This is a genomic window from Streptomyces sp. NPDC029041 (assembly GCF_040637515.1).
Lineage (GTDB): Bacteria > Actinomycetota > Actinomycetes > Streptomycetales > Streptomycetaceae > Streptomyces.
Window position 1 is genome coordinate 655,642 of sequence record NZ_JBEZWO010000002.1, and the last position, 55,710, is coordinate 711,351.

Genomic DNA, 55,710 nt, shown 5'->3' on the forward strand with positions numbered 1-55,710 from the left:
ACGTCGCCCAGGGCGACCACGCGCAGGACGCCACGGGCACGCCGTACACCGAGCGGACCGGCTCCTGGCGTTACCTGACGGCGCTGGACGTGCTGAGCAACGAGTCCGACGGCACGGTCGTCGCCCTCGGCGACTCCCTGACGGACGGCATCACCTCCACGCCCGACACCAACAGCCGCTGGACCGACGTGCTGTCCGACCGGCTGCGCTCCGAGATCGCCTCCGGGCGGGACCTGCCCCGCTACAGCGTGGTCAACCAGGGCATCAGCGGCAACCAGGTCCTCACCGACGGCCTGGGCCGCCCCGCGGACAACCCCAGCGGCCTGAACCGCTTCGGCCGGGACGTGCTGGAGCGGACGAACGTCAAGGTCGTCGTCATCGACCTCGGCGTCAACGACATCCTGCGCAACCCGCGCCTGGCCGACCCGAACGCGGTCCTCACCGGGCTGCGCACGCTGGTGGGACAGGCCCACGCGCGCGGCGTGAAGGTCGTCGGGGCGACGCTGATGCCGTTCCAGGGGCACCGCGGGTACACGGAAGCACGTGAGCAGGTCCGCCAGGCCATCAACGCGCAGATCCGCGCCGGGCGGGTGTACGACGCCGTGGCCGACTTCGACCAGGCGCTGCGCGACCCGTACAACCCGCGGCGGCTTCGGCCCGACTACGACTCGGGCGACCATCTGCACCCCAGCGACAAGGGGTACGCGCGAATGGCGGAGTCCTTCGACCTGTCGACGCTGAAGGGGTCGGCGCCGGCGGAGCTGTAGCCCTTCCCGCCCTGTGCCCGCCGTCTGCCGCAGACGGCGGGCACACCGCTGCCGGGGCGGCGCTCACGCGCCGAGCCGCGGCGGCCGACCGGCCGCCGGGCCTCAGTGTCCGCCGTGCCGGTGCCGGCGGGGCCGCTCGTCCAGCTGCGCCCGCTCCGCCCGCCGCTCCAGCTTCTCCTGGCGGCGTTCCTCACGGACCCGCAGCTTCTCCGCGCGGGTCAGCTTGCGCTGGACCCCCACGCCGCCCCACAGCGCGAACCCGGTCACGATCACCCGCGGTGCGCCCGGCTCGCCCGGCACGCCCTCCTCGCCGTGGTCGAAACCGCCCATGACGCCGATGCCGCGGACGACGACCTCGACCCCGGGCGGCACGATCACATCCACCCCGCCCATGATCGCGATCGCGTTGATCTCGACCTCGCGGTCCGCGAAGGACGCCTCGCGCAGGTCGATCTCCCCGCCGCCCCAGAAGGCGAGGCAGGTGAACCGCCGGGGCATCGTCCAGTGCCCCTTGCGCTGGAAGCCGGACATGACGGCGACGGCCCACGTGGAGGTGCCCTCGCCGCCGACGATCCGCCCGGACCAGTCCGGCCCGGCGGCCGCGTCCTTCGTCAGGGACACCGACGGCACGGTGACACCCGCGGCCGGCAGGTCCCGGGTGATCGGCGCCAACTCCCCATAGGTGCGCGCCTTGTACGTCGCGTCCAGCCGCTCCTCGAACTCCTCCATGTCCAGGCGCCCCTCCGCGAGGGCGTCCCGCAGGATCTCGGCGACCTGCTCACGGTCGGCGTCGGAGGCGCGAAGGTCCGGGACGGCGTCGTCGGTCATACACAGCAGATTACGAGTTCACCGCGCCGGGGGCTACGAGATCGCCCGCTCGGCCTGATCCGGCGGGCTCCCGGGGGTGTCCCCCGACGTGTGCAGCATCTTCGCGATCACCGCCTCGATGTCCGGCTCCCGCACCGACAGGTCCACCAGCGGGTACGCGGCGGCGATCCGCGCCACGAGCGGAGCCGCCGACTCCCCCGCCGGGAACGCCAGCCACTGCCGCGGACCGTCCACCCGCACGACCCGCGCGGGCGCCGGCGCCTCGATCGGCGGCAGTTCCCGCTCCAGGTCCACGACCAGGATCCGCTCGCTGTCCCCCGCCTCGTGCAACCCGGCGAGCGGACCGTCGTACATCAGGCGCCCGTGGTCGATGACCATCACCCGCCGGCACAACTGCTCGATGTCCTGCAGGTCGTGCGTCGTCAGCAGCACCGTCGTGCCGCGCTCGGCGTTCAACTCCCGCAGGAAGTCCCGCACCTTCGACTTGGAGACGACGTCGAGACCGATGGTCGGCTCGTCGAGGTACAGCACCTCCGGGTCGTGCAGCAGCGCCGCCACGATGTCACCGCGCATCCGCTGGCCGAGGGAGAGCTGGCGCACCGGCACGTCCAGCAGGTCGCCCATGTCCAGGAGTTGGACCAGCCGGTCGAGGTTCTCCCGGTAACGGGCGTCCGGGATCCGGTACATGCGGTGCATCAGCCGGTAGGAGTCCAGCAGCGGCAGGTCCCACCACAGCGTGGTGCGCTGCCCGAACACCACGCCGATCCGGTGCGCCAGGCGCGTCCGCTCCCGGGAGGGGTCGATGCCGGCCACCCGCAGCCGGCCCGCGCTGGGCGTGAGGATGCCGGTCAGCATCTTGATCGTGGTGGACTTGCCGGCGCCGTTCGGGCCGATGTAGCCGACCATCTCACCGCGTTCCACACGGAAGGAGATCGCGTCGACGGCCCGCACCTGCCGCCGCTCCCGCTTCATGAAGCCGGTCTTCTTGCGCACCTCGAAGACCTTCTCGACACCGTCGACTTCGATGAACCCGCTCTGCTGTTCGGGCAACCCGCTCCGCGGTCCGCCGAACCCGCTCTCCGACCCGGTCAACTCAACTCCCTGTACTCCGGTAGGAACGAAGCCCCGTCCGCCACGCCAGCCCGGCCAGCGCACAGCACGCCACCGCCACCACCGGCGAGGCGAACGCCGCCCAGCCGGGCAGGGCGACCGGGTACGGCCGCCCCAGCACATGGGCGGCGGGCACCCAGTTGACGAAGGCCAGCGGCAGCATGAAGGTCACGCCCCGCACCAGGTCCTTGCCGAACACCGACGGCGGATACTGCAACAGCGTCGTCCCGCCGTAGGTGAACGCGTTCTGCACCTCGGCGGCGTCCTGGGCGTAGATCTGGAAGGCCGCGCCCGCCACGAACACCGCCGAGAAGATCGCCGCGCCGCTGACCACCATCACCGGCACCAGCAGCACCTTCGCCGCGCTCCAGTCGACGTCCACCGACACCAGCGCCCAGCCCAGCACCACCGCGCCCTGGGTGATCCGGCCCAGCCGGCGCAGCGCGAACCGGTCGGCGCCGACCTGGGCCAGCACCGGCACCGGACGCACCAGCAGCGTGTCGAACGAGCCGTCACGCATCCGGGCACCCAGCACGTCCATCGAGCCGAGCACCAGATCGGCGATCCCGAACGACGTCGCCGACAGCCCGTAGAGGAAGGCCACCTCGGGCAGCGACCAGCCGCCCAGCGAGTCGACCTGCGAGAACATCAGCAGGATCCCCACGAAGTCCAGGGCGGTCACCGTCAGGTTGCCGAACACCGTGACGACGAAGGAGGTCCGGTAGGCCATGCTGGAGCGCACCCACATCCCGGCGATCAGCCGGTAGGCCCGCACCCCCTCCCGCAGGACACCGCCCTCAGCCACCCTGCACCACCACCCGCCGCGTCGCCGCCGACTGCAGCAGCCGCCCCGCCGCCAGCAGCGCCACCGCCCACGCCGCCTGGAAGGCGAACGCCCGCAGCGGGTCCGTCTCCCCCATCAGCACGTCCGCCGGCATCTGGATCTGCGCCGCCCACGGCAGCACCCGCACCACCTCGCCGAACACACCCGGGAAGGCGTTCAGCGGCAGCACCATGCCCGAGAAGAAGATCCCCGTGATCACCAGCACCTGGTTGACGCCCATGCCGTCGAGCAGCCAGAACACGCTCAGCGCCGCCAGATAGCGGATCGCGAAACTCACGAGCGCCGCCAGCAGCAACGTGACCACGAAGGCCGCCCACGGGGTGACCGACGTCGGCAGCGCCATCGGGAAGAAGAGCGCGCCGAACAGGAACGGGACCACACCCCGCCCCAGCATCTGGAACAACGCCCGCCCCACGTCCCCCGCCAGCCACCACAGTTGAAGATCGGCCGGCCGGTACAGATCGACGGCGATCTCACCCGTGCGGATGCGGTCCATCAGGTCCTTCTCGGCTCCCCCGCCCTGGATCGCCAGCGTCGCGTAGAGGCACTGACCCAGCCAGACGTAGGTCACCGCCTGCGCCTGGTCGTACCCCCCGAGATGCGGCCTCTGGTCCCACAGGGCCAGATAGGTGTGGACGAGGATGACGCCGAAGACCGTGTTGGTGAACACCCCGGCCAGCGTGGCCGCCCGATACGTCGCGTACCGCCTGAAACCCCCCGCCGCGACGGCCGCGTACAACCGTCCCGAGCCCACATCCACAGCCCTCCTCGCCGCCCGGCACCGAAGCGCAGGAGCCTAGTGGCCCGCTGAACGGGCGTGCCACGCATTTTCGGGGGGCGGCGGGAGCGCCGCGGGGCGAGTGCGCACCGGCCCAGACGGTACGATCCGTTGCGTCCGCGCCCTTCGGGCGACGACGCCGCTTTCGCAACAGACCCTGGCGCCGTGGCCGGGGCGAGCAGCGTGACGGCGGTGCCGGCCGGGCGGAACGTGGGAGCCGTCGCGATCCACGGCCGGGTCCCCCTTCGGGCGAACGACACGCAGGCGGGATCACGATTCGGGCAGGAGTGCGGAGCACCGCGTTTGGCCCTGTGCCCGCCCGCGCACCCGCCCGCACGCGGCCCGCCTCACCGCACGGCTCACAGCCCGGCCCTCGATCAGGGAACTGATCAACGGATGGGACAGTCTTCACCACAGGGGCGCAAGAGCGAGCAGAGACGTACGGAACGACGTACGACGCGAAACAGGAGTCCGTGCACGACATGAGTGACGAGCCTCAGCCGCAGCAGCCGAATCCGGGCTGGGCATCGAGAGAGCCGCAGACGGACGCCGACGGCGACCCGGGCACGCCCGCGGGCACGGCGGCCGGGAAGCCGAAGCGGACCGGCTGGCGCCGGGCGATCCCGACCTGGCGCATGACGCTCGGCGGCCTCATCGTCGTCGTGCTGCTGCTGGCCGGCGGCTTCTTCCTGGGCTACTCGCTGGTGAAGATCCCACCGGCCAACGCGCTCGCCACCAAGCAGGCCAACGTCTACCTCTACGCGGACGGCTCCGTGATCGCCCGCGACGGCGAGGTCAACCGGGAGAACGTCACCCTCCCGCAGATCTCCAAGGACGCCCAGCACGCGATCCTGGCCGCCGAGGACCGCGACTTCTACACGGAGTCCGCCGTCGACCCCAAGGCCATGGTCCGCGCCGCCTGGAACACCGCCCTCGGCAAGGGCAAGCAGTCCGGCTCGACCATCACCCAGCAGTACGTGAAGAACTACTACCTGCGCCAGGAACAGACCGTCACGCGCAAGGCCAAGGAGTTCTTCATCGCGATCAAGCTGGACCGCGAGGTCAGCAAGGACCACATCCTCGAGGGCTACCTCAACACCAGCTACTTCGGCCGCAACGCCTACGGCATCCAGGCCGCCGCCCAGGCCTACTACGGCATGGACGCCAAGGACCTCGACCCGGCCCGCGCCGCCTACCTCGCCGCGCTCGTCAACGCGCCCAGCCAGTTCGACGTCGTCGCCCACCCCGAGAACCGCAAGGCCGCCGAGTCCCGCTGGAACTACGTCCTGGACGGCATGGTCAAGAAGGGCTGGCTCAGCGCCTCGGAGCGCACCGGCATGAAGTTCCCCGTGCCGAAGGAGTCCACCCTCTCCACCGGCATGTCCGGCCAGCGCGGCTACATCGTCCGGATCGTCAAGGACTACCTGACCCAGAACAAGATCATCGAAGAGAGCAAGCTCGACGCCGGCGGCTACCGCATCACCACGACCCTGCAGAAGGACAAGCAGGACGCGTTCGTGAAGGCCGTCAACGACAAGCTGATGTCCAAGCTCGACAAGAAGAACAACAAGGTCGACACCTACGTCCGCGCCGGCGGCGCCTCCGTCGACCCCAAGACCGGCAAGGTCGTGGCGATGTACAACGGCATCGACTACGTCAAGCAGTACACCCCCAACGCCACCCGCAGGGACTTCCAGGTCGGCTCCACCTTCAAGCCCTTCGTGTTCACCGCCGCCGTCGAGAACCACTCCGAGACGCAGGACGGCCGCGTCATCACCCCGAACACCATCTACGACGGCACCAACAAGCGCCCCGTCCAGGGCTGGACCGGCGACCCCTACGCCCCCGAGAACGAGGACCAGCGCTCCTACGGCGACATCACCGTCACCGAGGCCACCGACAGCTCCGTGAACTCGGTGTACGCGCAGATGGCCGCCGACGTCGGCCCCGCCGAGGTCAAGCAGACCGCGATCGACCTCGGCATCCCCGAGGCCACCCCCGACCTCGCCGACGGCCCCGCCATCGCGCTCGGCACCGCCACGGCCAGCGTCCTCGACATGGCGGAGGCCTACGCCACCCTCGCCAACCACGGCCGGCACGGCACGTACACGATCGTCGACAAGGTCACCAAGGAGGGCACGCCCATCGAGCTGCCCGAACGGCGCACCCGGCAGGCCGTCAGCCGCGAGGCCGCCGACACCACCACCTCGATGCTGCAGAGCGTCGTCCAGAACGGCACGGCCTCCGCCGCGCAGGCCGCCGGCCGCCCCGTCGCCGGCAAGACCGGCACCGCCGAGGAGGACACCGCGGCCTGGTTCGCGGGCTACACCCCCGACCTCGCCACCGTCGTCTCCGTCATGGGCCAGGACCCGGTCACCGCCGCCCACAAGTCGCTGTACCGCGCCATGGGCCTGCCCCGCATCAACGGCGGCGGCGCACCCGCCGAGATCTGGACGCAGTTCACCCAGGACGCCCTCAAGGGCAAGCCCGTCAAGGAGTTCGACCTCAGGCTCCAGCCCGGATCCGACGTCTCGCAGGCCCCCAGCAGCCAGGCCCCGGCCGACCCGAGCGCCTCCGCCACCACCGACGGCGGCACGACCACCGGCGGCGAGGAGACCGGCACCCAGGCGCCCGAGCAGAGCCCCAGCGCCCCCGAGGGGCAGACCGAGGGCCAGACCGACGGCGGCACCACCGACGGCGGCACCGGCGGCCAGTCCCCCACCGGCGGCGGCACGGCGGACGGCGGCACCACCGACGGCGGCACGACGGACGGGGGCGCGACCGGCGGCGGCACGACCGAGGGCGGGGGCGGCGACACCACCGACGGCGGCGCGACGGGCGGCCCCACCGGCCCCGGCTGGGGCGTGGTCCCCCAGGGCGCACGCCGCGAGTAGCCGGGCGACGGCTCAGTGACCGCTGGTCGCCTTCAGCCCCACCACGGCGACCAGCAGCAGGCACACGAAGAAGATCCGGGCGGCGGTCGCCGGCTCACCCAGCACCGCCATCCCGAACACCGCCGCCCCGGCCGCGCCGATCCCCACCCACACGCCGTAGGCGGTACCGATGGGCAGGGTCCTGGCCGCCTGCGACAGCAGCAGCATGCTCGCCACGATGCCGGCGCCGGTGAGCACACTGGGCAGCGGACGCGTGAACCCGTCTGTGTACTTCATGCCGACGGACCACCCCACCTCGAGCAGACCGGCGACGACGAGCAGGAACCAGGCCACGACGGGCACCTCCGGGAAACGGGCTGACGGTGTCGGTGCGTCGTCTTTGCCTTGATCCCGGTACGGCGCGTCTCGTCGGGGGTTGCCTCCAACGTAGCAAAGGTCGTGGCGAAGGGGCCGGTGACCACCGTCACCGGCCCCTTCGCCACGACCTGGGCGCTACAGCCCTACAGGTACAGGCCCGTCGAGTCCTCGGCGCCCTCGAACCGGTCCGCGGCCACGGCGTGCAGATCACGCTCGCGCATCAGCACGTACGCGATCCCCCGCACCTCGACCTCGGCGCGGTCCTCCGGGTCGAACAGCACCCGGTCACCCGCCTCCACGGTCCGCACGTTCTGCCCCACCGCGACGACCTCGGCCCACGCCAGCCGCCGGCCGACCGCCGCCGTGGCGGGGATCAGGATGCCGCCGCCGGAACGCCGCTCGCCCTCGCTGGTGTCCTGCCGCACGAGTACGCGGTCGTGCAGCATCCGGATGGGCAGCTTGTCCGGATGGGTGCTCTGCTCGTTTCTCTTGGCGCTCACGCCCTGAAACCTACCTGTCTCCCGCCGAGGTACGCAGTCGGGTCAGCCCTTGCGCCGCCGGGTGCTGACCGCGAGCAGCCCGACCACTCCCACCACGACGAGCGCGACGGGCACGACCCGCTCGAGCCGGGGCGCGCCCTCCTCGTCCACGAACCGGGCGCGCACACCGGTGACGGCCCGGTTCACCTCCACGTAGGCCCGCCCGAGGGTGTGATCGATGTTGGACGCGACCTTGGCCTTGGCATCCCCGACGATCGTCTTCGGGTGCACCCGCACCCCGATCTCGTCGAGGGTCTCGGCCAGGGTCGCGCGGCGGCGCCTGATGTCCGCCTCGATCTGCGCCGGGGTCCTGGTGTCCGCCGTGTCCGCCACCGTGTCGCCTTTCGAAGTCGGTGTGAAGCCTGTGGGGGACAGTCTGTCAGCTCCACGGCTCATCACACTGTCAGCACCCCCGGTTACCCTGGCCGGATGAGCGAGCGACTCCAGCCGGGGGACGTGGCCCCCGCCTTCACCCTGCCCGACGCCGACGGCACCGAGGTGTCCCTGGCGGACCACAAGGGCCGCAAGGTCATCGTGTACTTCTACCCGGCCGCACTCACCCCGGGCTGCACGAAGCAGGCCTGCGACTTCACGGACAACCTGGAGCTGCTGGCGGGCGCGGGCTACGACGTCATCGGCATCTCCCCCGACAAGCCGGAGAAGCTGGCCAAGTTCCGCGAGAAGGAGTCCCTGAGGGTCACGCTGCTGGCCGACCCGGACAAGCAGGTGCTGGAGTCCTACGGCGCCTTCGGCGAGAAGAAGCTGTACGGCAAGACGGTCGTCGGCGTCATCCGCTCCACGATCGTCGTGGACGAGGAGGGCAAGGTCGAACGCGCCCTGTACAACGTCAAGGCGACGGGCCACGTAGCCAAGATCATCAAGGACCTGGGGGTCTGAGACCCCACTGATCGTTCCCGAGAGCGGCTCGTACCGGTGAACCTCCGGTACGAGCCGTTCCGCATCCCGCCCGCATTTCGGGCGTGACGGTCCGATAAACGGTTCGTTACTCCGTGCGAGACCACGAACGGGTGGTCGGGGACGGAGGGGCGGTTCATGGGGGCCAGGTACACCCGCGAGCTACTGGAAGAAGCAGCCCGGACAACAGCGAACTGGGACGACGCCGTCCGTTGGTGCGGTGGCACACCCACCCCCGGCAGCAGACGCTATCTGCGCCAGAAGATGGCCGAAGCGGGCGTGGACGTCTCACACTTCCCGGCGCGGTGGGCCCGGCACACCGAAGAGAGACTCCGAGAGGTCGTGGCGGTCTCGACCAGCGTCAAAGAGGTGCTTCGCCGCCTGGGCATCAACCCGGTCGGGGGCAACCACACGCACATCGGACGCCGCATCGCGGCGCTGGGCATCGACACATCCCACTTCGCGACACCATCGCCAGGGTCCAGGCGCGCCCGAGGAGACCTGCTCAGCCTCGGGACACCACAGGCAGGCAGGATCCCGGGGAGGCGACTGCTTCGGCATCTGCTCCTTGTCGGAGTGCCGGAGTGCTGCGCGTTGTGTGGCACTGGACCCAGATGGAACGACAAGCCCCTCCGGCTTGAGGTCGACCACATCAACGGCGACTGGTGGGACAACCGCCCGGGGAACCTTCAGTTGCTCTGCCCCAACTGTCATGCCGTGACGGACACTTACCGGGGCCGCAGGCGGAGGGCCGCCACATGAAGAAGCCGAAGTACACACGGGAGCTCTTGACTCGGACTGCCGCCGAGGCGACCAGCATGGTCGACCTGATGCACATGCTGGGAGCGCCGATGGGAAGCGGACCTCGCTGCTATCTCAGCAAGCGGCTCCGGCACTACGGCATCGACACCTCCCACTTCCGTGAAGTGCCTCTGCCGGATCGAGAGCGGCGCCGGTACCCGCGAGAGCTGCTCAGCGAAGCCGCCGCCCATTCGAACAGCATCAGGGAGATGCTGGAGTACCTGGGTCTCCCCTCACGCGACAGCCCGTACGGCCACATCAGGAAGCAGTTGGACAAGTTCGGGATCGACACCTCACACTTCACCAGCGGGCGCAGGTACGGCCCTGGCCTCCTTGCTCGCGCTGAACTGGCGGCTGCGGTGGAGTCCGCGACGAGTGTGGCCGGAGTCGTCGCCGCCCTCGGCCGAAGCGGCAGCGGTGCGGCTCGTGCGCTCGTGAAACGCAGCATCGAAGCACACGGCCTGTCGGTCGCCCACTTCACCGGGCAGGGACACTACCGGGGTAGCCGTTCCCCGAACCGCAAACCACCAGCCGAGATTTTGGTCCGGCGCCCTCCCGGACGCCCCCGTACAAAGACGGTCCTGCTCAGGCGCGCCCTTGACGACCTCGGCGTACCGCATGCCTGCGCCGAGTGCGGAACCGGGGACAGATGGCAGGGCAGAAGGCTGGTCCTGGAGATTGATCACATCAACGGCGACCGCCTCGACAACCGCCGGGAGAACCTGCGCTATCTCTGCCCGTCTTGCCACAGCCAGACGAGAACACATTCCAGAGGTTCGCGCGGTCTTACCCTCCCGCCGCAGCCGGTCGCTGAGGACCAGTAAGGTGTACGTGGGGCCGTAGCCCAATTTTGGCAGGAGGCACCACTTTTAGGTAGTGGACAGTGCGAGTTCGAGTCTCGTCGGCCCCACACCAGGGCGCGGCGCCCAGCTGGGCGCCGCGCCCTTTCCATGTGCTTGCCTGGCTCTTCAGCCCAACAGCTCCCGCACCACCGGCACCAACGCCCGGAACGCCTTCCCCCGGTGGCTGATCGCGTTCTTCTCCTGGGGAGTCAGCTCCGCGCAGGTGCGCGATTCGCCGTCCGGCTGGAGGATCGGGTCGTAGCCGAAGCCGCCGGAGCCCGTGGGCTCGTGGCGGAGGGTGCCGCGGAGTTGGCCCTCGACCACCCTTTCCGTGCCGTCGGGCAGGGCCAGGGCCGCCGCGCAGGCGAAGTGGGCTCCGCGGTGTTCCTCGGCGATGTCGGAGAGCTGGGCGAGCAGGAGGTCGAGGTTGGCCTTGTCGTCGCCGTGGCGGCCGGCCCAGCGGGCGGAGAAGATGCCGGGGGCGCCGTTGAGGACGTCGACGCAGAGGCCGGAGTCGTCGGCGACCGCGGGCAGGCCCGTGGCCCGGGCCAGTGCGTGGGCCTTGAGGAGGGCGTTCTCGGCGAACGTCACGCCCGTTTCCCTGACGTCGGGGATGTCGGGGTAGGCATCGGCGCCGACGAGTTCGTGGGGCAGCCCGGCTTCGGCGAGGATCGCGCGAAGTTCGGTGATCTTTCCGGCGTTACGGGTGGCGAGGATCAGGCGACTCATGGGCCCAGTATCGCCGGGCAGGATCGCGCCCCGTCAGGGGCGCGGGGAACTGCGCGGGCCGCCACGACGCACCCGCGCCCGGCCACCGCCCCGCAGTGCTACGGCGTGCACACCTTCGTCAACTCACCCGCCGCGTCGGTGACCGGGCTGATGTCGGGCGTCTCGTCGCCGTTCTTGATCGACGCGCGGACGTTGTCGACGGCCTTGTTCAGGTCGTCGACGGCCTTGCCGACGTCCGCGTTGTCGGTCTTGTCGCCGATCTTGCCGAGGTTCTCGTCGATGGAGTCGAGGGACTCGTCGAGCTGGGTGGGGTCGCCCGCCGCGCTGTCGACCGCCTGCTGGAGTTCCGTGACGCTGTCGGCGATGGCGTCGGCGGTCTGGACGCAGTCCAGTGCCTTGTCGACGGCGGCGCAGCCGGTGGTGAGTCCGGCGGTCAGCGCGACGGCCGCCAGGGTGGCGGCGACGGCTGCGGTGCGGCGTCGGCGGCTCGCGGCCATGGAGCGGTCCCTCTCGTTCGGTCGGGCCGGTCGGGCCCGCGGCTGGCCGGGCGCACAGGGGTGAGCCGTGCGCCCGTACTCCTTCAGACGCGAGTGTGCTCGGCGCGGTTGCCCGCGCCGGGCACCCTTCTTGGTGTGCCTTTTACTTTTCGAGGACGGCGTCGAGTGCGGTGCGCTGGTGGGCGGCGAGTTCGCCGCAGCCGGCGACGGCGAGGTCGAGGAGGGCGTCGAGTTCGTCGCGGGCGAAGGGTTCGGCTTCGGCGGTGCCCTGGACCTCGACGAAGCGGCCGTCGCCGGTGCAGACGACGTTCATGTCGGTGTCGGCCCTGACGTCTTCCTCGTAGCAGAGGTCGAGGAGGGGGACGCCTGCGACGATGCCGACGGAGACGGCGGAGACGGTGCCGGTGAGGGGCTTGCGGCCGGCCTTGATGAGTTTCTTGCCCTGGGCCCAGGCGATGGCGTCGGCGAGTGCGACGTAGGCGCCGGTGATGGCTGCCGTGCGGGTGCCGCCGTCGGCCTGCAGGACGTCGCAGTCGAGGACGATCGTGTTCTCGCCGAGGGCCTTGAAGTCGATGACGGCGCGCAGGGAGCGGCCGATGAGGCGGCTGATCTCGTGGGTGCGGCCGCCGATCTTGCCGCGGACGGATTCGCGGTCGCCGCGGGTGTTGGTGGCGCGGGGCAGCATGGAGTATTCGGCGGTGACCCAGCCTTCGCCGCTGCCCTTGCGCCAGCGGGGGACGCCTTCGGTGACGGAGGCGGTGCAGAAGACCTTGGTGTCGCCGAAGGAGACGAGGACGGAGCCTTCGGCGTGCTTGCTCCAGCCGCGCTCGATGGTGATGGGGCGGAGCTGCTGGGGGGTGCGGCCGTCGATTCGAGACATGCGGCTGAGCCTATCCGTACCGCGGGAGGGGCCCTTCCCGTGGTGGGAGGGGCCCCGGTGGGGGTGGGGGTCTCAGGGGGTGAAGCCCGGGACGATCCCCGCCCTTCACATCATGTCTTCGATCTCCGCCGCGATGGGGTCGGCGTCGGTGCCGATGACGACCTGGATCGCGGTGCCCATCTTGACGACGCCGTGGGCGCCGGCGGCCTTCAGGGCGGTCTCGTCGACCTTGGAGGGGTCCGCGACCTCGGTGCGGAGGCGGGTGATGCAGCCTTCGACCTCTTCGATGTTGTCGATGCCGCCGAGCCCGGCAACGATCTTCTCAGCCTTGGTGGCCATGTTCGTTCTCCCTGATCCGAACCGCTTTGTCGCAGTAACCCACAGTCGGCCCCTCTGCGCGAGTGGCCCTGTCGGCTGTGCCGGTGGCACGGTGTCATGTTCGTGCGACCGTCGAACGCCTGGTCTACACCACGAGTCCGCCTCTCGACAAAAGTGGCGGGTGTGATCGCCGCGGCGGGCGGAATCGGCGGGTTCCACTCGTTCGGCCTGCCGTGCTACAACTGGTCTACACCACTCACCGGTGGAGGTCGCGCGGTGGATACCGCGTTCCCCTTTCTTTGAGACGCCGCCGTCCCCCGTCGCATTCTTCCTGGGCGGCGCCGTGCCCCATGGAGGAAGCTCATGTCCACAGACACCGCCGCGCCCGCGAGCCCGAAGAAGGGCTCGGCCGTGATGGCCGTCATGCAGCGGATCGGCCGCAGCCTCATGCTGCCCGTGGCGGTGCTGCCCGCCGCCGCGCTGCTGGTCCGGCTCGGCAACCCCGACATGCTCGGGCGCGAGTCGTTCCCCGCGTTCATCACCAAGATCGCGAGCTTCATGGCGGCCGGTGGCAACGCGATCCTCGACAACATGGCGCTGCTGTTCGCCGTGGGCATCGCGATCGGTTTCGCCAAGAAGTCGGACGGCTCCACGGCGCTCGCGGCCGTGGTCGGCTACCTGGTCTTCAAGAACGTGCTGGCCACGTTCACCGACCCGACCCTGCCCAAGGTGGCGGCGGAGGTCGACGGCAAGGCCGTCATGGTGGCTGCTCCGGCCGACGCCAAGGTGCTGGGCGGTGTGGTCATGGGCATCGTCGTGGCGCTGCTCTACCAGCGGTTCTACCGCACCAAGCTGCCGGACTGGGCGGGCTTCTTCGGCGGCCGCCGCCTGGTGCCGATCCTGTCGGCCTTCGCGGGCCTGGCCATCGGCATCGTCTTCGGTTACATCTGGCCGGTCCTCGGCACGGCCCTGCACAACTTCGGTGAGTGGCTGGTCGGCTCCGGGGCGGTCGGCGCGGGCATCTTCGGTGTGGCCAACCGTGCGCTGATCCCGATCGGCATGCACCACCTGCTGAACTCCTTCCCCTGGTTGCAGGCCGGCTCTTACGAGGGCAAGAGCGGTGACATCGCGCGCTTCCTGGCCGGTGACCCGACCGCCGGGCAGTTCATGACCGGCTTCTTCCCGATCATGATGTTCGCGCTGCCCGCCGCGTGCCTGGCGATCGTGCACTGTGCCCGGCCCGAGCGCCGCAAGGTGGTCGGCGGCATGATGCTCTCCCTGGCGCTGACCTCGTTCGTCACCGGCGTCACCGAGCCGATCGAGTTCACGTTCATGTTCATCGCTCCGGTGCTGTACGCGGTGCACGCGGTGCTCACCGGCGTCTCGATGGCGTTGACTTGGGCGCTCGGCATGAAGGACGGGTTCGGCTTCTCCGCCGGCGCGATCGACTTCCTGCTGAACCTCGGTATCGCGACCAAGCCGTGGATGCTGGCCCTGGTCGGCCTGTGCTTCGCGGCGGTCTACTACGTGGTCTTCCGCTTCGCGATCACCAAGTTCGACCTGCCGACGCCGGGCCGGGAGTCCGACGAGGAACTCGCCGAGCTGCAGAAGGCGGAGGCGAAGTAGCCCACCGCACGCCGAAGGCCCCGGAACCGCTGCTGTGGTTCCGGGGCCTTCGTGCCGGGGTGCTCAGATCTCGTACGTCTGCCCCGGCGCGGCCAGGTCCACGCGGCCGCCGTAGACCTCGCGGGCGTCGGCGAGGTTGACCTGGGGGTCCGTCCACGGCGGGATGTGGGTGAGGACCAGGCGGCGGGCACCGGCCCGGGCCGCCGTCTCCCCCGCCTCGCGGCCGTTGAGGTGCAGGTCGGGGATGTCCTCCTTGCCGTGCGTGAACGCCGCCTCGCACAGGAACAGGTCGGCGTCCTGGGCCAGTTCGTCCAGCGCGGGGCTCACTCCGGTGTCGCCGGAGTACGTCAGCGCCTTGCCGTCGTGCTCGATCCGGATGCCGTACGCCTCCACGGGGTGGGCCACCCGCTCGGTGTGCACCGTGAAGGGGCCGAGTTCGAAGGTGGACGGCTTGACCGTGTGGAAGTCGAAGACCTCGCTCATGGAGGAGGCGGAGGGGGTGTCCGCGTAGGCGGTGGTCAGCCGGTGTTCCGTGCCTTCGGGGCCGAAGACGGGGAGCGGATCGCAGCGGCCGCCGTCGTGGCGGTAGTAGCGTGCGACGAAGTACGCGCACATGTCGATGCAGTGGTCGGCGTGCAGATGGCTGAGGAAGATCGCGTCGAGGTCGTAGAGACCGCAGTGGCGCTGCAGCTCGCCCAGGGCACCGTTGCCCAGGTCGAGAAGCAGCCGGAAGCCGTCGGCCTCGACGAGGTAGCTCGAGCAGGCCGATTCCGCGGACGGGAACGACCCCGAGCAGCCGACGACGGTGAGCTTCATGAAGCAGAAACCTCCGCTGGCGGGATAAGTCTGAGAGGGGCGTCGGGGGTCGTGCGGTCCGTCGAGCGTAAGGCGCAAAACCTCCGGTAGCTCCTCCGCCAAGGCCTGTTGTGGGCGAACTCACCTGTGGTGTCACCGGTTCGGCTGGCATGGCCGGGGGTGATCCCTGTGAGGGGGGCGCGTGGCAGGGGCGGCGCCGGTAACGTCTTTCAGTATGGACACGTCCTGGTGGCTGGCGCTCGCCGCGGTGGTGCTGCTCGCGCTCATCGCCACGCTCGTCGACGGCTGGGGCCGGGGGCGGCGGCCGTCGGCCCGGAGCGGCCGGAGCGCGGGGGCCGTCCTCACGGAGGGCCGGCCGCAGCCGGCGGAGATCTGGTGGGCCGATGTGCCCTACGAGGACGAGGCCCGGACGAAGGACCGGCCCTGTCTGGTGCTGGCGGTGCGCGGGGAGCGGGCGACGGTCGCGAAGATCACCACGCGGTTCCGTGACGGGCGCACCGGTGTGATCCCGCTGCCGCCGGGCTCGGTCGGCGACGCCCAGGGGCGCGCGAGTTTCCTGGAGACGGACGAGTTGCGGGAGGTTCCGGTGTGGGGCTTCCGGCGGCGGGTCGGTGTGGTGGATCCGACGCTGTGGGACCAGGTGCGGTATCTGGCGGGCTGAGCACCGCGACGGGAAAGGGCTGGAGTGCAGGACTCCAGCCCTTCGTGTCGTGCGCGCCGTCGGCTACGCCCAGAGCTGGCCCTGGAGGGTGTCGATGGCTTCCTCGGTCGTGGCCGCCGTGTAGACGCCGGTCGAGAGGTACTTCCAGCCGCCGTCGGCGACGACGAAGACGATGTCGGCCGGCTCTCCGGCCTTGACGGCCTTCTTGCCGACGCCGATCGCGGCGTGCAGCGCGGCGCCCGTGGAGACTCCGGCGAAGATGCCCTCCTGCTGGAGCAGCTCGCGGGTGCGGGTGACCGCGTCCGCGGAGCCGACGGAGAAGCGGCTGGTGAGGACGGAGGCGTCGTACAGCTCGGGGACGAAGCCCTCGTCGAGGTTGCGCAGGCCGTAGACCAGGTCGTCGTAGCGCGGTTCGGCGGCGACGATCTGGACGTCCGGCTTGTGCTCGCGCAGGTAGCGGCCGACGCCCATGAGGGTGCCGGTGGTGCCGAGGCCGGCCACGAAGTGCGTGACGGACGGCAGGTCGGTGAGGATCTCGGGGCCGGTCGTGGCGTAGTGGGCGCCGGCGTTGTCCGGGTTGCCGTATTGGTAGAGCATCACCCAGTCCGGGTGTTCGGCCGAGAGCTCCTTGGCGACGCGCACGGCGGTGTTGGAGCCGCCCGCGGCCGGGGAGGAGATGATCTCCGCGCCCCACATGCCCAGCAGGTCCCGGCGTTCCTGCGAGGTGTTCTCCGGCATCACGCAGACGATGCGGTAGCCCTTGAGCTTCGCCGCCATGGCCAGGGAGATGCCGGTGTTGCCCGACGTCGGCTCGAGGATGGTGCAGCCCGGGGTCAGGCGGCCGTCCTTCTCCGCCTGCTCGATCATGTGCAGGGCGGGGCGGTCCTTGACGGACCCCGTCGGGTTGCGGTCCTCCAGCTTCGCCCAGATGCGGACGTCGGCGGACGGCGACAGCCGCGGCAGGCGCACCAGGGGGGTGTTGCCGACCGCGGCCAGGGGGGAGTCGTAGCGCATGGGTGATCAGACCATGCCGCCGGCCACGGCCGGCAGGATCGTGACGTTGTCGCCGTCCGACAGCTTGGTGTTGATGCCGTCGAGGAAGCGGACGTCCTCGTCGTTCAGGTACACGTTGACGAAGCGGCGCAGCTGGTCGCCGTCCACGATGCGGGCCTGGATGCCGGCGTGCCGGGTCTCGAGGTCGGTGAAGAGCTCGGCGAGGGTTTCTCCCTTGCCCTCCACTGCCTTCTGACCGTCGGTGTAGGTGCGGAGGATGGTCGGGATGCGGACCTCGATGGCCATGGCTTCAGGGCTCCTGTCGGGAGTAGTCAGTCGGGGCGCGCGGCAGCGCAGGAACAGCAGGTGGTGCGTGTGTGCAGCGCCGCGGCTCACGGCCGTACGGCGGCAGGGACGTGCGTCAACAGATGGCGCTGGCGAGCCTGCACAGGTCGACGTGCAGCCGCGCCACGAGCAGATCGCCCGGCGTCTTTTCGCTCACGTCGTGGAAAACCATGGGCTCATCGTATCGATTCCCGGTCCGGGTCCTGGAATGTGATCCCACATGGCGGACGTTTTCGGGCCGGGGAGTGAGACCGCCCTGTTCAGAGGTGCTCAGTAGGCCTCGACGACCTGGACCTCCTCCTCCGTGACCTCGCCCTCGACGATGCGGAAGGAGCGGAACTGGAACTCGCCCGCACCGTCGGTGTCGGCGGTGGAGACCAGGACGTAGTGCGCGCCGGGCTCGTTGGCGTAGGAGATGTCGGTGCGCGAGGGGTAGGCCTCGGTCGCGGTGTGGGAGTGGTAGATGACCACCGGCTCCTCGTCGCGGTCGTCCATCTCACGGTAGAGCTTGAGCAGGTCGCCGGAGTCGAACTCGTAGAACGTGGGCGACATGGCCGCGTTCAGCATCGGGATGAAGCGCTCGGGGCGGTCCGCTCCGGCCGGGCCGGCGACGACGCCGCACGCCTCGTCGGGGTGGTCCTTGCGCGCGTGGGCGACGATCTGGTCGACGAGGGCCTGGGTGATGGTCAGCATGCTCGCCAGCATAAGCAGAGGGCCGTTCCGTACCGAGGGTTGGTACGGAACGGCCCGTATGCCGGACGCCCTGAGCGGCGGCCGCAGGGGGTGCCACGAGTACTCCCTGCGGCGGGCGTCCTGCGGGGTGGTCAGCCGACCTGCTCGAACTCCGGGTCGCGGCGCTCGGTGAGCTGCGGGTTGCGGCGCTTGAGCACCGCCCAGCCGACGCCGAGCGCGACGGCCCAGCCGGCCGCGACGTACAGGCAGACCCGGGCGTCCTTGTCGTAGGCGATCATGCAGGTCACGCCGACGAGGAAGAGGAGCGCGACCCAGCTGAAGAGCGCTCCGCCGGGGGCGGGGAAGGACGAGGCGCGCAGCCGGCCCGCGTCGACCGCGGAGCGGTAGCGGATGTGGCTGACGAGGATCATCATCCAGGTCCAGATGCCGGCCGCGGTGGCGACGGAGGTGACGTACACGAACGCCTTCTCCGGGACGACGTAGTTCAGGACGACGCCGATGCCCATGAGCGCCACGGAGACCGCGATGCCGACGGCGGGCGTCCGGCGGGCGTTGAGCTTGCCGAACGCCTGCGGCGCCTCGCTGTTGGCGGCCAGGTCGCGCAGCATGCGGCCGGTGGAGTACATGCCCGAGTTGCAGGACGACAGGGCGGCGGTGAGCACCACGAAGTTGACGATGCCCGCGGCGAGCGGGATGCCGATCTTGCCGAAGGCGTGCACGAAGGGGCTCTCGCCGGCGGAGAACTCGGTCCACTTGACCACGGAGAGGATCACCAGCAGGGCGCCGACGTAGAAGACGATGATGCGCCAGGGCAGGGTGTTGATGGCCTTGGGCAGGGTCTTCTCGGGGTTCTCGGACTCGCCCGCGGTGACGCCGACGAGTTCGACGGCCAGGTAGGCGAACATGACGCCCTGGAGGGTCATCAGGCTGGAGCCGATGCCGTTGGGGAAGAAGCCGCCGTGCGACCAGAGGTTGGAGACGGTGGCGGTGTCGCCGGCGTCGGAGAAGCCGAGGGTGAGCACGCCGAGGCCGATGACGATCATGCCGATGATGGCCGTGACCTTGATCATCGAGAACCAGAACTCGACCTCGCCGAAGATCTTGACGGAGATCAGGTTGACGCCGAAGAGCACCACCAGGAACACCAGGGCGCTGACCCACTGCGGGATCTCGGGGAACCAGAAGTGGATGTAGATGGCGGCGGCCGTGAGCTCGGCCATGCCGGTGACCACCCACAGGAGCCAGTACGTCCAGCCCGTGACGAACCCGAGGAACGGGCCGAGGAACTCGCGGGCGTACTCGGCGAAGGAGCCGGAGACCGGGCGGTAGAGCAGCAGCTCGCCCAGCGCTCGCATGATGAAGAAGATGATCACGCCCGCGAGGGCGTACATGAGGATGATGCTGGGCCCGGCCTTGGCGATGTTCGCCCCGGCGCCCATGAACAGACCGACGCCGATGGCGCCGCCGATCGCGATCATCTGGACCTGACGGCTGCCGAGTCCGCGCTCGTAGCCCTCTTCAGATGCCTTCTCCGTGTCGACCTGCGCAGAGGTCATGTGTGGTGCGCCTTTCTCCATGCCGATCCGGGCCTCTCGTCGGCCTCGGATCGGGTTTCGATCCCCCCGGAATGATGGAGCTGAGCGGGCCCGCGAGCCCGCTCGTGCCTGGCCGGCGGTTGCCGGCTCGGTGGCGCACCCGGCCGAACATTCGGGTGGTGTTCTGCCGGGCGGTCGTGAAGATTTATCACGCCCGAAACACTGATCACGAGGGCGCGATGTGGCGCACGACACAGGGAAAAGCAGACAAAACGCACCCGAAGTGGCCATAGAAGGCAGGTGCGGTGACGCGATCGTTATCCGGATTTGAGTGTCCTCTGAGCGAACACTTTTCGGTCACCCGGCGGTCACGAAATCTGCACCGATCAGGGCATAAGGGTTCCGACCAGCGTTTCCTGGAGTCCACCCAGCCACAGGTAGGCCATCACCATCGGCTTGCGCGGGTCGTCGTCCGGAAGGCGGTAGAGGAGGTCGGTGTCCTCGTCGTCGGTGATCTCCAGCCGCGAGCCGATCGCGAGCCGCAGGTCGTTCAGTGCCCCCAGCCACTGCTGGGACTCCGCCGTCGACAGCTTCAGCACGGCACCGCCCTCGCCGGCGGAGGCCGAGGAGAGCGCGTCGAGGGAGCGGATCACCGCGAGGGCGCTGTCCCGCTTGCCGGCCCGCAGGTCGTTCTCGGTGTAGCGGCGGAACTCCGCGGAGTGCGCCCGCTGCTCCTCGGCCTCCCGCGGTGAGGCGGGCTGCCCGGGGTCGCTGTAGGCGTCCGGGAACAGCCGCCTGAGCACCGGGTCGGCGGGCGGCTCGCTCGGCCCCTCGGCGAACAGCTCGGCGAGCGGGTCGTCGGGGGCGTCCTCGGCGGGGCCGGGGCCGATGAGCTCCAGGAGCTGGACGGCCAGCGACCGGATGATGGAGATCTCGACGTCGTCGAGGGCGACGGCCGCGCCGCCGCCGGGGAGCGGTTCGAAGGTTCCGGGCATGTACGCCTTTTCGCTGCTGGGCGGGGAGCTGGCTACTTGCGGTCCTGCTGGAGGGTGGCCCACAGGCCGTAGCCGTGCATGGCCTGCACGTCGCGTTCCATCTCCTCGCGGCTGCCGCTGGAGACGACCGCCCGGCCCTTGTGGTGGACGTCGAGCATGAGCTTGGTGGCCTTGTCCTTGGAGTAGCCGAAGTACGACTGGAAGACGTACGTCACATAGCTCATGAGGTTGACCGGGTCGTTGTGGACGATCGTGACCCACGGGACGTCCGGCTCGGGTACGGCGAAAACCTCCTCCGCCGACTCGGTCTGTTCGATCTCCAGGGGTGCGGGTGACGTCACACAGCCCATGCTGCCACCCGAGGGGGGTAGACGCACAAACGGGCCTGGCCGCAAGGCGATCGCGTGTCCCCGGACCGCAATCGTCAGATTGACGAAATGGGGGTACGCTCCTCACATGAACACAGCGGACCTTGGGCTGCCAGAAGAAGAAGGGCGCGAAGCGCTTCCTCGGAAGGGTGGTGGTGGGCGACGGGTGGGCGTCCCCTCGACGGCTCTCTTCACGGACCAGTACGAGCTGACGATGCTGCGGGCCGCCCTCGCGTCGGGCACGGCCGAGCGGCGGAGCGTGTTCGAGGTCTTCACCCGGCGGCTGCCGAACGGCCGCCGCTACGGCGTCGTGGGCGGCACCGGCCGGGTGCTGGACGCGGTGGAGAACTTCCGTTTCGACTCGGCCGTGCTGGACTTCCTGCGCGAGCGGGGGATCGTCGACGAGGAGACCCTGCGGTGGCTGTCCGGCTACCGGTTCAGCGGGGACATCTGGGGCTATCCCGAGGGCGAGGTGTACTTCCCGGGGTCGCCGATCATGCGCGTGGAGGGCACCTTCGCCGAGTGCGTGCTGCTGGAGACCGTGATCCTGTCGATCCTCAACCACGACTCGGCGATCGCCGCGGCCGCCTCGCGCATGTCGGCGGCCGCGGGTGACCGGCCGCTGATCGAGATGGGCGCCCGGCGCACCCACGAGCTCGCGGCGGTGGCGGCCTCCCGCGCCGCGTACGTCGGCGGTTTCGCCACCACCTCCGACCTGGCCGCCGGCTTCCGCTACGGCATCCCGACCGTCGGCACCTCCGCGCACGCCTTCACCCTGCTGCACGACAGCGAGCGGGACGCCTTCCAGGCCCAGGTGAACACCCTCGGCCGCGGCACCACGCTGCTGGTGGACACCTACGACGTCGCCGAGGCGGTCCGCACCGCCGTCGAGGTCGCCGGGACCGGGCTGGGCGCGGTACGGATCGACTCCGGTGACCTGCTGCTCGTCGCGCACCGGGTCCGCCGGCAGCTGGACGAGCTGGGCGCCACCGACACGAAGATCGTGGTGACCTCGGACCTGGACGAGTACGCGATCGCCTCGCTCGCGGCGGCGCCGGTGGACGCCTACGGCGTCGGGACCCAGCTGGTGACCGGCTCCGGCCACCCCACCTCCTCGATGGTCTACAAGCTGGTCGCACGGGCCGAGTCCACCGACCCGAAGGCACCGCTGGTGGCCGTGGCGAAGAAGTCCAGCGGCGGCAAGACCTCGGTCGGCGGACGCAAGTGGGCCGCGCGGCGGCTGGACTCCCACGGGGTCGCCGAGGCCGAGGTGATCGGCACCGGGCCGGTGCCGGACGGGCTCGCGGACCGGCAACTGCTGGTGGAGCTGGTCAAGGGCGGCGAGGTGGTGGCGCGTGAGCCCCTCGACGCGGCGCGCGAGCGGCACACGAGGGCGCGCGCGGGTCTCCCGATGTCGGCCACGCAGCTCTCGCGCGGGGAGCCCGTCCTTCCCACGGAGTACCTGCACGAGACCTCGGGTAGCTAAAGGCGGTGTGCCGAGATGCGCCGAACCGCGCCCCCTCCCACTCGCTCCCCTCTGTCAATAGGCTCGGTGGTTCACCGGCCGGGCTTGCCGACCTCATAGCCGAAGGACACCGACCATGCGCCGCGCCTTGATCGTCGTCGATGTGCAGAACGACTTCTGCGAGGGGGGCAGCCTCGCGGTGTCCGGGGGCGCCGACGTGGCCGCCGCCGTCACGGAGCTGATCGGGCAGGCGGCCGGGTCCGGCTACCAGCACGTCGTGGCCACCCGCGACCACCACATCGCCCCCGGCGGCCACTTCTCCACGAACCCGGACTACGCCCGCTCCTGGCCCGCGCACTGCGTCGCCGGCACGGAGGGCGTCGGCTTCCACCCCAATTTCGCCCCCGCGGTCGCCTCCGGCTCGATCGACGCGGTGTTCGACAAGGGGGCGTACTCGGCGGCGTACAGCGGTTTCGAGGGCGCCGACGAGAACGGCACGCCCCTGGCCGACTGGCTGCGCTCCCGCGAGGTCACCGAGGTCGACGTGGTCGGTATCGCCACGGACCACTGCGTACGGGCCACCGCCCTGGACGCCGCCCGGGAGGGCTTCCGTACGCACGTTCTGCTGGACCTGACGGCCGGGGTGGCCCAGGAGACGACGGACCGGGCCCTTGAGGAGCTGCGCGAGGCCGGTGTGGAGCTGTCGGGCAAGCCGGTCGTGCAGTAGCCCCGCGCCTCGACGGGCCCGTGCGGATCAGGTGTGGGCCGCCGGGCGCCGCAGGAGGGCCCTGATCGGACGCCACAACTCCTGGACCAGCTCGGGACTCGACGCGACACCGTTGTCGGGGGCCGTGCGCCATATGAGGCCGTCGGGGTGGTGCAGGACCGCGGTGATCTCGTCGGGGGTGGGAGGGGCGGCGTTGCCGCGCAGGTAGACCGACCGCAGACCGAGATTCCGGAGCCTGGTCAGGGCCCGCGCGCGGTTCACGGAGTGGACGAGGACACGGACGGCGCCGGGGCCGTCGACGGCGGGGCTGGGCAGGTTCAGCGCCACCACCACCGTGCCGTTCGGCAGCTTGCAGAAGCCTCCTGCGGCCATGCGCTCATCCCCCCGTGTCGGTCGGTGTCAATAAGAGAGTCACAGGACGCACCTAAACACGGATCGGCGGTGACCCGCCAGTGGGTCACCGCCGATCATGTTCTGACCTGCAAGGATACGGATTACCTACCCGCGGCGCCGACCTCGAGCTCGATCGTCGAGCCGTCCTTGGCTTCCTTGAGGATCTTGATCTTCGTGTTGGTGTCAGTGATCTTGACACCCGCGGTCGGGTTCGACTCGTCGTAGTAGTCGTTCTTCCGGTCGTTGAAGACCGAGACGCCCTTCGAGCCCGGGATGTACTTCGCCACGTCCGCCTTGTGCAGCGTCATGCCGTCGGTGCGGTAGAGGCTGAACGGCGAGTCGTAGGACTGGATCCGGTTGCGCATCAGCGTGCCGTCGGCCCACTTCAGCTGGTCCGGGTGCGAGTCGATCGGCAGGACCAGACCGGTGCCCTGGTGCTGGCTGGTGTTGTTGTCCGCCTGGGAGGTGTCCCACTTCCAGATCAGCAGGCCGTTCTGGTAGGCGTAGTGCTCCACCCAGTCCGGGCGCGCCGTGAAGCCGAAGTTGTACGGGCCGGTCTTCAGCGTCTTGTCGTACGAGACGTACTGCCGGTTCTCGGCGATGTAGTACTGCGCGTAGTCCTTGGTGAAGGACGCGCCGATGCGGGAGAAGCCGGTGGCCTTCCACGCGGCGTCCGCGCTCTCGGCGTTGTCGGTGAAGACGGGGGCGCCGTCGGCGGTCACGGTGATCGAGTCGGCCGCGAAGCCCTTCTGGGCCACGCCGCCGTCGGTCTGGTACCGGAAGCGCAGGTCGACCTTCTTGCCGGCGTAGGCGTCGAGCGGGAAGGCGAGCTTCTTGTAGCCGTCGACCGTGCCGGTCAGGACCGGCTTGTCGCTGCCGTCGCGCGGGATCGGCTGGCCGTCCACCGTGCCGTCGAGGGCGGTCCAGTTGGCGCCGCCGTCGGTCGAGACCTCGGTGTAGAGGTAGTCGTAGTTGGCCTCGATGTCGTACCAGCCGTCGAAGGTCAGCTGCGCCTTGGACTTGCCGGTCAGGTCGACCGAACGCGTCAGCGTGTTCTTCAGGTTGTCACCGCTGCCGCTCCACCACTGGGTCTTGCCCTCGGCAGGGGCGACGATCTCGGTGGTGACCGCCTTCTTGGGGAGGTCGACGACCAGGGCCTGCTTGTGCTTGGTGTTGTACTCGGCGACGCCCAGCTTGTGCCAGGAGTTGACGCCGGCCTTGGCCTTGTCGTAGTTGAGCCAGCCGAGCTGCAGCTTGTCCCAGGCGGTCATGTCGCCCGGCAGGTCGCCGATCTCGTTCTTGCCGGTGCCGAGCCAGGAACCGGACGACATCAGCGTCCAGAAGCCGGTGGAGTTCTCGCCGCCCGCGGTGTCGTAGTGGTCCGGCAGACCGAGGTCGTGGCCGTACTCGTGGGCGTAGACGCCGAGTCCGCCGTTCTCCGGCTGGACGGTGTAGTCGCCGACCCAGATGCCGGTGTCGCCGATCTTCGCGCCGCCGAGCTTGTTGTTCTCGGGTCCGGTGGCGCCGGCGTCGGTGCCGAAGGCGTACCAGCGGTGGGCCCAGATCGCGTCGGTGCCCTGGGCGCCGCCGCCCGCGGACTCGTCCTCGCCGGCGTGCACGATCTGGAAGTGGTCGATGTAGCCGTCGGGCTCGTTGAAGTCGCCGTCGCCGTCGAAGTCGTAGCGGTCCCACTCGTCGAATTTGGCGACGTCCGCCTTGATCTGCGCGTCGGTCCTCCCCGCTGCCTTCTGCTGGGAGACCCACGCGTTCAGACCGTCGCTGACGACGTTCCACACGCTCGGGCAGTTGGAGTCACCGCAGGCGTTGTTGCCGTAACGGGCCTCGTTGTAAGGGACCTTGACCCAGTCGGAGACCTCGCCGTCGACCGAGTAGCGGCCCGAGGACTGCTTCTCGTAGTAGGTCTTGACGGAGTCGACGCCCTTGCCGGAACCGAAGTACAGGTCCTGGAAGTAGTCCCGGTCGTAGTCGGCCCGCCAGGCCGTGGAGTTGTCCTTCTTGCGGTCGGGCTTGGGTATCGCGTTGTGCAGCGGGCCCGCGGTGCCGCCGTAGCGGCTGTCGACCTGGTCGCCGAACTCGACGAGGATCGTGAAGATCTTGTCGGTCTTCTCGCGGCCGAGCTCGACGTACTTGGCGTCGCCCTTCTTGCTCTTGAGCTGGACGACCTTCGAACCCTCGCGGTTCTTGACCTTGCTCTTGCCGGATATGACCTGCTTCAGGGCCTCCTGGCGCTGAGCTTCCTGCGTCTTGCTCAGCGGGCCTTCGAGGTCGTGTTCGTCATGGTGACGATCCGCCGGGTCGTGCCGGTCCACGGTGGTGGACCGGGGGGCCGAGGCGTCGTCGGCCATCGCGTACGTCGACGCGGTGGCGGTGGCCGCCGCGAGCGCCACGCTTATGGCGGCCGCTCTGAACGTCCAGGTTCTACTGGTCACTTGAGATCCTCCCCCGCGTTCGTGCGCGCGGCAGGCGGGGTCCCGGTCGTGGAAGTCCGCGCGCGCGTGATCAACGCGTGTAGTCAAGTGACGACATTTGACTAGAGGTTTAGAAGAAAAGACAGATCTTGACTTGGACAGGTCAAGTGCATTATGCGGAGCCGACGTTCGTTTTACGGACAACCAAACGGTTGTCCCACGACCCTCCCCACCGGCCGTGCGGGCGCGTTCGCATGTCCACTACGTGGACGTCATGACTCCGTGCGCCCCCTGTGCACCGCCCTTGTTGATTAGGTCACGCTTACCGCCGGTTCCGGTCGGGCACCCTGCCCGAGAGAATGTCGTTCGGCGGAACGCCCTCAAGCCGGCGGATTGCCGGGCCGACACCCCGTGGACCCCACATTCGAGGACATGATGGCCATGCCCCGTCCGACTGCCGCACAGCTCGCCTACGGTTCGTGCACCGTGATCTTCTCGACCCTCGCCATGCTGCTGCTGTCCCAGACGAGTTCGGGCGCGGGGATCGCGATCATCGCCGTCGCGGCGCTCGCCCTCGGGCTGCTGGTCGCCCTGACGGTGCCGCTGCCCGGGAAGCGCCCGGCCGCGGTGGAACAGCGGCCCGCGCCCGCCGAGCCGCTCCGCGCGTCGGTCCCGGCACCGGCCCCGGAGCCGGTACGCGAACGGGCGGTCTCCTGACCGCCCGCTGACCTTTCCTCACCGCCTGCTGCTCCTCGGTCGCCTCATCTTGTGCTGACCACGACCGTTTTCGCCGCCTTGTCGTGCAGGCCCTGCTTGTAGGGCCGGTCGAAGTAGCTCCAGCCGCCCGCGATGGCGATCCAGAAACAGAAGCAGCAGAAGGCGAACGGGATCCACAGCACCGCGGCGCGCAGCAGCGCGATCTGCACCGAGGGCGTCGCACCGTCGTCCAGGTTGGCCACGCGCATGCGCAGCAGCCGCTTGCCGAGGGTCTGGCCGGTCCGCACGGTCAGGACGGTGTCGTAGGCCATGTAGAGGACGGCGGCGACCGCCGCCTGCCAGAGCGATCTGCCCACCTCGAGGCGGTCGCTGTCCACGTCGTACTCGTCCACGTTCAGGGCCCAGCTGAGCAGCCAGACGACGGCGCCCACCAGGACCATGTCGATGATGCGCGCGAGCGTGCGCTGGACGCTGTCGGCGAGCGGGGGCATGCCGGCGAGGGGGTCGGTGGGGTAGGAGCCGCCCCCGTACGGATCACCGCCGTAGGGGCCGCCGCCAGGGCCCTGGGGGCCGCCCGGGCCGCCCCCGTACGGCGGGGGTTCGCTGCCGTGGGGCGGGCCGGTGCCGTCGCCGGGCTGCCCGTTCGGGGGGCGCTTCCTGAACGGGTCGTCTTCCGGCTGCTCCTGGCCGGAGCCGGGGGGCGGTTCGCTGCTCATGGGCCGAGTCGACCGCGAAGCCCCCGCTTCCGCATCCGGCGGACGGCTGTCCGAGGGAGCTCAGCCCGCGACGAACGTGTGCGCCGCCTTGTCGTGCCAGCACTGACGCCAGGGCCGGTCGAAGAGGCACCAGGCCATGCCGACGATCCCGACGACGAGGAGCCCGGGCACGCTGTAGACCAGCCAGCGGCGCAGGGCCGCGCCGAACTCCGGGGTGTCGTGCCCCTCGATGTCCCGGACGTCGAGGCCCATCAGCTTCTTGCCGAGGGTGCGGCCCCACTTGGCGGTGGGCAGCACCTCGCACAGGACACCGGCGAGCAGCAGGACGGCCAGGATGATGCCGAGGTGCACCGAGGTGGTGCCGTCGAGCAGCCAGACCGTGACGGTCTCGCCGGACAGCCTGGCCGCGTCGATCTTCTCCTCGATGTGGTCGACCGCCTTGGTGCCGAGCGGTACGGCGGCCGTTGCGGTGAGGGCGGCGAGGACGACGGTGTCCAGCAGCCGGGCGACGAGCCGCTTGCCGAGTCCGGCGGGACGGGCCTCGGCCTGGCGCCGGGCGGCCGCCTGGAACACGTCCTCGACCGGCGGCTTCCAGGGCGCGACGGGCTGCTCGTCACCGCCGCCGGACCCGGCGAGCCGGTGCACCTGCTGCGCCCAGGAGGACTGGCCGCCGCCGGGCCCCGGGCTGAGAGGGGCGGCGGAGGCGGCGGATGGGGCGCTGCCGGGCCCGCCGGACTGCGGAGGGACCATGGGGGCGGCCTGGGGTCCGGACAGTGCCGTCGGGGCGGCCCCGGAGGCCTGGGCCGCGGCGCTCCCGGCCGCCGCCTGGGCGGCGGAGGCCCGGGCGGCGGCCGCCTTGCCGGCACCGAAGCCGGGCCCCGCGGGGCCGCTCCCGGCACCGGTCGGCCCGGCCTGCGCGCCGAACGCGGGTCCGAACCCGGAACCGGCGGCCCCGCCCGGCGCACCGAACCCCGCCGCCGCACCGCTGCCCGGGCCCCCCGCACCCGCCGGACCGAAGCCGGAGCCCGCGGGTCCGGAGCCCCCCGCGCCCTGCGCACCGAAGCCGGCCGCCGGACCGCTGCCAGAGCCATCCGCACCCGCCGGTCCGAAACCCGGACCCGGAGAACCGCCTCGGGAGCCACCCGCGCCGGCCGCGTCGCCGCCCGGTGTCGCACCCGCACCGGCGGGGCCCGACCGCGGGGACACCGCACGGAACGTCATCGTGCCGTCGTCGGGGGCATCGGCCTGGGCCGCCCCTCCCCCGGGCTGCCCCATCGGGCGGCGGAACACGAACGTGCTGCCGCCCGCCGCGGCCTGCGCCTCCCGGTCGGACGGGGGTACGTCGCCCGTGCCGTCGGCGCGGGCGGGTTCCTCGTCGGAGGGCTGGTCGGCGTGCGGCAGCCGCGGGTCGCCCTCGCGGGCGCCCTGCGGGGCCACGCCCTGCGCCCCCTGCGGCGCGCCCCATGAGATCCGGCGGTCCTGGCCGCCGCCGAAGCCGGACTGCCGGGAGCGGTCGGCGCCCCAGGCGGAGGCCGGTTCGGGACGGCTGCCGTGCTGGGCGTCCGCGGCGGACGGCGTCCCGGCCGGCTCCTCGACCGGGTCCTCGTCGAAGAAGTGCGGGCCGGTCTCCTCGACCGAGCCGGGCTGCGCCGCACCCGCTCCGGGCGGCGGCGCGAGCGACTCGCCGTCCCCGGGCGCCGGACGGCTGGTGCCCGGCACCCAGGAGGCGCCGTTCCAGTACCGGACATATCCAGGAATGGAAGGGTCCGGGTAATACCCTTCGCGGGGCCTGTCGTCACCGGGGGCCGGGGTTGGGGCGCTCATGTCCGTCGTCCCGTATCTGCTCGAGGGCCAAATGGGGGCCTCCACATCTATCAGACGAGCGCAAGCCCCACGGCCGCTCCCACCGGACCCACCCCTTTCGAGCACCGATGTGCTACGCACGGCGCTCCTCGGGCGGATCCCTCCGCGAAAAAACTTCCGGCGAGGCGCGTAATGCCGCGCCGGTGACCCGCTCTCTCCTGCTGACCGGCCCTCACGGGCAGCCGTCAGGAGAAGGGAAGACCGCCATGCGGACCGTGGTGGAGCGGGAGTTGGAGCTGAAACTCGTCCTGTCGCCCGCACGCAGGATCCCGGTGCCCGCGCGGCTCGGGTACCTCACCGACGACCCCTACGCCGTTCACCTCACCTTCCACACGGACACCGAGCACCCGGTGCACTGGACGTTCGCCCGGGAGCTGATGATCGAGGGCGTGTTCCGGCCCTGCGGGCAGGGGGACGTGCGGGTGTGGCCGACGAAGACCGAAGGGCGCGGCGTCGTGCTGATGGCGCTGAGTTCGCCCGACGGGGACGCCCTGCTGGAGGCCCCGGCGGCGGCGGTGTCGGCCTGGCTGGAGCGCACGCTGCGGGTGGTCCCGGCGGGGACGGAGGGCGAGCAGCTCGGGCTGGACGACGAGCTGGCCCAGTTGCTCGCCCGGTGAGAGCGAGGGCCTCAGAACAGCTTGCCCGGGTTCAGGATGTTCAGCGGGTCGAAGGCCTGCTTGACGGCCCGCTGCATCTCCAGGCCCACGGGGCCGATCTCGCGCGCCAGCCATTCCTTCTTCAGGACGCCGACGCCGTGCTCGCCGGTGATGGTGCCGCCGAGTTCCAGGCCGAGGGCCATGATCTCGTCGAAGGACTCGCGGGCGCGCAGCGACTCGTCGGGGTCCGCCGGGTCGAAGCAGACCGTCGGGTGGGTGTTGCCGTCGCCCGCGTGGGCGACGACGCCGATGGTGAGCCGGTACTTCTCGGCGATCCGGTCGACGCCTTCGAGCATCTCGGCGAGCCGGGAGCGGGGCACGCACACGTCGTCGATCATCGTCACGCCCTTGACCGCCTCCAGCGCGGTGAGCGACAACCGCCGCGCCTGGAGCAGCAGTTCGGACTCGGACGCGTCGTCGGCGGGGACGACCCGGGTGGCGCCGGCCGCTTCGCAGAGGGCTCCTACGGCGGCGAGGTCGGCGGCCGGGGCGGTGGTGTCGAACGCGGCCAGCAGCAGGGCCTCCGTGCTCTCGGGGAGGCCCATCCGCGCCATGTCGTTGACGGCCTTGACCGTCGTACGGTCCATGAGTTCGAGGAGTGACGGGACGTGGCCGCCCTCCATGATCCGGCACACGGCGTCGCAGGCCGCGGCGGCGGAGGCGAACTCGGCGGCCAGCACCAGCTGCTCGGGCGGCTTGGGGCGCAGCCCGAGGACGGCCCGCACGACGATGCCGAGCGAGCCTTCGGAGCCGACGAACAGCCGGGTCAGGTCGTAGCCCGCGACGCCCTTGGCGGTGCGGCGGCCGGTGGACATCAGGCGGCCGTCGGCGAGGACGACGTCGAGGCCGAGGACGTACTCGGCGGTCACGCCGTACTTGACGCAGCGCAGGCCGCCGGAGGCGGTGCCGATGTTGCCGCCGATGGTGCACATCTCCCAGCTGGAGGGGTCCGGCGGGTAGGAGAGGCCGTGCGCGCCGACGGCCCTGGAGAGGGCGGCGTTGACGACGCCGGGCTCGACGACGGCGATGCGGTCGACCGGGTCGATCTCCAGGATCCGGTCCATCTTCGTCAGGGAGAGCACGATGCAGCCGTCGGAGGCGTTGGCGGCGCCGGACAGTCCGGTGCGGGCGCCCTGCGGGACGACGGGGACGCGCAGGGCGGTGGCCGTGCGCATCACGTGCTGGACCTGCTCGGTCGTGCGGGGCAGCACGACCACGGCCGGGCTGCCGGCCGGGCAGAAGCTCGCCATGTCGTGGGCGTAGGAGGCCGTGACGTCGGGGTCGGTGAGGACCGCGTCAGCGGGGAGCCCGCCGAGCAGCAGGTCCATGAGGTCGCCGGTCGCTGCGGTGTCCTCGGAGCGGGGCGCTTCGATACGGCTCATGATCAGAGGTTCGCACCCGGGGCCATCGGTGTGAAGCCCGCCGGCGGCCCCTTGGGCTGCCCGGGTGGGGTCGTCGTACCGACGGGTCGTGCGGGTGCCCCGTGACACCCGCACGACCCGGCGCATCCGCACGGCCCACGGCACCCGCACGACCCGCGGCACCGGCGGCTACAGGTTGCCGCGGCGCTCCTGCTCGCGTTCGATCGCCTCGAACAGGGCCTTGAAGTTGCCCTTGCCGAAGCCCATCGAGCCGTGGCGCTCGATGATCTCGAAGAAGACGGTCGGACGGTCCTGGACCGGCTTGGTGAAGATCTGCAGCAGATAGCCGTCCTCGTCGCGGTCGGCGAGGATCTTCAGTTCGCGCAGGGTGTCGATGGGGACGCGGGTCTCGCCGACCCACTCCCCCAGCGTGTCGTAGTAGGAGTCGGGCGTGTTGAGGAACTCGACGCCGGCCGCCCGCATCGTGCGGACGGTCTGGACGATGTCGTTCGTGTTCAGCGCGATGTGCTGGACGCCCGCGCCGCCGTAGAACTCCAGGTACTCGTCGATCTGGGACTTCTTCTTGGCGATGGCCGGCTCGTTGATCGGGAACTTGACCTTGAGCGTGCCGTCGGCGACGACCTTCGACATCAGCGCGCTGTACTCGGTGGCGATGTCGTCGCCCACGAACTCCTTCATGTTCGTGAAGCCCATGACCTTGTTGTAGAAGCCGACCCACTCGTTCATCCTGCCGAGCTCGACGTTGCCGACGCAGTGGTCGATCGCCTGGAAGGTGCGCTGGGCGGGCGGCTCGACCATCGGCTTGGCCGCGACGAAGCCGGGCAGGTACGGGCCGTCGTAGCCGGAGCGCTCGACGAGGGTGTGGCGGGTCTCCCCGTAGGTGGCGATGGCGGCCAGGACGACCGTGCCGTGCTCGTCCTTGCGCTCGTACGGCTCGGCGACGGAGCGGGCGCCGTGCTCCAGGGCGTAGGCGTAGGCGGCCCGCGCGTCCGGGACCTCGATGGCGAGGTCGACCACACCGTCGCCGTGCTCGGCCACGTGATGGGCGAGGAAGTGGCCCCAGTCGGTGGTGGGCTTGATGACCGAGGTCAGGACGAAGCGGGCGGAGCCGTTCTCCAGGACGTACGCAGCGGTCTCGCGGCTGCCGTTCTCCGGTCCGGAGTAGGCGACCAGCTTCATGCCGAAGGCGGTGGAGTAGTAGTGCGCGGCCTGCTTGGCGTTGCCCACGGCGAAGACGACCGCGTCCATTCCCTTGACCGGGAAGGGGTCGGCCTGCCGGGCGGTGTCGGGAGTGTGGTGTGTGGTCTGCGTCATAGCCGCAGGGTCTCCCCGCTCGGCAAGGTGCGCAATAGTTTGCGTTTCGGCTGGGCAATCTGCTCGGCATCACGGCCGTGACGGCGGCCTTTCTGTACAGGATGACCATGCCGGGAGGCTGCTGTGGCGATCGATCATCTGGACGGCCGGATCATTCTGCTGCTCGCCCGTGAGCCGCGGATCGGGGTGCTGGAGATGTCCAGGCGGCTGGGGGTGGCCCGGGGCACCGCGCAGGCGCGGCTGGACCGGCTTCAGTCGAACGGAGTCATCCGCGGATTCGGTCCGCAGGTGGACCCGGCCGCGCTCGGCTACCCCGTCACGGCGTTCGCGACGCTGCAGATCCGGCAGGGGCAAGGGGCGGACGTACGGGCGCACTTGGCGACCGTTCCCGAGGTGCTGGAGCTGCACACCACCACCGGTACCGGGGACATGCTGTGCCGGCTCGTGGCCCGCTCCAACGCCGATCTCCAGCGTGTGATCGACCGGGTCGTCGGTTTTGATGGCATCGTCCGGGCCTCCACGGCGATCGTCATGGAGAACCCCGTTCCGCTGCGGATCATCCCGCTCGTGGAGCAGGCCGCGGAGGAGACCTGACGTGGAGGGGTGAGCGCATGTGAACTTCTGGGAGTACCTGGTCAACCGGCACCAGCAGCTACTCACGGACGCCTACCAGCACGCGAGCGTGGTCTTCCAGTGCATGGTCGTCGCGACGGCGCTCGGGGTGCTGATCGGCGTGGTCACCTACCGCAGCGAGTGGGCGGGGAACCTCGCGACCACGACCACCGCCACCGTCCTGACCGTGCCGGCGCTCGCCCTGATCGGTCTGCTCATCCCTCTCGTGGGCCTGGGGGTGCCGCCCACGGTGATCGCACTGACGCTGTACGGGCTGCTGCCGGTCGTGCGCAACGCGATCGTCGGGCTGCGCGGGGTCGATCCGGCGCTGGTGGACGCGGCCACGGGCATCGGGATGTCCCGGCCGGCCCGGCTGCTGCGGATCGAGCTGCCGCTGGCCTGGCCGCCCATCCTGACCGGGATCCGCGTCTCCACCCAGATGCTGATGGGCATCGCGGCCATCGCGGCGTACGCCTCCGGCCCGGGCCTCGGCAACGTCATCTTCCGCGGCCTCGCCTCGCTGGGCAGCGCCAACGCGCTCAACCAGGTCCTCGCGGGCACGCTCGGCATCATCGTCCTGGCGCTGCTGTTCGACGCCGCGTACGTCCTGATCGGACGGCTGACCATTGCCAGGGGGATCCGTGTCTGAGACCGGTGACCACGGCGCCTCCATCGAGCTGGAGAGCCTGACCAAGCGCTATCCGGGCAGTGCGCAGCCGGCCGTGGACAACGTGAGCATGCAGATCAGGGCGGGCGAGGTCGTCGTCTTCGTCGGCCCCTCGGGCTGCGGCAAGTCGACGACGCTGAAGATGATCAACCGGCTGATCGAGCCGACCGGTGGCCGCATCCGCATCGGCGGTGAGGACGTCACCGACATGGACCCGGTCAAGCTGCGGCGCAAGGTCGGCTACGCCATCCAGTCGGCCGGTCTCTTCCCGCACATGACGGTGGCGCAGAACATCGGGATCGTCCCGAGGATGCTCGGCTGGCCGAAGGCACGGATCAAGCAGCGCACCGAGGAACTCCTCGACCTGGTCGGCCTCGACCCCGGGGAGTTCCACGGCCGCTACCCGCGCCGGCTCTCCGGCGGACAGCAGCAGCGCGTGGGCGTGGCCCGGGCGCTGGCCGCCGATCCCCCGGTGCTGCTGATGGACGAGCCGTTCGGGGCTGTGGACCCGATCACCCGTGACCACCTGCAGGACGAGCTGATCCGCCTGCAGCACGAGCTGCACAAGACGATCGTCTTCGTCACCCACGACTTCGACGAGGCGATCAAGATCGGCGACCGGATCGCCGTGCTGCGCGAGCGGTCGCACATCGCGCAGTTCGACACGCCCGAGGCGATCCTCACCAACCCGGCGGACGACTTCGTGTCGGGGTTCGTGGGCGCCGGTGCGGCGCTGAAGCGCCTGAACCTGACCCGCGTACGGGATGTGGAGATCACCGACTACCCGACGGTCACGGTCGACGACCCGTTGCAGCAGATCTTCAACTCGCTGCGGACCAGCGGCAGCAACGAGATCCTGCTGCTCGACCGGCGCGGCCGTCCCTACAAGTGGCTGCGGCGCGGGGATCTGATGCGGGCCCGGGGCTCGCTGGCCCGCGCCGGGACCCTGGTGAACGACACGGTCACCCGGGACGCCACCCTGCGCGACGCGCTGGAGGCGGTGCTCACGGACAACGCGGGGCGGGTGGCGGTGACCGGGCGGCGCGGCGAGTACACGGGCGTCGTCGACATGGAGACCCTCATGAACTCCGTGCACGAGATGCTGGAGGCCGACCGGCTCGACGCGATGGAACATCAGCACGAACTGCAGTCGCTGCGGGCTTCGCAGACGCACGCCGAGCAGGAAGGGGCCGCGGGCCCAGCGGGCGTGGCCGGGGCGGGAGGGGAGCGGTGACCGCCACGGAGGCCGGCGAGACCTCCGAGCCCGTCGGTCGGACGCCCCCGGCAGAGCGCCCGCCCGCCCGTCTGACCTGGCAGAAGCTGACGTTCCTGCCGGCCGCCCTGATCGCCGTACTGCTCGCCACCTGGCTCTGGTTCCAGCAGGCCGACCTGGACGCGCTGACCCGCAACGCCCTGTCGGGCGGCCAGGTCACCAAGGCGCTGTGGCAGCACATCCAGCTGACCGCCATCTCCACGTTCTTCGTGCTGATCATCGCGATCCCGCTGGGCATCCTGCTGACCCGCGGGGCGATGCGCAGGGCCACCCCGGTGGCGATGGCGTTCGCCAACACGGGCCAGGCGACCCCGGCGATCGGGCTGCTCGCCCTCCTGGTGATCTGGCTGGGCATCGGCCGCAGGGCCGCCCTGATCGGCATGATCATCTACGCCATCCTGCCGGTGCTCTCCAACACGATCACGGGCCTGAAGGCGAACGACCCGACGCTGCTGGAGTCGGCCCGCGGCATCGGCATGTCCCCCACGGGGGTGCTGAGGAAGGTGGAACTCCCGCTCGCCGTCCCGCTGATCCTGGCGGGCGTGCGCACGGCCCTCGTCCTGAACGTCGGTACGGCGACCCTGGCGGTCTTCGGCGGGGGCGGCGGCCTCGGTGTGCTCATCACGACCGGGATCACCAACCAGCGGATGCCGGTGCTGGTGCTGGGATCGGTTCTCACGGTGGTGCTGGCGCTGCTGGTGGACTGGCTGGCGTCGATCGTCGAACTGCTGCTGCGCCCGCGGGGCCTGCAACCATGAGGGGGCGGACGTGCCTGGTGGCCACGGGCCTGTTGCTTGCGGCGGCCGGCTGCGGCCTGACCAGCGGTTCCCCCCTGACCGACGACGTGAAGCCGGGCTCGATCGGCCGGGGTGAGCCGCTGAAGGGCGCGCATCTGACGGTGACGTCGAAGTCGTTCACCGAGCAGCTGATCCTCGGCTCGATCATGGGCATCGCCTTCGAGGCGGCCGGCGCGGACGTGGTCGACCGCACCGGCATCCAGGGCTCCATCGGCAGCCGCGAGGCGGTCCGCAAGGGCGACGCGGACGCCGGGTACGAGTACACCGGCACGGCGTGGATCACGTACCTCGGGCACGGCAAGCCGATCACCGACCCGCAGGAGCAGTGGGAGGCGGTGAAGAAGGAGGACGCGAAGAACGGGCTGGTCTGGCTGCCGCCGTCGAAACTCGACAACACCTACGCGCTGGCGATGAACCAGCAGAACGCGAAGAAGTACGGCACGAAGACCATGTCGGACGTGGCGGGGCTGGCGAAGTCCGACCCGGGGGCCGTGAAGCTGTGCGTGGAGGTCGAGTTCGCCAACCGGGCGGACGGGCTGCCGGGCATGCAGCAGGCCTACGGCATGAACGTGCCGGCGCGGAACATCACGCAGATGGACACCGGGATCATCTACACGCAGACCGCGAAGGGCAACTGCACGTACGGGGAGGTGTTCACCACCGACGGGCGCATCAAGTCGATGAACCTGGCGGTGATGGACGACGACAGGAAGTTCTTCCCCAACTACAACGCCGCGCCGATGATCAACGCCGGGTCGCTGAAGGAGTGGCCGGCGATCGCGGACGTCCTGAACCCGGTGACGGCGAAGCTGGACAACTCCGTGGCGCAGACGCTGAACGCGAAGGTGGATGTGGACGGGGAGGATCCGCACCAGGTGGCGCTGGACTGGATGGTGGAGGAGGGGTTCGTGGAGGAGTGAGTTACAAAGAGGTCCTTGCAAAGAGACCCTTGCAAAGGGAGCTTTGCAACGCTACCTTTGCATCGTGACCGAGCCTCAGAACCCGTCCGTACGGCAACTCGACGCCCGATCCCTGCGGGGACTGGCACATCCCCTGCGCATGCAACTGCTGGACGCCCTGCGCTTCGGCGGCCCGGCAACCGCATCGCAACTGGCCCAGAAGCTGCACGAGTCCAGCGGGGCCACGAGCTACCACCTGCGCCAACTCGCGGAATACGGCTTCATCGAGGACGCACCCGAGCACGGCAAGGGGCGCGAGCGCTGGTGGAAGGCGGTGCACCGCGGCCTCCGCTTCGACGACGCGCTGCTCACCGACTCGGATCCGGCCGTACGCGGCGCGGCGGACCTGTATCTGCACGAGGTCGCCACCACGCAGGCCCGGGACCTGTCCACCTGGCTGGGCAACCGCGACTCATGGCCCGCGGAGTGGAGCGACTCCTGGGACATGAGCAGCGCGACCCTGAGTCTTACTCCCGAACTGACCCGCGAGCTCGTGGAGAAGATGCACGAGCTGGTCGAGACCTACCGCGACCGAGCCGCCGCCGAGGACGCACCCGGCACCGAGCAGGTCCGCATCCACACGCACGCCTTCCCTGTTGGCACCGACTGAAGGGTTTGCCATGCATCCGGACATCCACCTCGCCCTGCACCACGCCCGCACCGCCGAACTCCGTGCCGAGACCGCACCCCGTCCGGCGCACCGTCCCGAACTCCGTACGCGTCTGGGCTGGGCCCTCATAGAGGTCGGGCTGAAACTCGCCGCCCGGCCCGGGCCAATCGCCGCCCACTAGCAGCTGGGGACGGAGCCCTTCCCCGTCTCCAGGGCCACCAGTGAACTCACCGTGCTCTTCAGGGTGGTCACCGGAATCAGCCGCAGTCCCTTCGGAAGCTCGGCGCGAGCGTCCCCGCATTCCGCCTTGGGGACCAGGAACACCGTCGCCCCGTCCCGCTTCGCGGCCTGGGTCTTGAGGGCGACGCCCCCGACCGCACCGACCCGGCCGGCCGCGTCGATCGTGCCCGTACCGGCGATCACCCGGCCGCCGGTCAGATCCCCACCGGTGCCGTCGCCGTCGAGCTTGTCGACGATGCCGAGGGAGAAGAGCAGCCCCGCGCTGGGCCCGCCCACGTCCGCGAGCTTCAGGCTGACCTCGACGTCTTTGTCGTCGAGGCCGAGGTACCCCAGCGCGGCCTGCGTCGCCGCGTCCTGGGACTCCTTCATCTGCTTCTCGTTGTGCCGCTCGATCTCCTTGACGCTGTCCCCGCTCGGGTACACGGCGTCGCGCGGCATGACCGCCTCGTCGGTCCGGAACCAGCTGTCGATGACGTCGGGGAGCGAGACCCGGGTGTCCGGGGAGGTCGCCTCGATGGTGGTCATCCGCAGCTGGCCCTCGGTGTCCCGGACCGGCGCACCGGAGATGCTGATCACCTCCGTGCCCTTGTTCTCACCGAGCACGTTCGCCGTCAGCCCCGGCTGCGCCACCGAGAACGGCAGCGGCGCGAACACCGCCGTCGCGAGCAGAGCCACGACGGGCAGGGCGCAGACGGCGATGGCCTGGGGGCGCGTGAGGCGAGAGAACACGGGATCAATCTAACGCGGGAGGGGGACACCGCCGGGACCAGGGCGCCCGGGGCCCGGGCGGGGAGGCCGCCGGCCGTCAGTACACGGCGTCCGGGCCGACGCGGGAAGGCCACCGGCCACCAGCGCACAGCATCCCGGGCCGACGCGGGAAGACCACCGGCCGTCAACGCACAGCATCCCGGGCCGACGCGGGAAGACCACCGGCCGTCAACGCACAGCATCCCAGGCCGACGCGGGAAGACCACCGACCACCAGCGCACAGCATCCCGGGCCGGTGCGCGGGAAGGCCACCGACCACCAGCGCACAGCATCCCGGGCCGGTGCGCGGGAAGGCCACCGACCACCAGCGCACAGCATCCCGGGCCGACGCGCGAAGGCCACCGGCCGTCAACGCACAGCATCCCGGGCCGATGCGCGGGAAGGCCACCGGCCACCAGCGCACAGCATCCCGGGCCGACGCGCGAAGGCCACCGGCCACCAACGCACAGCATCCCGGGCCGACGCGCGAAGGCCACCGACCACCAACGCACAGCATCCCAGGCCGACGCGCGAAGGCCACCGACCACCAACGCACAGCATCCCGGGCCGACGCGCGAAGGCCACCGACCACCAACGCACGGCGCCCCGGGCCGGTGCGGGGAGGTTGTCGGCCGCAGCGCGTGGCGCACAGCGCGGCCGGTGTGCGAAAGCCGTCGGTCTTCGGCGCAAGGCGTTCGGCCGCCGCTAGGGCAGGCCGCCGGCCTCAGCGGAGGGCCTCCGCGACCTCGCGGGCCGCTTCGACGACCCGCGGCCCGACCCGTTCCGGCACCGCCTCGGCCAGCATCACCACGCCCACGCTGCCCTCGACGCCCGTCACGCCCAGCAGCGGTGCCGCGGCTCCCCAGGCGCCCGCCTCCAGCTCCCCGTGGGTCAGCATGTACCCGGGCTCGGCCATCGGGTGCTGCCGGGCCGCGAGTATCGCCTTGCCGGCGGCGCCCCGGTCGAGGGAGTGCCGGAACCCGGCTCGGTAGGCGACGTGGTAGTCCGTCCAGGTCGGCTCCACGACGGCCACGGCCAGCGCGTCCGCCCCGTCGACCATGGTCAGATGCGCCGTCGCGCCGATGTCCTCGGCCAGTGACCGCAGCGCCGGCATCGCGGCCTCCCGCACCAGCGGATGGACCTGGCGCCCCAGACGCAGCACGCCGAGCCCGACCCGGGCACGTCCGCCGAGGTCGCGGCGTATGAGGGCGTGTTGTTCCAGCGTGGCGAGCAACCGGTACACGACGGTCCGGTTCACGCCCAGCCGGACGGAGAGTTCGGTCACGGTGAGCCCGTGGTCCGTGTCGGCGAGCAGCTTGAGGACCCGCAGTCCCCGGTCGAGCGTCTGGGAGGTCTCCGCGGTCACGACGCCCACTCCTTAGTGGTGAGGTCGGCGGCTCCCTGGTCGGCGGATGCGTCACCGAGTCCCGTCGGTGACGCGCTTCAGAGGCCGCCGATCGGTCGGCGGCCCGGCCTGTCCGGACCGCGTCGCTTCACGGCTGCGCTCCGCGGCGGCGCTGCCACGGGGCGTGTGCGTAGCCGGACAGTAGCGAAGCAGGTTCGCTGAGCGGAAGTCTCCGTCCAGAATCCGGGCACGGCCCGGGCGTACTGCTTCCGTTTGCGGCGGTATGCACGCCCCCCAGGTTGTGGAGCCCTCCCGGCATGTCACTTCATGCGCGTGGCCCACTCCTGCACCTTGGCGATCCGCTGCCGCAACTGCCCCGCCGTGGCCTCCGCCGCCGGAGGCCCCCCGCACACGCGCCGCAGCTCCGTGTGGATCACCCCGTGCGGCTTGCCGCTCTGGTGCACGTACGCGCCGACCATCGTGTTGAGCTGCCGCCGCAGCTCCATCATCTCCTTGTGGGAGACCACGGGCCGCCGCTCGGCGGGCACCTCGAGCAGGTCGGCCTCCGCGTCCGGCTTCCTGCGGCTGTGCGAGATCTGCTTGGCCTGCCGCTTCTGGAGCAGCAGCTGCACCTGGTCGGGCTCCAGCAGACCGGGGATGCCGAGGTAGTCCTGCTCCTCCTCGCTGCCCGGGTGGGCCTGCATGCCGAACTCGGCGCCGTTGTACATGACCCGGTCGAAGACGGCGTCGGACTCCAGCGCCTCGAAGGGCAGCATGTCCTGCTCGCCGGTGTCCTCGTCCTGCTCCCGGTTCGCCTCGTCCATCTCCTTCTCGGACTCGGCATACGGGTCCTCCTCGCCCTCCTTCTTGGGCTTGTCGAGGACGTGGTCGCGCTCGCGCTCCATCTCGTTGGCGAAGGAGAGCAGGTCGGGGACGGTCGGCAGGAACACGGAGGCGGTCTCGCCGCGCCGCCGCGACCGCACGAACCGTCCGACGGCCTGGGCGAAGAACAGCGGGGTGGAGATGGTGGTCGCGTAGACCCCGACCGCGAGCCGGGGCACGTCGACGCCCTCGGACACCATCCGCACCGCGACCATCCACCGGTCGTTGTTGGCGCTGAACTCGTCGATCCGCTCGGAGGCGCCGGAGTCGTCCGACAGGACGAGGGTCGCGCCGGTGCCGGTGATCTCCCGGATGAGCTTGGCGTACGCGCGCGCCGAGTCCTGGTCCGAGGCGATGACGAGCGCGCCCGCGTCCGGGATGGCCTTCCGCACCTCGGTCAGCCGCTGGTCCGCGGCGCGCAGCACCGACGGCATCCACTCACCGCGCGGGTCGAGGGCGGTCCGCCAGGCCTGGCTGACGGCGTCCTTGGTCATGGGCTCGCCCAGCCGGGCGGCGATCTCGTCTCCGGCCTTGGTGCGCCAGCGCATGTTGCCGCTGTAGGAGAGGAAGATGACGGGCCGCACGACGTTGTCCGCGAGGGCATTGCCGTAGCCGTAGGTGTAGTCGGCGGCGGAGCGCCGGATGCCGTCCTGCCCCTCCTCGTACGTCACGAAGGGGATGGGGTTGGTGTCGGACCGGAAGGGCGTACCGGTCAGGGCGAGTCGTCGCGTCGCGGGCTCGAAGGCCTCGAGGCAGGCCTCGCCCCAGGACTTGCTGTCACCGGCGTGGTGGATCTCGTCGAGGATGACGAGTGTCTTGCGCTGCTCGACGCGGTTGCGGTGCAGCATCGGCCGCACGCCGACACCGGCGTACGTCACGGCGACGCCGTGGTACTCCCGGCCGAGCGGCCCGGCGCTGTACTCCGGGTCGAGCTTGATGCCGATGCGGGCCGCGGCCTCCGCCCACTGCTTCTTCAGGTGCTCGGTCGGGGCGACCACGGTCACCTGCTGGACGACGTGGTGGTGCAGCAGCCAGGAGGCCAGCGTCAGCGCGAAGGTCGTCTTGCCGGCGCCGGGGGTGGCGACCGCCAGGAAGTCCCGCGGCTGCTCCTGGATGTACTTGTCCATCGCGCCCTGCTGCCAGGCGCGCAGCTTGCTGGCGGTACCCCAGGGGGCGCGGCCGGGGAACGCCGGGGACAGGTGGTGCGAGGCGGAACTGGTGCCGGCGGTGGTAGTCACGGTCTCCGTTGGGGGTCGGGCGGCTCGTGCGAGGGAGCCTGACGGCTCGGCTACGTATGACAACCGGGCCACCCTACCGGCGGCCCGGGCCGGTCAACGCGCGGACCGGGCCGGGTCACCTGTGGGTGGGACCGACGTCACAGCTCCCGCAGCCGCCCCGCGATCCTCCCGGCCTCGGGCGGGGTCGCTTCACGGCCACCTCTACGGCCGTCGTTCCCGCAGCCGCGTCGACACCCAGGCCCCGGCCAGCGCGACCGCCGCCATCGGCAGGAACACCGCGGTGAAGGCGGCCGGGTGGGAGCCGGAGGCCAGGGTGGTCGTGTGGGAGAGCGTGCCGCCGCCGAGCGCGGCGAAGGCGGCGCCGCCGGCGGACAGCAGGACGACGTTGGAGAGGCCGTCGGAGATCTGCAGGGCGGCGGAGTTGGTGCCGGCCTCCTCGGGGGCGGAGAGCTTGAGCAGGAGGACGCTCGTGGAGGAGATCACGAGCCCCATCCCGAAGCACCCGAAGGCCCAGGCGACGGCGAGGGTCCAGACGGGCACGGCGTCGATCAGCACGCTCGGCGCGGTGGCGACGGCCGCGGCCACCAGCAGCATCCCCACGGTGGCCAGCCGCTCCCGGTACGGCTCCACCCGCGAACGCGACTGTACCCATGAGCCCAGCGCCCACGTCCCGCCGCCCGCGGCGAGCGAGAACCCGGCCAGCGTCGGACTGAGTCCGCGCTGCGTCACCAGCATCAGCGGCACGAACGACTCGGCGGCGATGAAGGATCCGGCGGCGACTCCGCGCAACAGCACGACCGACGGCAGCCCGCGCACGGCCCGGTAGGTGCCGCGCGGAAGCAGCCCGAGCACGGCCGGCACGAGCAGCGCCACGCCCACGGCACCGGGCAGGAGCGAGAGCGGCCGCAGGTCCTGGGCGGCGTACTGGAGCAGTCCGGCGCCCAGGGAGACGGCCAGGGCCAGCCGGATGCGCCGGCGGTCGAAGGAGGCCGGCGCATCCGTCCCGTCGGGGGTCCCCGCCGTGGCGGACCGCGCAGCCGTGCGTTCGGCCGGGCCGGACGCCCGGCGCCGTATCTGCGGCAGGGCGAGAGCGAGCGGGAAGACGACGAGCACGGGGATCCCCACGAACACCCACCGCCACCCCAGCTGCTCGGTCACCGTGCCGGCGGCGAGCGGGCCGACGATCGACGGCAGCACCCAGCTCGCGGCGAACGCGGCCATGATGGCGGGCCGCAGCCGCTCCGGATAGGCCCGCCCGACGACGACGTACAGCGCGACGATCACCAACCCGCCGCCGAGTCCCTGTACGGCCCGCCCCAGGATGAACACCCACATGGTCCCGGCGGTCCCGGACAGCAGCAGACCGGCCCCGAAGGAGGCGATGCCCGCCGTCAACGGCCCCAGCGGACCGCGCATGTCCGACCACTGACCGGAGAGCACCATCCCGAACAGACTGGTCGTGAAGTACCCGGAGAACGCGAAGGCGTACAGGGACACCCCGTCCAGCTCCCGGGCCGCGACAGGCATCGCCGTCCCGACAGCGGTCGCCTCGAAGGCGATGAGCAGCACGACGGAGACGATCCCGACACTCAACGCCCGGTGTCCCGGCCCCAGCACACCCTCATCCCTGTCGCCGAGGGAGGGCGGGACGGCTGCACTCACGACATCGGTGCCACGCGGCTCGGAGTCAGGCATGCCCGCCAGCGTAAGGCCCACGCGGGCCTTTGACCCCTGTCGCGAGACGGGCCCCCTCTGGGACTTTGGTCGTACGCCTCCACTTCTCGACCGCCCCCTTCATGAACGGCGTATGGCAGTCACATTGCATCCCAAGGGAAATCCTTGAATGCCCGCCGCACCCCGGCCTACGGTCATGGCACCGAGTACGAACACGGCCGTGTGCCCGAGTGGTTCAGGGACTCGCCTGCAAAGCGAGTTACGCGGGTTCGAATCCCGCCGCGGCTTCCCATATCGCTTACCCGGGCTTTCACGCCCATGAGGGTGAGCCACCCCTGGGCCGATCGGGCGGGGCGACAGCGCGCCGCCTGGCGGCCACCGGCCGGGAGAATGACAGTGGCCGGTATGAACAGAGCGTCACTGGACAGCATCGAGAAAGTCGCGGGCAGCGGAAAGCCTGTCATCGCGACGGACGACTGCACCTTGGTGAGCATCGTCCGGGACGCCATCATCAGCGGTACGTCAGCGACGTTCTACGCATCCCTCCCCCAGGCGAAGGCGGTCAAGGCCTGGTACTGGACGGCAGGCCGGGTCAAGAGGACCGGCATCAAGAAGGTGTCCGACGAGGAGAAGGCCAAGATCGCTTCGGAACTCGGCATCGAGGACATCGGCACGTTTCGGTGCAACCGCATTCAGTGCGAGTGCGGGCAGGTCTACGGTGCTTTCGAGTTTCTGCAACAGGGCATCAATGAACATGGCCGGGAGGCGGTGCTCTCGGTTTTCGCCCTGAAGGACGCCGCGGTGATGCGTGTGAATCCTCGCGACCTTCTTGTCTGCCCGAACTGCGATGAACTCCTGCCGGAGCGAATGTGGTACGACAACGGCACGTACGGGTGCTGCTTCGGCGACGAGGAATAAGCGGCCTTCAGCGCCAACCCGCCGAGCAGTGACCATCCGGGCAGACATGCCGTGACGGGAGTGGATTCCGCGGCGTCAGCCGGCGTCCGGAAGTGCTGCCGGGCCGGTACCCCCGTCGGCCTTCCGCCGTGCCCTGCGGGCGTTCTCCTCGCGCACGGCGTCCAGCCATCGCCAGATGCCCGCCTCCTCCGGGCTCAGACCGGGGCAGGCGATGCGATGTGGGACGCGGCACACCGCGCCGGGTGCGGGCTCGTCCTCGCGGCTGTTCCACGCCGTGCCGTTGGAGTCCACGTACCAGCGGTGCCATGCGGGCACCATGTGCGCGGGTACCGGCATGTCCGGTTCGAGGAGGACATATGTGCCGTAGTACGTGATGTGCCGCTCACCGGTCAGCCCGCAGTGGGGGCACTCGGGTGGGGCGGGTGGCTCGGGTCCGGTGGCGCCTTCCGTCGCGGCCTGTGCCCGGTCGGTGTTCTCCCACGGGCGCGGCGCGTCAGGGGGCCGCTGCCGGTGTCCGTCGGGGTCGGGTAACGGGATGATGCTCGACGCTTCTGTGTCCCCCATGACCCGAGCATGTGCGGGGAGTTCCGGCACGGAGAAGGGCGCGTTCAGGGCGCAACGGGGCAATCCGGCGGGCGCTTTTGGTCGTTGTGACGTTCACGGCACAGCGCGCGCGGAGTCCCGCACAACCCCGCAAGCCTCTCAGGTGTCCAGGACATGACCGGTAGCCGATGCTCCGGTCCGTCCGCACCCCCCTGTTCCGACGAGGAGAACCACCGTGCACCTCCGCCCCTCGGCAGCCGTCCTGGCCGCCGTCGTGCTCGCCGTCGCCGGTCCCGCTGTCGCCGCGCCCCTGGCGCACGCCGAGGAGGGCGCGCCCGAGCTGGTCGTGTCGGCCCTGCCGTCCGCGGCTCCCAAGCCGGGTGAGGTGTACGACAAGTCCGTCACCCTCACCAACAAGGGCACGGCCGCCGTGGACGGGGTCACCTTCCGGGTGCGTCTGACGCGCGGGCTGGACTTCCCCGAGCAGGTGAAGGGCTGCACCTACTCGACCGTCGAGGACCAGGTCCGGCAGGCGGTGTGTGAACTCGGCACGGTCGTCGAGCCCGGCGCCTCCGTCACCACGCCCGTGCGGTTCAAGGCGCTGGACAACGCCCTGATGGAGTCCGTCGAGTACGGCACGAGCGCAAGTGGTGACACCCCGGGCGAGGGGTTCGGCGACAGCTACCGGCGGCTCACCCTGACCGCGGACAACACCGCCGATCTGGTCGCGGTCGGTGAGGACACCGAGGCCCTGGCCGGCGACGGGCAGTCGGTGACGGCGACCCTGCGCAACGACGGCCCCGGCTGGGTGCAGAACCAGGAGAGCGACGACCTTCCCGGCCTGCTGGTGCAGATCCCGCCGGGCACGGTCGCCGTGAAGGTGCCGAAGGACTGCGCGCCGTTCGGGATCGACGGGCCGAGCGCACCGCAGGGCACCACCGGCAAGCCGAAGTACGTGTGCTGGCCGCAGGACGGGACCCTCGACGTCGGCCAGTCCCTGATGTACACCTTCACCTTGAAGATCAAGAAGTCCGCGCAGGACACCGAGGGCGAGATCAAGGCGTCGTCCGTCTACGACATCGTCCCCGCGTACGACAAGAACCGCGCCAACAACATCGCCTCGATCGGCATCGACCTGCCGAGCGACTACGAGCCCGAGCCGAGTCCCTCGGACGGCACCGACGGTGGTGCGGGCAACGGCGGGAACGGCAACGACCCCGAGGGCCAGGCCGCCGGCGGCACGGGCGCCACGGCCTCCCCCTCGGCGTCCGCGGCGACTTCGGAGGACACCACGACCGGCGGCTCCACCGGCACCGCGGCCGGCGGCACCACCGGCGGCAACCTCGCCGCGACCGGCTCCGACGGCACCCCGCTCCTCGCCGGTGCGGCGGCTGGCGCCGCGGTGCTCGGTGGTGGCCTGGTCCTCGCCGTCCGCCGCCGCAACGCCGTCAAGTCCGTCTGACGGCGGCTCAGGGCCTGTCGTTTGGATCACGGCGCAGGGCATCGGCAGCGCCTGTCAACGCCGGTGAGCGGGGGCAGATGTGCGTGCCAGGCCCCGCGTCTGCGGCGTGATCCAAACGACAGGCCCCAGGTCAGAGCACCCCGCCGGCCTCGTCCTGGAAGGCGTCCGTCCAGTAGTGGCGGACCGTTCTGTCCGCGGTGACGCCGGTGGGGTCCACCGTCGAGAGGACCTGAAGCATCGTCATGGCGAGCTGGTCGTAGGTGTCGGTGGTCAGCTCGTGGGACGACTGGGCGTCTATCGCGCGCTCGCGGTGCAGCAGCCAGAGCGTGAAGGCGAGGGTCGACACGTCCGTGTTGAGCGGGTAGAGGGCCGCCTCGGGCTCGCTCCAGTTCAGGACCGCGCCCGTCACGCCGTCGACCACCAGGCTGTTGTCCTCGACGAGGTGGCCGAGGCGGATCAGGCGGTGGGCCCCGGCCGGGAGGTGGGCGGGCGCGTCGGCGTCGGCGTGGTACTCGGCGAGCGTCGCCAGGGGGACGTCGGTGTCCACGGAGAAGACGTGCGCGTCCTCCGGCAGACCCACCTCGCGCAGGAAGCGGCGGGTCGGCTCGTGCGTGAGGGTCGCGGGGAAGTCGACGTCCTCGAAGCGCACCACCTTGCGGGGCCCGAACTCCTGGTCCAGGAGACGGTGCGGGAGGTCCAGGGAGAGGCCGGACACGCCGCCGCGCCCCGCCACCAGGGACAGGGGGCGGATCAGCGCCGCCATCTTCCAGAACGGGGCCGGTTCGCCGTCCGCGCCGTCGCGGAACACCGCGAGCAGGTGCTGGGACGCCTGCGCCACCGCCTTGGGGCCGAAGCGGCCCGCGTAGGAAGCGAACTGGCCGCGCAGACCGGCCAGTTCGTCCGTGGCCTCGGCGAAGCGGACCAGTGTCCGCAGTGACGGGGCCAGGGGGCGGCGGTCCATCGGGCCGGGGCGGTCGTGCAGGACGTACGCCGTCGAGATCTCGCCCGTCGCGCCGTCCAGCAGGACCGACTCCGTCTCCAGGCCGCCCGGGCCCAGCAGTCCGCCGATCACCAGCTGCTCGCGCAGCTCGGCCGGGAGACGGTCGTCCGGGTCTCCGGTGGAGTCGGCGACCGTGCGCAGGCCCGCGCGGCTCAGCTCCGCGAAGCTCAGCACGCCGCTGTCGCCGGGCAGTCCGGGGCCGGTCAGCCAGTGCCGCGTGGACGCGTGCGTCACCCACGGGTCCAGGTCGGACTCGGTCAGGGTGATCACCGCGCAACCGGTGTCGGTCGTACTCATGGGCTCCCCCGCATGTGCTAGCTCACCGTCCCCGGCGGGGCACGGCAGAATGGCCCGGCCCAGCCCGGCAGCCGTTCCCCACTGCCCAGAACAGTACGCCCCACCACTGACAACGCCCCGGAACAGCGACGCGCGCCCGGCGACCCCACGCGTCCACCTCACAAGACGCTCAGAGCACCCTCGCGCGTTCCCTTTGCGCCAGAATCCCCTCTACGGTCTGCCGCACCGTCAGGTCCGTGGTGTCCAGCCACAGTCCGATGCGCGGGGTCCGCCTGCGCAAGGCCGCGTCAAGGGCCCCGACCGTCCAGCCGGCGCCGTATCCCGTCTTCGGCCGCTCAGCCTCCCGCGCGGCGACCGCCTCGGGTCCCGGTGCGAGGACGACGACGTACAGCGGGCGGGTGCGCACCAGACCGACGTAGGCCGTCAAGTCCTCGCCCAGCACCACGTCCTGGACGACCGCCGTGAAACCGGCGTCGGCGTAGGCGTCCGCCGTCGCCGCCGACAGACGGTGGCGCAGCAGGAGCTGGGATCGCGCCTCCCCGTCCGCGCCGGGCAGGTACTCCTCGCGGCCGGAGACGATCATGCGCCGGAACGCGTCCCCGCGCACGTGCGCGGCCCGCGGCAGGGTCTCGGCGAGTGCCTGTGCGACCGTCGACTTGCCGGCCGCCATGACACCGGTGACCAGCACGACGCCGTCCATCGAGCCCTCAGCCCCGTTCGGTGACCACCGCCGCCTGGGGGCGGATCGGGAGGCGGTTCACGGGGCGGCCCGTCGCGGCGCGGACGGCGGACGCGATGGCCGCCGGGGACGCCACCACCGGCACCGCGCTGACCGCCTTCGCTCCGAAGGGCGCGACCACGTCCCGTTCCTCGACCAGCCGGACGATGCGGATGTCGGGCGCGTCGAGGGCGGTCGGGAGGGCGTAACCGGTCAGGTCGGGGTGGCGGACGATGCCGCGCGGCGTGCGGAGGTTCTCGGTGAGCGCGATGCCCACGCCCTGGGTCACGCCCGCCTCGATGCGGGCGGCGAGCTGGGCAGGGTTCAGGACGCGGCCCACGTCCTGGGCGACGGCCAGCTCCACGACCCGCACGGAGCCGATCTCGATGTCGACGTCCACCACCGCACGGATCGCGCAGAAGGCCATGCCGACGAAGGCATCGCCCTGGCCGGTCTCGTCCAGGGGCTCGGTCGGGTGCGGGCGGCACTGGGCGGTGGCCCACAGCTCCTTGCCGTCCAGCGCCTCGGTGACGGTCGTGGAGAGGACCCCGTCGTACGACGTGATCTTGCCGTCGGTGATCTGGAGCAGCTCCGTCGACATGCCGAACTTGTGGGCGAGCGGCTGGAGGAGCTGTGTGCGGACCATCTTCGCCGCGCGCTCCACCGCCCCGCCCGAGACCCAGGTGTGGCGGCCGCGGCAGCCCGCGCCCGCGGGAGGCTGGTCGGTGTCGACCGGCGCCACGTGCACCTCGTCGATGCCGAGCGTCTCCTGGACGATCTGCCGGGCCAGCGTCGTGAAGCCCTGGCCGGTCTCGACGGCCGCGCACAGGACCGTCGCGACCCCGTCGTGGACCTTGACGGTCGCCGTGGAGACCTCGTCCGCGCCCTCCGCGCCGAGCATGTGCACCATGCCCACGCCGTAGCCCACGCCCCGGCGCACCGCGCCCGGCTCCCCCGCGCCCTCGGGTCCGCCGGGCAGCAGCCACTCGTCCTCGGGCGTGTCCTTGGGCAGCGGCGGCAGCTCGACGTCCCGTACGGCCTGGAGGAGTTCGGCGACCGGGGCCGGGCAGGTCACGGTCTGGCCGGTCGGCAGCACGTCGCCGGTCGCCAGCGCGTTGCGCAGTCGCACTTCCGCCGGGTCGAGGCCGAGCTTCTTGGCGATCTTGTCCATCTGCGCCTCGTAGGCGGCGCAGACCTGCATGGCGCCCTCACCGCGCACGTGGCCGGACGGGGGGTTGTTGGTGCGTACGGCCCAGCCCTCGATGAAGGCGTTCGGAATGACGTAGGGGCCGCAGGCGAACGAGACGGCGGCGGCCAGGGCCTCGGAGGAGGTGTCGGCGTAGGCGCCCGCGTCGAGCAGGATCTGCGCCTCGACCTTGACGAGTCTGCCCTCGGCGTCGGCGTGGTGGCGGTAGCGCAGCAGGGTGGGGTGGCGGTGGACGTGGCCGAGGAAGGACTCCTCGCGCGTGGCGGTGAGCTTCACCGGGCAGCCGGTGCGCAGCGCCAGCAGGCCCAGCGGGAGCTGGAAGCCCTGGTCCTCGCGGTCGGCCGTGGCGCCGGGGACGCCGGTGACGACGATCTTGACGCGCTCGGGTTCCAGCCCGAAGGCGGCGGCGGCCGCGTCGCGGTCGGCGTGCGGGTCGGTGGAGGCGAGGTACAGCTCCACCCCGCCGTCCGGGCGCGGCACGGCGAGGCCCGCCTCGGCGCCGATGGGCGCGGGGTCCTGGCGGCCGATGCGGTACAGGCCCTCGACGACGATCTCGCCGACCGCGTCCGGGTCGCCGTGGCGCAGCGGGATGTGCCGGATCAGGTTGCCGTCGGGGTGCAGCGGCTCGGCCTCGAAGGCCTGTTCCGGGTCGGTCACCGGCTCGAGCACCTCGTACTCGACGATGACGGCGGCCGCCGCCATGCGCGCGGTGTCCGGGTGGTCGGCGGCGACGGCGGCGATGGGCTCACCGTGGTGGCGCACGATCTCGGAGGCGAAGACCGGGCGGTCGGCCGTGCCGCGGCCGTGGAACGGGCTGCCGGGGATGTCCTCGTGGGTGACGACGGCGCGGACGCCGGGCATCTCGCGCGCGTGGGTGGTGTCGATGGACACGATGCGCGCGTGCGGGTGCGGTGAGCGCAGCACGGCCGCCCACAGCAGGCCCTCGGCCCACAGGTCGGCGGCGTAGGGGAAGGTGCCCTCCGTCTTGGCGCGGGCGTCGGCGGGCGGGAGCGAGGCGCCGATGCCGTGCGGGAGCGGTTCCGGGGCCGGGGCGGCCTCCGCGGCCTGTGCGGCCTGTGCGGTGGCTGCTTCGTTGCTCACGCGGGGCCTCCGTCCTGGCCGTAGGGCTGGTCGTGCGCTTCTGGAGAGTGCGGTCCGGGGGCGTGCGGTTCCGGGGGCACCCCGAAGGCCGATGCGTTCACGCCACCGGCGCCCGGGCCCGCCTGGCGCGGGATGCGGGCCTCGTCGGTGTCGCCGTCGCCCGGCGCGGAGTGGGCCTCGCGTTCGGCGACGACTTCCTTGACGGCGTCCACCACGCCCCGGTAGCCCGAGCAGCGGCACAGGTTGCCGCACAGCGCCTGGCGGGTCTCCAGCTCGGTGGGCGCCGGGTTGCCCTCCAGCAGGTCGTGCACGGTCATCGCCATGCCGGGGACGCAGAAGCCGCACTGCACGGCGCCGCAGCGCGCGAGCGCCCGCTGCACGTCCGAGGGCTGCCCGTCCTGGGCCAGGCCCTCGACGGTACGGACCTCGCTGCCGGCGGCGGTGACGGCCGGGACCAGGCAGGACGCCACGAGCCGCCCGTCGACCTGGACGTTGCACGCGCCGCACTCGCCCTGTGAGCAGCCGTCCTTGGCACCCGCGAGTCCGAGCCGCTCACGCAGCACGTACAGCAGGGACTCGCCGATCCACGCGTCGGTGACGGGGCGTTCGGTGCCGTTGACGCGCAGGACGTACGAGGCGAGGGGGTGTTCCTCCTGGGGGACGGTGCCGGACGGGGCGTCCGGGGTGCCGGCCGGGTCCTCGTCCGGGGCCGGGCCGTCCTGGGACCCGCCGTCGGCGGTCTCCTGGCCGGTACCGGCGTCGGCGTCCGCCTCCGCCGCGGCCGGGAGGGGCTCCGCCGTGGGCTGGGAGGGGCTGTCGGCGGCCTCAGGAGCCTCTGGGGCGTCCGGCGCGTCCTCGGTGTGCTCACCGGCTCCGGGAGCGGCCTGTGAGGCGTCGTAGGCGTCCTGCGGGTGCGAGGCGGCATCCGGGTGCGAGGCGGCTTCCGGGTGCGCCTCGGGCAGGGGTTCGCCGGGGAACTCGCCCTGGAAGTCGCCGGGTGCCTCCGCGTGCGACGGCTCGGACGGGTGAGCGGCGGGCATCGGGTGACCGGCGGAACCGGACGACTCGGGCCCGTGCCCGGGGAGGTCTGCGAGCTCCGGCCCCTGCTGGGCGTAGTCGGTCTCGCCGGGCCCCTGGTGGGCGTACTCGGCCTGCTCCGGCCCGTGGTCGGCGTACTCGGCCTGCTCCGGCCTGTGGTCGGCGTACTCGGCCTGCTCGGCGAACCGGGACGGGTCCGTCGGGTGACCGGCCTCTGCGGCCCCCGCCGGTGCGTAGTCCGACGACTGGGGGGCGTGAGAGGCGCCGGGCACCTCAGTCGCGGGGCCGGTGTTCCCGGACGCCTCCGGCGCATGGCCGAACTCCCCGTCGGGGTCCGCCTGCTGCTCCGGTGCGTATCCGGAGGCCGGTCCGGCGTCGGCCCGCCGGTCGTGCGCGTGATCCTGGTCGTGCCCCTGGCCCTGGTCGTGGCCGTGCTCGTGGGCAGGAACCGAGTGGGCCGCCTCCTGCCCCGCCGGGTCCTGCTCCCCCCACGGGCGGCCCGCGGCCTGCGTCGCCCAGGGCGCGGGCGCGCCGCCGGGCAGCGTGGCCGGCGGGGTGCCGCCGCCCCACTGCTCGACCAGCGAGGACGTGGTGAATTCGCCCGACTCGTCCGGAAGGTCACCCCCGGCGACGGGGATGGACCACTGACCGGTCACGTCATGGCCGGGCGCGGCCTCGGCCGCCGCCACGGTCTCCTCGAAGTTCCACTGGCCGGTCACCGGGGGGTCGTACGTGAACCGGTCGTCCCCGCCGTACTGCGGCGCCGTCGCGCCGGAGCCGTAGGGGGTCCCGTGGTCGTACGGGGCGTCGGAGCCGTAGGGCTGCTCGGGCACGTCGTGGCCCTGCTGCCGGTGCGCGCCGTGCTCGTGTCCGTGCTGCTGGTGCGCGGCGTTCGGGTCGTGCCACTGCGCCCCGTCGACCGGCGCGCCGGGCACCGGCCACGCGCCCGTGGCCGCCGGGTCGGTGCCGGCCGTGGTCGCGGGATTGACCGTTATCTGCGGCGGTACGTAGCCGTGGCCGGGCGCGGCCAGCGGACTGTCGGCGGCCAGCAGGGCGTCGACGCCCCCCTCGGGCAGTTCGACGAAGGCCGTGGCGCCGTCGTCGTACTCGCCCTGGGGCAGCGGGTCCCAGCGGCTCCCGCCCCGGGGCGTGCCCTCTCCGTGCTGGTCGTCGGTCACGACAGCGCCCTCCCCAGTGCTCGTCGGGCCAGCGCGGCGACGGTGCGCCGCAGGTGCAGTACGGCGGGCGGAAGCGGTGCGACCGAGCCGTCCTCGGCCGGCGCCGCGTCGGGGATGCAGGCCGCGGCGACGTACTCCCCGAAGGCGTTCAGCGCCTCCGGGACGAGCGCGCGGTTGTTGTCCCAGTCGATGAGGCCGGCCACCCACTGCTCGGCCTCCAGGGGCCGCAGCGCCATCGGCGCTATGGCCCCCACCGCGCAGCGCACACCCCGGCGCGCGGGATCCAGGACCAGGGCCACGGACGCCACCGCGCGCCCCGGGCCGGTCCGGCCGGTCGCCTTGAGGAAGACCTGCGGGGCGTGCAGCAGCGGCACGCGCACGAAGCCGATGAGTTCACCGGCGCGCAGCATGTCCATCCCGGCCAGCAGGTGCGAGACGGGGATCTCCCGGCGGGCTCCGCCCGGCCCCGCGATGATCAGGGTCGCCTCCAGGGCGGCCAGCACCGGCAGCGCGTCGCCGGTGGGCGCGGCCGAGGCGATGTTGCCGCCGAGGGTGCCCGCGTTGCGGATGTGCGGCGGGCCCGCGGCGCGCGCGGCGGCGGCGAGCGCCGGGATCAGGGCCGCGAAGTCGGGGCGGCCCATGCGGGCGTGCGTGAGGCCCGCGCCGAGCAGCGCGTGACCGTCCAGGTACTGCCAGCCGCGGATCTCGCTGATCCGGCCGAGTCCCACCAGGGCGGCGGGCCTGAGCTGCCCGGAGTTGACGGCGGCCATCAGGTCGGTGCCGCCCGCGACGGGCACGGCGGCGGGCACGGCGGTGAGCGCCGCGACGGCCTCGTCCAGCGTCGTGGGCAGCGTGACGGCCTGCGCCGCCTGCGGTGCGTGCGTGGTCAAACCGGCTGCCCCTTCCCGCTGCCCCACCTGGTCCCACCTGTGCTGCCGTACGGTACGTGCTGACAGGGCGGACGTGGCAACTCTGGCACATCTTGGCGAGAGCCGAAGACACGGGTCCGCTAGGAGGCATTCGCCCACCTCACCGGCGAGATGGTCCGTTTTCGCACAGGTTCGCCGATGCGTGCCGATTGGCACTTTCGGTGACCCTTGTGCGCTTTTTCCGTGGCCTGTTCGAGCTGTTCGGTCGCGACGGCCGGCGCTACCGGCTGGGCGGCGGGCCGTCGGCCGGGCGGCCCGGCACCCCGGGGCGCCGCTGCCAGGGCCGCGGGCCCGTCGGGGGCCGGTAGGCGACGCCCAGCGCGTCGAGGCGCCGGTAGTGGGCGGTCATGCGGCGCTGGAACGCGGTGAAATCCCGTTCCGCCGGGGCGGGCAGGGCGCTCCAGGCGACTTCGGCGAAGGCCGCGAGGCGGGGAAAGGCCTGGTAGTCCACGCGTGCCTGGTCCTCCATCACCTCGGTCCACAGGTTGGCCTGCGTGCCCAGCACGTGGCGGGCCTCCTCGGGCGTCAACTCCGGTGGAACGGGCTCGAACCGGTAGACGTCCTCCAGGGTGCGGACCCACCCGATCGGTACCGGCTCCGCGGGGCCCGGGTCCTGACGGTGGTCCAGGTACACCTGCTGCTCGGGGCACATGACGACGTCGTGGCCGGCCCGGGCGGCGGCGATGCCTCCGGCGTAACCGCGCCAGGACGACACGGCCGCGCCCTTCGCCAGACCGCCCTCCAGGATCTCGTCCCAGCCGATCAGCCGCCGTCCGCGCGCGGTGAGCCAGGCGTCGAAGTGCCCGATGAACCAGGACTGGAGCTCCTCCTCGTCCGCGAGCCCGAGTTCCCCGATGCGCGCCTGGGCCGTCTTCGACCGCCGCCACTGGTCCTTGGGACATTCGTCGCCGCCGATGTGCACGAACTCCGAGGGGAACAGCCGGAGCACTTCCTCGAAGACGCCCTCGTAGAAGCGCAGGGTGTTGTCAGTGGGGGCGAGTACGTTCGGGTTGATTCCCCAGGTGTCCCAGACGGAGAGGGAGGTCGTGTCGATGACGTCGGTGTTGCCGAGTTCCGGGTATGCGGCGATGGCGGCCTGCGAGTGGCCCGGTACGTCGATTTCGGGGACGACGGTGATATGCCGCTCGGCGGCGTACGCCACGATCTCCCGGATGTCGTCCTGGGTGTAGTAGCCGCCGTGCGGCTTGTCCTCCCACAACGGCGAGGCCCGGTGGCCGGTTTTCGTGCGGGCGCGCCAGGAGCCGATCTCGGTCAGCCGCGGATGCCGCTCGATCTCGATGCGCCAGCCCTGGTCGTCCGTCAGATGGAAGTGGAAGACGTTGAGTTTGTGCGCCGCCATCAGATCGAGGTAGCGCAGTACGCCTTCCTTGGGCGTGAAGTGCCGGGCGACGTCGAGCATCAGGCCGCGCCAGCGGAATCGGGGGCCGTCCTCGATCCTGAGATACGGCACGCTCCAGAGGC

56 protein-coding genes, 2 tRNA genes and 1 riboswitch (2 of these 59 cut by a window edge) are annotated in these 55,710 nt (G+C 71.2%); of the genes, 22 read left to right on the top strand and 36 right to left on the bottom strand.

Annotated elements, in window-relative coordinates:
- Positions 1-767, top strand: partial view of an SGNH/GDSL hydrolase family protein gene (locus AB0F04_RS06545; RefSeq protein WP_362038412.1) — the 3' portion only. 568 nt of this gene lie to the left of the window's left edge; only the last 767 of its 1,335 coding nucleotides appear in the window; its start codon lies beyond the left edge, outside the window; it ends in the stop codon at positions 765-767.
- A 102-nt stretch (positions 768-869) separates the two neighbouring features.
- Here the strand turns inward: AB0F04_RS06545 and AB0F04_RS06550 are convergent, their stop codons facing one another.
- The 4 genes from AB0F04_RS06550 to AB0F04_RS06565 are packed head-to-tail and all read right to left on the bottom strand — an operon-like array spanning position 870 to position 4,288.
- Positions 870-1,595, bottom strand: coding sequence for a DUF1707 domain-containing protein (locus AB0F04_RS06550; protein WP_362038413.1), 726 nt, complete (start codon positions 1,593-1,595; stop codon positions 870-872).
- A gap of 33 nt (positions 1,596-1,628) precedes the next feature.
- Positions 1,629-2,645, bottom strand: a complete 1,017-nt coding sequence (locus tag AB0F04_RS06555; RefSeq protein WP_362038695.1) for an ABC transporter ATP-binding protein — start codon at positions 2,643-2,645, stop codon at positions 1,629-1,631.
- A gap of 43 nt (positions 2,646-2,688) precedes the next feature.
- Positions 2,689-3,510, bottom strand: coding sequence for an ABC transporter permease (locus AB0F04_RS06560; RefSeq protein WP_362038415.1), 822 nt, complete (start codon positions 3,508-3,510; stop codon positions 2,689-2,691).
- A complete protein-coding gene (locus tag AB0F04_RS06565; RefSeq protein ID WP_362038697.1) occupies positions 3,503-4,288 on the bottom strand; it encodes an ABC-2 family transporter protein in 786 nt (261 codons plus the stop codon). Before AB0F04_RS06565 ends, AB0F04_RS06560 begins: the two co-directional genes overlap by 8 nt.
- A gap of 521 nt (positions 4,289-4,809) precedes the next feature.
- Here AB0F04_RS06565 and AB0F04_RS06570 point away from each other — a divergent pair.
- Entirely contained in the window at positions 4,810-7,221 is a 2,412-nt protein-coding gene (locus AB0F04_RS06570) for a transglycosylase domain-containing protein (RefSeq protein WP_362038417.1), read from the top strand.
- Between the two features lie 12 nt (positions 7,222-7,233).
- Here AB0F04_RS06570 and AB0F04_RS06575 read toward each other — a convergent pair whose 3' ends face one another.
- The 3 genes from AB0F04_RS06575 to AB0F04_RS06585 form a co-directional block, all read right to left on the bottom strand.
- Positions 7,234-7,554 carry a multidrug efflux SMR transporter gene (locus AB0F04_RS06575; protein ID WP_362038418.1) on the bottom strand — a complete coding sequence of 107 codons (321 nt, stop codon included), beginning with the start codon at positions 7,552-7,554 and terminating at the stop codon, positions 7,234-7,236.
- Between the two features lie 34 nt (positions 7,555-7,588).
- Positions 7,589-7,657: riboswitch (guanidine-III (ykkC-III) riboswitch) on the bottom strand.
- Between the two features lie 64 nt (positions 7,658-7,721).
- The gene (locus AB0F04_RS06580; protein ID WP_104779699.1) at positions 7,722-8,078 is read right to left on the bottom strand and encodes a co-chaperone GroES; all 357 of its coding nucleotides are present in this window, start codon (positions 8,076-8,078) and stop codon (positions 7,722-7,724) included.
- Positions 8,079-8,120: 42 nt separating this feature from the next.
- Complete coding sequence (locus tag AB0F04_RS06585) at positions 8,121-8,450, bottom strand: DUF3618 domain-containing protein (protein WP_362038421.1); 330 nt, start codon at positions 8,448-8,450, stop codon at positions 8,121-8,123.
- Positions 8,451-8,546: 96 nt separating this feature from the next.
- Here AB0F04_RS06585 and bcp point away from each other — a divergent pair, with 96 nt between their 5' ends.
- From bcp to AB0F04_RS06605, 4 genes are all read left to right on the top strand, one after another.
- Complete coding sequence (bcp, locus tag AB0F04_RS06590) at positions 8,547-9,014, top strand: thioredoxin-dependent thiol peroxidase (RefSeq protein ID WP_362038424.1); 468 nt, start codon at positions 8,547-8,549, stop codon at positions 9,012-9,014.
- Positions 9,015-9,170: 156 nt separating this feature from the next.
- On the top strand, positions 9,171-9,794 hold the full coding sequence (locus AB0F04_RS06595) for an HNH endonuclease (protein ID WP_362038426.1): 624 nt from the start codon (positions 9,171-9,173) through the stop codon (positions 9,792-9,794).
- Complete coding sequence (locus tag AB0F04_RS06600) at positions 9,791-10,657, top strand: HNH endonuclease (RefSeq protein WP_362038427.1); 867 nt, start codon at positions 9,791-9,793, stop codon at positions 10,655-10,657. The genes AB0F04_RS06595 and AB0F04_RS06600 overlap by 4 nt, the downstream gene beginning before the upstream one ends.
- 9 nt (positions 10,658-10,666) lie before the next feature.
- Positions 10,667-10,743, top strand: a tRNA-Leu gene (locus tag AB0F04_RS06605).
- 58 nt (positions 10,744-10,801) lie between these two features.
- Here AB0F04_RS06605 and rdgB read toward each other — a convergent pair.
- The 4 genes from rdgB to AB0F04_RS06625 all read right to left on the bottom strand — a co-directional run bounded on the left by rdgB (position 10,802) and on the right by AB0F04_RS06625 (position 13,120).
- Positions 10,802-11,404: an RdgB/HAM1 family non-canonical purine NTP pyrophosphatase gene (gene rdgB / locus AB0F04_RS06610; protein ID WP_362038429.1), complete on the bottom strand. Its 603-nt coding sequence runs from the start codon at positions 11,402-11,404 to the stop codon at positions 10,802-10,804.
- A gap of 98 nt (positions 11,405-11,502) precedes the next feature.
- Entirely contained in the window at positions 11,503-11,901 is a 399-nt protein-coding gene (locus tag AB0F04_RS06615) for a hypothetical protein (protein WP_362038432.1), read from the bottom strand.
- A gap of 142 nt (positions 11,902-12,043) precedes the next feature.
- Complete coding sequence (gene rph, locus AB0F04_RS06620) at positions 12,044-12,781, bottom strand: ribonuclease PH (protein WP_362038434.1); 738 nt, start codon at positions 12,779-12,781, stop codon at positions 12,044-12,046.
- A 105-nt stretch (positions 12,782-12,886) separates the two neighbouring features.
- A complete protein-coding gene (locus AB0F04_RS06625; RefSeq protein ID WP_053669880.1) occupies positions 12,887-13,120 on the bottom strand; it encodes a PTS glucose/sucrose transporter subunit IIB in 234 nt (77 codons plus the stop codon).
- A gap of 342 nt (positions 13,121-13,462) precedes the next feature.
- Here AB0F04_RS06625 and AB0F04_RS06630 point away from each other — a divergent pair, with 342 nt between their 5' ends.
- Entirely contained in the window at positions 13,463-14,725 is a 1,263-nt protein-coding gene (locus AB0F04_RS06630) for a PTS transporter subunit EIIC (protein ID WP_362038436.1), read from the top strand.
- A gap of 63 nt (positions 14,726-14,788) precedes the next feature.
- On the opposite strand, the gene AB0F04_RS06635 is transcribed toward AB0F04_RS06630, so the two are convergent.
- A complete protein-coding gene (locus AB0F04_RS06635) occupies positions 14,789-15,541 on the bottom strand; it encodes an MBL fold metallo-hydrolase (RefSeq protein ID WP_362038438.1) in 753 nt (250 codons plus the stop codon).
- A gap of 214 nt (positions 15,542-15,755) precedes the next feature.
- Here AB0F04_RS06635 and AB0F04_RS06640 point away from each other — a divergent pair, with 214 nt between their 5' ends.
- The gene (locus AB0F04_RS06640; protein WP_362038440.1) at positions 15,756-16,202 is read left to right on the top strand and encodes a type II toxin-antitoxin system PemK/MazF family toxin; all 447 of its coding nucleotides are present in this window, start codon (positions 15,756-15,758) and stop codon (positions 16,200-16,202) included.
- Between the two features lie 63 nt (positions 16,203-16,265).
- On the opposite strand, the gene AB0F04_RS06645 is transcribed toward AB0F04_RS06640, so the two are convergent.
- The 7 genes from AB0F04_RS06645 to clpS form a co-directional block, all read right to left on the bottom strand.
- Positions 16,266-17,216 (bottom strand): cysteine synthase, encoded by a 951-nt coding sequence (locus AB0F04_RS06645; RefSeq protein ID WP_362038442.1) that lies wholly within the window; start codon positions 17,214-17,216, stop codon positions 16,266-16,268.
- A 6-nt stretch (positions 17,217-17,222) separates the two neighbouring features.
- On the bottom strand, positions 17,223-17,501 hold the full coding sequence (locus AB0F04_RS06650) for a MoaD/ThiS family protein (protein ID WP_362038444.1): 279 nt from the start codon (positions 17,499-17,501) through the stop codon (positions 17,223-17,225).
- 115 nt (positions 17,502-17,616) lie between these two features.
- A complete protein-coding gene (locus AB0F04_RS06655) occupies positions 17,617-17,712 on the bottom strand; it encodes a putative leader peptide (RefSeq protein WP_311688247.1) in 96 nt (31 codons plus the stop codon).
- 98 nt (positions 17,713-17,810) lie between these two features.
- Positions 17,811-18,233: a M67 family metallopeptidase gene (locus AB0F04_RS06660; RefSeq protein WP_362038446.1), complete on the bottom strand. Its 423-nt coding sequence runs from the start codon at positions 18,231-18,233 to the stop codon at positions 17,811-17,813.
- A gap of 131 nt (positions 18,234-18,364) precedes the next feature.
- Positions 18,365-19,789 (bottom strand): amino acid permease, encoded by a 1,425-nt coding sequence (locus AB0F04_RS06665; RefSeq protein WP_362038448.1) that lies wholly within the window; start codon positions 19,787-19,789, stop codon positions 18,365-18,367.
- A gap of 365 nt (positions 19,790-20,154) precedes the next feature.
- Positions 20,155-20,763, bottom strand: a complete 609-nt coding sequence (locus AB0F04_RS06670; protein WP_362038449.1) for a DUF2017 domain-containing protein — start codon at positions 20,761-20,763, stop codon at positions 20,155-20,157.
- Positions 20,764-20,795: 32 nt separating this feature from the next.
- Positions 20,796-21,113: an ATP-dependent Clp protease adapter ClpS gene (clpS, locus tag AB0F04_RS06675; RefSeq protein ID WP_053669872.1), complete on the bottom strand. Its 318-nt coding sequence runs from the start codon at positions 21,111-21,113 to the stop codon at positions 20,796-20,798.
- A gap of 232 nt (positions 21,114-21,345) precedes the next feature.
- On the opposite strand from clpS, the gene AB0F04_RS06680 reads away from it, so the two are divergent.
- Together AB0F04_RS06680 and AB0F04_RS06685 are read left to right on the top strand one after the other, a co-directional pair.
- Complete coding sequence (locus tag AB0F04_RS06680; protein WP_362038698.1) at positions 21,346-22,617, top strand: nicotinate phosphoribosyltransferase; 1,272 nt, start codon at positions 21,346-21,348, stop codon at positions 22,615-22,617.
- A gap of 115 nt (positions 22,618-22,732) precedes the next feature.
- Positions 22,733-23,323, top strand: a complete 591-nt coding sequence (locus AB0F04_RS06685; protein WP_362038452.1) for a nicotinamidase — start codon at positions 22,733-22,735, stop codon at positions 23,321-23,323.
- A gap of 27 nt (positions 23,324-23,350) precedes the next feature.
- On the opposite strand, the gene AB0F04_RS06690 is transcribed toward AB0F04_RS06685, so the two are convergent.
- Together AB0F04_RS06690 and AB0F04_RS06695 are read right to left on the bottom strand one after the other, a co-directional pair.
- Complete coding sequence (locus tag AB0F04_RS06690; protein WP_362038454.1) at positions 23,351-23,695, bottom strand: hypothetical protein; 345 nt, start codon at positions 23,693-23,695, stop codon at positions 23,351-23,353.
- Positions 23,696-23,817: 122 nt separating this feature from the next.
- Positions 23,818-26,166 carry an immune inhibitor A domain-containing protein gene (locus AB0F04_RS06695; RefSeq protein ID WP_362038456.1) on the bottom strand — a complete coding sequence of 783 codons (2,349 nt, stop codon included), beginning with the start codon at positions 26,164-26,166 and terminating at the stop codon, positions 23,818-23,820.
- 420 nt (positions 26,167-26,586) lie between these two features.
- On the opposite strand from AB0F04_RS06695, the gene AB0F04_RS06700 reads away from it, so the two are divergent.
- On the top strand, positions 26,587-26,862 hold the full coding sequence (locus AB0F04_RS06700) for a hypothetical protein (protein ID WP_362038458.1): 276 nt from the start codon (positions 26,587-26,589) through the stop codon (positions 26,860-26,862).
- Between the two features lie 44 nt (positions 26,863-26,906).
- On the opposite strand, the gene AB0F04_RS06705 is transcribed toward AB0F04_RS06700, so the two are convergent.
- The gene (locus AB0F04_RS06705) at positions 26,907-27,578 is read right to left on the bottom strand and encodes an RDD family protein (RefSeq protein ID WP_362038460.1); all 672 of its coding nucleotides are present in this window, start codon (positions 27,576-27,578) and stop codon (positions 26,907-26,909) included.
- A 60-nt stretch (positions 27,579-27,638) separates the two neighbouring features.
- Positions 27,639-29,402 carry an RDD family protein gene (locus AB0F04_RS06710; RefSeq protein ID WP_362038462.1) on the bottom strand — a complete coding sequence of 588 codons (1,764 nt, stop codon included), beginning with the start codon at positions 29,400-29,402 and terminating at the stop codon, positions 27,639-27,641.
- 245 nt (positions 29,403-29,647) lie between these two features.
- On the opposite strand from AB0F04_RS06710, the gene AB0F04_RS06715 reads away from it, so the two are divergent.
- A complete protein-coding gene (locus AB0F04_RS06715) occupies positions 29,648-30,058 on the top strand; it encodes an SsgA family sporulation/cell division regulator (RefSeq protein ID WP_362038464.1) in 411 nt (136 codons plus the stop codon).
- An 11-nt stretch (positions 30,059-30,069) separates the two neighbouring features.
- Here AB0F04_RS06715 and AB0F04_RS06720 read toward each other — a convergent pair whose 3' ends face one another.
- The gene (locus tag AB0F04_RS06720; protein ID WP_362038700.1) at positions 30,070-31,485 is read right to left on the bottom strand and encodes an FAD-linked oxidase C-terminal domain-containing protein; all 1,416 of its coding nucleotides are present in this window, start codon (positions 31,483-31,485) and stop codon (positions 30,070-30,072) included.
- Positions 31,486-31,647: 162 nt separating this feature from the next.
- Positions 31,648-32,793 carry a 4-hydroxyphenylpyruvate dioxygenase gene (gene hppD / locus AB0F04_RS06725; RefSeq protein WP_362038467.1) on the bottom strand — a complete coding sequence of 382 codons (1,146 nt, stop codon included), beginning with the start codon at positions 32,791-32,793 and terminating at the stop codon, positions 31,648-31,650.
- A 123-nt stretch (positions 32,794-32,916) separates the two neighbouring features.
- Here hppD and AB0F04_RS06730 point away from each other — a divergent pair, with 123 nt between their 5' ends.
- The 7 genes from AB0F04_RS06730 (at position 32,917) to AB0F04_RS06760 (ending at position 37,892) form a co-directional block, all read left to right on the top strand.
- Positions 32,917-33,387, top strand: a complete 471-nt coding sequence (locus tag AB0F04_RS06730; RefSeq protein ID WP_031140050.1) for an Lrp/AsnC family transcriptional regulator — start codon at positions 32,917-32,919, stop codon at positions 33,385-33,387.
- A gap of 19 nt (positions 33,388-33,406) precedes the next feature.
- Positions 33,407-34,054, top strand: a complete 648-nt coding sequence (locus AB0F04_RS06735) for an ABC transporter permease (RefSeq protein WP_362038469.1) — start codon at positions 33,407-33,409, stop codon at positions 34,052-34,054.
- Positions 34,047-35,306, top strand: a complete 1,260-nt coding sequence (locus AB0F04_RS06740; protein ID WP_362038471.1) for a betaine/proline/choline family ABC transporter ATP-binding protein — start codon at positions 34,047-34,049, stop codon at positions 35,304-35,306. Before AB0F04_RS06735 ends, AB0F04_RS06740 begins: the two co-directional genes overlap by 8 nt.
- Complete coding sequence (locus tag AB0F04_RS06745; protein WP_362038473.1) at positions 35,303-36,103, top strand: ABC transporter permease; 801 nt, start codon at positions 35,303-35,305, stop codon at positions 36,101-36,103. Before AB0F04_RS06740 ends, AB0F04_RS06745 begins: the two co-directional genes overlap by 4 nt.
- Positions 36,100-37,062 (top strand): glycine betaine ABC transporter substrate-binding protein, encoded by a 963-nt coding sequence (locus AB0F04_RS06750; protein WP_362038475.1) that lies wholly within the window; start codon positions 36,100-36,102, stop codon positions 37,060-37,062. The genes AB0F04_RS06745 and AB0F04_RS06750 overlap by 4 nt, the downstream gene beginning before the upstream one ends.
- Before the next feature lie 64 nt (positions 37,063-37,126).
- Positions 37,127-37,711, top strand: coding sequence for a helix-turn-helix domain-containing protein (locus AB0F04_RS06755; RefSeq protein ID WP_362038477.1), 585 nt, complete (start codon positions 37,127-37,129; stop codon positions 37,709-37,711).
- Positions 37,712-37,721: 10 nt separating this feature from the next.
- Positions 37,722-37,892, top strand: a complete 171-nt coding sequence (locus tag AB0F04_RS06760; RefSeq protein ID WP_362038479.1) for a hypothetical protein — start codon at positions 37,722-37,724, stop codon at positions 37,890-37,892.
- Here the strand turns inward: AB0F04_RS06760 and AB0F04_RS06765 are convergent.
- The 4 genes from AB0F04_RS06765 to AB0F04_RS06780 all read right to left on the bottom strand — a co-directional run bounded on the left by AB0F04_RS06765 (position 37,889) and on the right by AB0F04_RS06780 (position 43,858).
- Complete coding sequence (locus AB0F04_RS06765; RefSeq protein ID WP_362038481.1) at positions 37,889-38,680, bottom strand: S16 family serine protease; 792 nt, start codon at positions 38,678-38,680, stop codon at positions 37,889-37,891. The genes AB0F04_RS06760 and AB0F04_RS06765 overlap by 4 nt on opposite strands.
- Positions 38,681-39,422: 742 nt before the next feature.
- Entirely contained in the window at positions 39,423-40,064 is a 642-nt protein-coding gene (locus tag AB0F04_RS06770; RefSeq protein WP_362038484.1) for a helix-turn-helix domain-containing protein, read from the bottom strand.
- A 299-nt stretch (positions 40,065-40,363) separates the two neighbouring features.
- Positions 40,364-42,163, bottom strand: coding sequence for a DEAD/DEAH box helicase (locus AB0F04_RS06775; RefSeq protein WP_362038486.1), 1,800 nt, complete (start codon positions 42,161-42,163; stop codon positions 40,364-40,366).
- A 201-nt stretch (positions 42,164-42,364) separates the two neighbouring features.
- Entirely contained in the window at positions 42,365-43,858 is a 1,494-nt protein-coding gene (locus tag AB0F04_RS06780) for an MFS transporter (protein WP_362038488.1), read from the bottom strand.
- Positions 43,859-44,053: 195 nt separating this feature from the next.
- On the opposite strand from AB0F04_RS06780, the gene AB0F04_RS06785 reads away from it, so the two are divergent.
- Positions 44,054-44,125 (top strand) — tRNA-Cys (locus AB0F04_RS06785).
- A 117-nt stretch (positions 44,126-44,242) separates the two neighbouring features.
- The gene (locus AB0F04_RS06790) at positions 44,243-44,755 is read left to right on the top strand and encodes a hypothetical protein (RefSeq protein ID WP_362038491.1); all 513 of its coding nucleotides are present in this window, start codon (positions 44,243-44,245) and stop codon (positions 44,753-44,755) included.
- Between the two features lie 75 nt (positions 44,756-44,830).
- Here AB0F04_RS06790 and AB0F04_RS06795 read toward each other — a convergent pair whose 3' ends face one another.
- Positions 44,831-45,319: a DUF6083 domain-containing protein gene (locus AB0F04_RS06795; RefSeq protein ID WP_362038493.1), complete on the bottom strand. Its 489-nt coding sequence runs from the start codon at positions 45,317-45,319 to the stop codon at positions 44,831-44,833.
- Between the two features lie 214 nt (positions 45,320-45,533).
- Here AB0F04_RS06795 and AB0F04_RS06800 point away from each other — a divergent pair, with 214 nt between their 5' ends.
- Positions 45,534-46,760 carry an LPXTG cell wall anchor domain-containing protein gene (locus tag AB0F04_RS06800; protein ID WP_362038496.1) on the top strand — a complete coding sequence of 409 codons (1,227 nt, stop codon included), beginning with the start codon at positions 45,534-45,536 and terminating at the stop codon, positions 46,758-46,760.
- Between the two features lie 130 nt (positions 46,761-46,890).
- Here AB0F04_RS06800 and AB0F04_RS06805 read toward each other — a convergent pair whose 3' ends face one another.
- From AB0F04_RS06805 to AB0F04_RS06830, 6 genes are all read right to left on the bottom strand, one after another.
- The gene (locus tag AB0F04_RS06805; protein ID WP_362038498.1) at positions 46,891-48,057 is read right to left on the bottom strand and encodes an SUKH-4 family immunity protein; all 1,167 of its coding nucleotides are present in this window, start codon (positions 48,055-48,057) and stop codon (positions 46,891-46,893) included.
- A 169-nt stretch (positions 48,058-48,226) separates the two neighbouring features.
- Positions 48,227-48,757, bottom strand: coding sequence for an AAA family ATPase (locus tag AB0F04_RS06810; RefSeq protein ID WP_362038500.1), 531 nt, complete (start codon positions 48,755-48,757; stop codon positions 48,227-48,229).
- A 7-nt stretch (positions 48,758-48,764) separates the two neighbouring features.
- Positions 48,765-51,083 (bottom strand): molybdopterin cofactor-binding domain-containing protein, encoded by a 2,319-nt coding sequence (locus tag AB0F04_RS06815; protein ID WP_362038502.1) that lies wholly within the window; start codon positions 51,081-51,083, stop codon positions 48,765-48,767.
- A complete protein-coding gene (locus tag AB0F04_RS06820; RefSeq protein WP_362038504.1) occupies positions 51,080-53,299 on the bottom strand; it encodes a 2Fe-2S iron-sulfur cluster-binding protein in 2,220 nt (739 codons plus the stop codon). The genes AB0F04_RS06815 and AB0F04_RS06820 overlap by 4 nt, the downstream gene beginning before the upstream one ends.
- Positions 53,296-54,189: an FAD binding domain-containing protein gene (locus tag AB0F04_RS06825; RefSeq protein WP_053669840.1), complete on the bottom strand. Its 894-nt coding sequence runs from the start codon at positions 54,187-54,189 to the stop codon at positions 53,296-53,298. The genes AB0F04_RS06820 and AB0F04_RS06825 overlap by 4 nt, the downstream gene beginning before the upstream one ends.
- A 259-nt stretch (positions 54,190-54,448) precedes the next feature.
- Positions 54,449-55,710, bottom strand: the 3' portion of a protein-coding gene (locus AB0F04_RS06830; protein WP_362038507.1) for a beta-N-acetylhexosaminidase. It continues 364 nt past the right edge of the window; only the last 1,262 of its 1,626 coding nucleotides appear in the window; its start codon lies off the right edge, out of view; it ends in the stop codon at positions 54,449-54,451.

Excerpts from the sequence above, each read along its gene's own strand:
- AB0F04_RS06550 (WP_362038413.1), bottom strand. The coding sequence starts at position 1,595 with ATGACCGACGACGCCGTCCCGGACCTTCGCGCCTCCGACGCCGACCGT.
- AB0F04_RS06570 (WP_362038417.1), top strand. The coding sequence starts at position 4,810 with ATGAGTGACGAGCCTCAGCCGCAGCAGCCGAATCCGGGCTGGGCATCG.
- bcp (WP_362038424.1), top strand. The coding sequence starts at position 8,547 with ATGAGCGAGCGACTCCAGCCGGGGGACGTGGCCCCCGCCTTCACCCTG.
- AB0F04_RS06595 (WP_362038426.1), top strand. The coding sequence starts at position 9,171 with ATGGGGGCCAGGTACACCCGCGAGCTACTGGAAGAAGCAGCCCGGACA.
- AB0F04_RS06600 (WP_362038427.1), top strand. The coding sequence starts at position 9,791 with ATGAAGAAGCCGAAGTACACACGGGAGCTCTTGACTCGGACTGCCGCC.
- rdgB (WP_362038429.1), bottom strand. The coding sequence starts at position 11,404 with ATGAGTCGCCTGATCCTCGCCACCCGTAACGCCGGAAAGATCACCGAA.
- AB0F04_RS06615 (WP_362038432.1), bottom strand. The coding sequence starts at position 11,901 with ATGGCCGCGAGCCGCCGACGCCGCACCGCAGCCGTCGCCGCCACCCTG.
- rph (WP_362038434.1), bottom strand. The coding sequence starts at position 12,781 with ATGTCTCGAATCGACGGCCGCACCCCCCAGCAGCTCCGCCCCATCACC.
- AB0F04_RS06625 (WP_053669880.1), bottom strand. The coding sequence starts at position 13,120 with ATGGCCACCAAGGCTGAGAAGATCGTTGCCGGGCTCGGCGGCATCGAC.
- AB0F04_RS06630 (WP_362038436.1), top strand. The coding sequence starts at position 13,463 with ATGTCCACAGACACCGCCGCGCCCGCGAGCCCGAAGAAGGGCTCGGCC.
- AB0F04_RS06635 (WP_362038438.1), bottom strand. The coding sequence starts at position 15,541 with ATGAAGCTCACCGTCGTCGGCTGCTCGGGGTCGTTCCCGTCCGCGGAA.
- AB0F04_RS06640 (WP_362038440.1), top strand. The coding sequence starts at position 15,756 with ATGGACACGTCCTGGTGGCTGGCGCTCGCCGCGGTGGTGCTGCTCGCG.
- AB0F04_RS06645 (WP_362038442.1), bottom strand. The coding sequence starts at position 17,216 with ATGCGCTACGACTCCCCCCTGGCCGCGGTCGGCAACACCCCCCTGGTG.
- AB0F04_RS06650 (WP_362038444.1), bottom strand. The coding sequence starts at position 17,501 with ATGGCCATCGAGGTCCGCATCCCGACCATCCTCCGCACCTACACCGAC.
- AB0F04_RS06655 (WP_311688247.1), bottom strand. The coding sequence starts at position 17,712 with ATGGTTTTCCACGACGTGAGCGAAAAGACGCCGGGCGATCTGCTCGTG.
- AB0F04_RS06660 (WP_362038446.1), bottom strand. The coding sequence starts at position 18,233 with ATGCTGACCATCACCCAGGCCCTCGTCGACCAGATCGTCGCCCACGCG.
- AB0F04_RS06665 (WP_362038448.1), bottom strand. The coding sequence starts at position 19,789 with ATGACCTCTGCGCAGGTCGACACGGAGAAGGCATCTGAAGAGGGCTAC.
- AB0F04_RS06670 (WP_362038449.1), bottom strand. The coding sequence starts at position 20,763 with ATGCCCGGAACCTTCGAACCGCTCCCCGGCGGCGGCGCGGCCGTCGCC.
- clpS (WP_053669872.1), bottom strand. The coding sequence starts at position 21,113 with ATGGGCTGTGTGACGTCACCCGCACCCCTGGAGATCGAACAGACCGAG.
- AB0F04_RS06680 (WP_362038698.1), top strand. The coding sequence starts at position 21,346 with ATGCTGCGGGCCGCCCTCGCGTCGGGCACGGCCGAGCGGCGGAGCGTG.
- AB0F04_RS06685 (WP_362038452.1), top strand. The coding sequence starts at position 22,733 with ATGCGCCGCGCCTTGATCGTCGTCGATGTGCAGAACGACTTCTGCGAG.
- AB0F04_RS06690 (WP_362038454.1), bottom strand. The coding sequence starts at position 23,695 with ATGGCCGCAGGAGGCTTCTGCAAGCTGCCGAACGGCACGGTGGTGGTG.
- AB0F04_RS06700 (WP_362038458.1), top strand. The coding sequence starts at position 26,587 with ATGCCCCGTCCGACTGCCGCACAGCTCGCCTACGGTTCGTGCACCGTG.
- AB0F04_RS06705 (WP_362038460.1), bottom strand. The coding sequence starts at position 27,578 with ATGAGCAGCGAACCGCCCCCCGGCTCCGGCCAGGAGCAGCCGGAAGAC.
- AB0F04_RS06710 (WP_362038462.1), bottom strand. The coding sequence starts at position 29,402 with ATGAGCGCCCCAACCCCGGCCCCCGGTGACGACAGGCCCCGCGAAGGG.
- AB0F04_RS06715 (WP_362038464.1), top strand. The coding sequence starts at position 29,648 with ATGCGGACCGTGGTGGAGCGGGAGTTGGAGCTGAAACTCGTCCTGTCG.
- hppD (WP_362038467.1), bottom strand. The coding sequence starts at position 32,793 with ATGACGCAGACCACACACCACACTCCCGACACCGCCCGGCAGGCCGAC.
- AB0F04_RS06750 (WP_362038475.1), top strand. The coding sequence starts at position 36,100 with ATGAGGGGGCGGACGTGCCTGGTGGCCACGGGCCTGTTGCTTGCGGCG.
- AB0F04_RS06760 (WP_362038479.1), top strand. The coding sequence starts at position 37,722 with ATGCATCCGGACATCCACCTCGCCCTGCACCACGCCCGCACCGCCGAA.
- AB0F04_RS06780 (WP_362038488.1), bottom strand. The coding sequence starts at position 43,858 with ATGCCTGACTCCGAGCCGCGTGGCACCGATGTCGTGAGTGCAGCCGTC.
- AB0F04_RS06790 (WP_362038491.1), top strand. The coding sequence starts at position 44,243 with ATGAACAGAGCGTCACTGGACAGCATCGAGAAAGTCGCGGGCAGCGGA.
- AB0F04_RS06795 (WP_362038493.1), bottom strand. The coding sequence starts at position 45,319 with ATGGGGGACACAGAAGCGTCGAGCATCATCCCGTTACCCGACCCCGAC.
- AB0F04_RS06805 (WP_362038498.1), bottom strand. The coding sequence starts at position 48,057 with ATGAGTACGACCGACACCGGTTGCGCGGTGATCACCCTGACCGAGTCC.
- AB0F04_RS06810 (WP_362038500.1), bottom strand. The coding sequence starts at position 48,757 with ATGGACGGCGTCGTGCTGGTCACCGGTGTCATGGCGGCCGGCAAGTCG.